Here is a 57,671-nt window from a genome sequence, read left to right as displayed (position 1 = left end):
TGTTTTGCGCGTATCACATATTTTCGTCCGGAGGCCGTTTAATGCTTCAACTGCTTGATTCGTTAACGTTGCAATTCCACCCATGCGCTGTAGCAAGTTCAAAATGACTCTTTCTCCCGAAAGAATAGCGGCCATTTTCCCATGAACAACAGCAAGCGTCTCTCCCGCTTTGACCTTCTCTCCATCCTGTTTATGCCATTCAATTTCGATTGAAGAATCTAAGAGACGGTATCCTTCTTCAATGATCGAAAGACCTGCTGCTATTCCATCTTCTTTCATACGAAACTCAGCTCTACCTGTATGAAAACTGGAAAATAAACAAGTACTTGTAACATCACGTTCACCGATATCCTCCAGCAAAAATTGCTCGAGCTGTTTTTTTACTTTCAACGGATTCATTCTATTTCTCCCCTTCCCCACACCAGCCTGTTTCTATAGATCCATACTGTTGAATAATGACTTTCTTGTTCCATGTCGCACACATAGCTGGAAAGTCTTGGCGATAATGACTACCTCGGCTTTCTTCACGTGCTAAGGCCGATTTGGCAATTAAATACGCAGCCGTCGCAATATGAATCCGCTCTGCCGTCTCTCGTTCATACTTCCATACATTTTCCTTAACAGTGGACAAACTCTTTTCTAATAACTTCACCATCTCCTTTAACCCTGTACCAGTTCGAACAATGCCAACATGTTTCATCATCATTTGCTGGATATCCCACTTAGAAGGAAGTGATAACGTCATACGCTCAGTCGGAACAGGAACGATACGGCCGGCAATCGGCTCATTCTTTATTTCACTTATTTTTTGAGCCGTCAGTTCCCCAAACACAAGCCCCTCTAAAAGCGAATTACTCGCCAGTCGATTGGCACCGTGAACACGTGTGCAGGCTGCTTCCCCCACCGCATATAAGCGAGGGATTGTCGTTTCTCCGTTCAAAGTGACGTTAATGCCGCCCATATGAAAATGCGCGCCTGGCATGACCGGAATTAAATGCCGCTCCCAATCAATATGATGTTTTTTACATAATGCAGTAATGGTTGGGAACTTCTTTGTGAAATCATTCACGTTCTTGAGCGATAAAAAAATGTCTTCACCATTGAGCATGTGCCAGTAAATCTCTCTTGCTACAATATCTCTTGGCGCTAAATCTTCTAATGGATGCACGCCGCTCATCACACGGCTTCCTTCCTTTGTGACTAACACCGCTCCTTCTCCTCTTACCGCTTCTGATACAAGTCCAACCGCCTGCCCGTTCTTGGCAAGTACAGTCGGATGAAATTGAATAAATTCCAAATCGGCCAATTCTGCTCCTGCCCAATACGCAAGTGACAAGCCGTCTCCCACTGCCTCTTGAGTATTGGATGTATACGGATACAATCCGCCGCATCCCCCTGTCGCTAATATAATGTGCTGTGCATAAACGGCGCGTATATGTCCTCTTTGATTTTCACTCATCACTCCAACACAACGTCCATCCTCCATCATCAATTCCAGCACCTTTTCATGCTCCAGCACCGTTACTCGATGTTTCGTTCGTTCATAAAGGAACGAAACGATTGCCTTGCCTGTCGCATCTCCTCCTGCATGTAAAATCCGCCGATACGTGTGGGCTCCTTCCTGCCCGAGCAACCATCGATTTTGTTCATCACGATCAAATTGCAGACCATCATGAATGAGCTCACGAATAAGTTCAGGCCCTCGCCTCACTAAATACTCGACCGCTTGTTCACAGTTATGCCCACCCCCTGCTGTCATCGTATCTTCAAAGTGGGCCGACCAATGATCTTCCTCATCGAACACAGCTGCAACTCCTCCCTGAGCAAGCATCGAATTGTTCGTCCATTTTGATTGTTTTGTCAGCATGACAATGTTCTTTGTTTTCGGTAGAGCATAAGCAGACATCCAAGCAGCCAAACCGCTTCCGACAATGATTACATCATATGTATCCATAACGTCACCCCAAAAGTTTACACTTGTCTTGACACCTATATTTACATATTATTAAATTAATTACAAGATTTTTTTCATATAAAGGACTGAGGACGATGATTTATTTAGATTACGCAGCCACGACACCGATGAGCGAACACGCGCTAAAAGCTTATATGAATACTGCCACTCTCTTTTTCGGCAACCCAAGTAGCTTACATGATGTCGGTACGAAAGCAGAAGAATTACTTGCTTTATGCCGAAAACAATTTGCCGAATTCATTAACGGACTAGAACAAGGAGTTTATTTTACAAGTGGTGGAACGGAGGCTAACTATCTTGCTATTCGTTCTTTATTAGGAGGATGCGCACCAACGAAACAACACATCATTACGACTGTGGTCGAACATTCCTCCATTCTTAACGTATTCGATCAATTACAACAAGAAGGATTTGCAGTGACTTATTTACCTGTCAATCGAGAAGGAAAAGTAGCTGTTGATGCTGTTCAAGCTGCTATTAGACCAGAAACGGCACTCGTTTCCATCCAGCATGTGAATCATGAAGTTGGTACTATTCAACCGATTGAAGAAATTGGACATATATTAAGAGAACAAAGCATTCTTTTTCATTGCGACTGTGTTCAATCCTTCGGAAAATTGCCCATTGACGTTCGACAAGCTTACATTGATAGTCTTTCAGTTTCCAGTCACAAAATTTATGGTCCAAAAGGTATAGGGGCTGTTTATATGAATCCTGCTGTACATTGGAAGCCCGTTTATCCCAATGCTTCCCATCAAAATGGCTTTCGCCCTGGAACAATTGACGTTCCTGGTGTTGTTTCTTTTATCACAGCAGCCCAAGACATCTATGCAACTATGGAACAACAACGACATGCTCATGAACAGTTGAAAGCACAATGGCTTGAGTTAATCCATCCGCTCGCATCGTTTATCACTATTGAAGGCGCTGCTGATGAAAGCATTCCATCCGTCATCGGAATGACCATTCGCCACATTCAAGGTCAATATGTTATGCTACAATGTAATCGGCACGGAATTGCCATTTCCACAGGAAGTGCTTGCCAATCTGGATTACAGCGTCCTTCTGCCGTTATGAACGCCACCGGAAAAACAGAAGAAGAAGCAAAACAATTTGTTCGTATTTCCTTTGGAAAAGATACATCTTATAATGAATTGAATCAGTTGTTTCATCTATTGAAAGAAATCATTGGAGAATTCCATTGCTTGACCGAACAAGGAGTGTGAAGAATGAAGGAAAAACATAAAAAAGTATTAGGGGAAGAACGAAGAAAGTTACTTTTATCATGGTTGCAAACAGAAGGCGTCCCTTTAACAGGAAGTGAACTATCTAAACGAACGAATGTCAGCCGCCAAATCATCGTACAAGACATCTCGTTGCTAAAGGCACGGAATGAACCCATTATCGCCACAAGCCAAGGCTATGTGTATATGCATAAAAAACATGAGCAGCCATCGTTCCAGCGACTAATCGTCTGCCAGCACCAACCCGCCCAAACAGCAGATGAGCTAAATTTACTTGTCGATCACGGCGTCTTAGTCAAAGATGTCATCGTTGAACATCCCGTATATGGTGAACTGACTGCCTCTATTATGGTACGGACAAGAAAAGAAGTGCAAGAATTCCTCGATAAAGTGAAAAGAACAAATGCTTCTTTTTTATCTGAACTGACAGAAGGAATTCATCTACATACGATTGAAGCGGACTCTCTTACAAAATTAGATGAAGCATGCCAGGCATTGGAGCAGGCTGGATTTTTAGTAGAAAGTGAAGAATAAGCTAATTGATTTTATCTAACATAAAAAGAGGATGACCGAAGTCATCCTCTTTTTTATGTTAGTCGATTGTAAAGCAAGGGTATGTCCCTAATAGATGAACCGAACATCCTAAAGCCTGTAATTCGGCAATGGCACCCGGAATAAGTACATCATCTAATGGTTGGTTAATATCTAAAATAAAGAAATAATTACCCAATCCTGTTTTCATCGGACGTGATTCAATTTTAGATAAATTGAGCTGCCGCCAAGAAAAAGCGGACAATACTTGATGCAGCGTTCCTGCTTGGTCGGATGGCAGTGTCACCATTAACGTTGTTTTGTGGCTTCCCTCACGTTCTTCACCTAGATGAAGTGAGGTCCCATCGCGATGAAGCACAACAAATTTTGTTGTATTATGATTATAATCATGGATATCTTTTTGAACGATGGTTAAACCATATTGTTCAGCCGCCAATTCGTTAGCAATCGCGCCAATCATACGCTCTGGATGTTCCTTGACATATTTTGCAGCAAAAGCAGTAGAAGTTGTATCCTCTAATGGCACATTTGATAAATGCCCGTGCAAAAACTTATGGCATTGAGCAATCGCATGTGAATGAGAATAAATCATCTTGATTTCCTTCCATCGCTCGGCATAATCCGGATGCACCATTAAATGCTGCCGAATCGGTGTAATGACTTCTCCAACAATTGGCAATCTTTTTTCATGAATAATATAATCCCACGTCAAGTTAACAGAGCCTTCAAGCGCATTTTCAACCGGTACGACTCCGTACTCGATTTCTCCGCTGGCCACCGCATCAATGCAAGCTGGAATGGTATAGTATGGAATATGCTCCAGCTGAGGCAAAATTGCTTGAACAGCTAAATGTGTAAATGTCGCTTTCGGCCCTAGATAGCCTGCTTTCCCCATTTTGCTCTCTCCTGCCTTTTCTTTCTTAAGCACCTGATCCTAATACTTCTACTTTCTCAACAAACTCCAAACTTTTCAATTGCGACAACAGACCATTCAGTTCGAGCCGGATACTTGACACATCAAGCGACAGTGTCACGTTCGCTCTTCCTTGAAGCGGAATGGTCTGATGGATCGTCAGTACATTGCACCCTGCTGAAGCCACGACTCCCAACAGATGCGACAATGTTCCAGAACGGTCTTCCAGATGAAAGAAAAGCGTAATAATCCGCTCTTTCACCATTGTATGGAACGGAAAAACGGTGTCTCGATATTTGTAATAAGCACTGCGGCTTAAATCGACCATCTGTACCGCATCCGCAATGGAATCGGCTTTCCCCCGTTCAATCAACCGCTTTGCCTGAAGCGTCTTTTGCATCGCTTCAGGCAATACGTCTTCCCGCACCAAATAAAACTGTTGATCCTTTTTGCTCAATCCAAGCTCCTCCCCCTGCCGTATATACAACTATTCAATAAATTCGAATTCATACTCCAGCAACTTAATAATGTCACCGTCTTGCGCCCCGCGTTCACGCAGCGCTTCGTCCACTCCCATGCTTCGCAGCTGGCGAGAGAAACGACGAATCGATTCATCACGAGAGAAGTTCGTCATCTTGAACAGTTTTTCAATTTTATCACCGGAAAGAACGAACGAACCATCGCTTTCTCTTGTAATAGAGAAACTTGGTGCCTCTTTTTCATGTTTATATAAGACACGATGTGTTGATAAATCCTGTTCCTCTTCTTGCAACGGAAATTCTGCCGTTGTTTCAACTAAATTCATAACGGTAAACAGTAGATCGCGCAATCCTTGGCGTGTAACAGCCGAGATTGGGAAAACTGGAACATCGTCCTTTAGTTGCTCTTTAAATACCGCCAAGTTTTCTTCTGCTTGCGGCATATCCATTTTGTTCGCTACCACAATTTGCGGTCGCTCTGTTAAACGTAAATTATATTGACGCAGTTCCTCATTGATGGTTACATAGTCTTCATATGGGTCGCGCCCTTCCATTCCGGACATGTCAATCACATGAACAATGACTCTTGTTCTTTCAATATGACGTAAAAACTGATGCCCTAATCCGACACCTTGGTGCGCTCCTTCAATAAGTCCAGGCAAATCTGCCATAACAAAGCTGCGTCCATCTTCTGTCTCAACTACCCCTAAGTTCGGGTTAATCGTTGTGAAATGGTACTCTGCAATTTTTGGTCTAGCTGCCGAAACAACTGATAATAACGTCGATTTTCCGACACTTGGGAATCCGACAAGTCCTACATCAGCAAGTAATTTCAGCTCCATCGTAATATAACGCTCTTCTCCCGGCTCTCCATTTTCCGCAATCTCTGGAGCAGGGTTAGCTGGAGTAGCAAAACGAGTGTTCCCGCGTCCACCGCGTCCGCCTTTTGCAATAACTGCACGTTGCCCGTGCTCTACTAAATCGGCGATAACTTGTCCTGTATCCTCGTCTTTTACTACCGTTCCCGGTGGTACTTTAACGATCATCGGCTCTGCATTTTTCCCATGCTGACCTTTGGACATGCCGTGTTCCCCACGCTGTGCTTTAAAATGGCGCTTATATCGGAAATCCATTAGCGTACGTAAGCCCTCTTCCACTTCGAACACTACATCGGATCCATGTCCGCCGTCTCCTCCAGCTGGTCCGCCTTTTGGCACATATTTTTCACGGCGGAACGCAACCATCCCGTTCCCACCGTCTCCGCCTTTAACATAAATCCTGACCTGATCTACAAACATTGTTTGATTCACTCCGTTCATCTATGCTGCACAGCTATTACACAAGCTGCAATACAACATGAAATTCCTCTTTTGAAACCTGCTTCTCCACTAATTTCAAAGGCTGTGCTTCCTGCTTTTCCAACCAAGTTTCAATGGTTTCACTAGTAGTTAGTATTCCACTAAAATCAAAAAAGAAACGAATGGAATCGTCCTCGATTAGCAAGGAAACACTAATATGGTGAGTGGACATACCGTCAACATTCATTTCCAACAGTTGGATTAACTCTTTTGTCCATGTGACAAGTGCTGAATCGTAGATTGACAAGTCTTTCACATCACCGAGTACTTCCATTTCGAGCTGAATAGGTGTATTTCGCCAATTATATGTCATCACATACTCAGCGAAAGCGTTTAATTTCGTGTTTGTCAACTTGGAAGCATGACCTGCTTCCGCAATGATTTCCTCGATGATTTCGTTTACCCGGTCTAAGCGATCTAATGCCATATTGCCTTTAATCAATTGGATTTGATTCAACCAGTCATGTCTGGCACAGCTTAATATATGAACAATATTACAATCCTTCTCCATATCTGCACTCCTAACCTACTCTCAAGCATGAGTCTACAATGATTTTCCATTTCCCTTTAAAGCTAACCCGCTAGATTGCTTCGTTGTCCCGCCCATGCCTCAATGAAATCATATTCCTTGCTTGTCAATCTCCGATATTCCATTGACAGTTAGTAAGATTATAGCAGATTCTGTTCCTAAATAGTTAACTTTATGCAAAACAGCCAATGCAAAAAGAAAACTCTAACCGTAGCTGGTTAGAGTTTTCTTTTTATCCTTATGCCTCTTGTGCAACAGGATATACAGATACTTTTTTGCGGTCACGACCGAAGCGCTCGAATTTCACGATACCGTCAACTTTTGCGTATAAAGTATCGTCCCCACCACGACCTACGTTTGTACCTGGGTAAATTTTCGTACCGCGTTGACGGTATAAAATTGAACCACCAGAAACGAATTGGCCGTCAGCGCGTTTAGCGCCAAGACGTTTCGCGATAGAATCACGACCGTTCTTTGTAGAACCTACTCCTTTTTTAGAAGCGAAGAACTGAAGGTCTAATCTTAACATGATATCCACCTCCTGCTATTTTATATGGATTTTAATATATTTTCCGTAATCACGTTCAATCGTTTGAAGTGACACAATCATGCCTTCTAAGAGCAACTGAATCTTTTCAAATACCGACGAATCGATATTTGTTGGAATCACACAACGGAGATAACCTCCATTGCCGCCTTGCTCAATTTCTGGCGTTATTTTGCAAAGTGCAATAATTGCATTTACCGTTCCGAAGGAAACTGCAGATGCCCCGGCACAAACAATATCTTGACCGTGCTTCGCAAAATCAGCATGTCCGCTCATTTCAAAAGACGTTATCTCGTTACGTTCGTTCCGGTTTATGGTCACTTTAATCATAACGTTTCGCCTTACGCGTTGATTTTTTCAATAACAACTTTAGTGTAAGGTTGACGGTGACCTTGCTTACGACGATAGTTTTTCTTCGCTTTGTATTTGAAAACGATGATTTTCTTCGCCTTACCTTGTTTTTCTACTTTCGCTGTTACAGTTGCACCTTCAACAACAGGAGCTCCAACTTTTACGTTGTCACCACCAACGAATAATACTTTGTCAAAAGTAACAGTTTCACCTTGATCAGCAGCAAGCTTTTCGATGTAGATAGCTTGACCTTCTTCAACACGGATTTGTTTTCCACCAGTTTCGATAATTGCGTACATATTTGCACCTCCTCAATAAACTAAGACTCGCCATCACAGGTGTTCGCGATGAACTTTTAACCTGATCTGCGCGGTTGTAGCACGGGTGCTACAAACTAACAAATAAAATCATACTATAAATCTAAAGGAACTGTCAACTAGGAAAATACGGTCTAATACGTTTTTTATTTATGAATTAAACCGGCATGTTGTTGCTACTTACTCGGCATGCCGTATTCTTTCTTGAATTACTTCGATGCTTCCGATGTGACGAATCGAATACGAATCATGGCAGTCGTTGCGGAGAGTAAGGAAAATTCGACAACCCGCCATGTTCTCCAAAGCACCTAAAAAGTCATCCTTCTTTAATATATCGATGACCGGCGCTGTCGTTTCTATCCATATCGCCTCTTCCTCCATACGGCGATGCTCCCATACTTCTCGTTCAATTTTATACGCAATCGTTTCTGCGCTTAAAATCCTTCCGGTGCCGCTGCATACAGGACAAGGAACCGTGAGCGCTGCTTCAATGCTTTCTTTCACCTTTTTACGTGTCAGCTGCAAAACCCCTAATTCCGTAAATCCGACGACGGTCGTCCTTGCATCATCATCCTTCACTCGATGTCGTAAAACCTCCAGCACTTTGTCTCGATCTTCCCGTTCCTTCATATTAATGAAGTCAATGAAGATCATTCCTCCTAAGTTCCGAAGCTTCAACTGATTAGCGATTTCCTTTGCCGCTTCCAAGTTCGTTTGTAAAATGGTGTTTCGCTCAGATGCTTTCCCGGAAAATTTCCCTGTATTAACATCAATAACCACCATCGCTTCTGTCTGCTCAATTAAAATGTACGCACCATTTTTTAGCCAAACAGCCTTCTTCATCAGTTTGTCAATTTCCGGCTCCACATTATAGTAATGAAAAATATTTTCCTGTTGTTGATAATATACGATTGAACCAGTTGAATTTATATTTTTTTGTTGAAGTTGTTTGTATGTCTCATAATCATCCACGTACAGTTCGCAAGAGCCGATTCGGCGAAGAAGCTGCTCGACAGTACCGATAATGAAATCATGCGCTTCATAGAGAAGAGTCGGTGCTTTTCTTCCTTCCTTTTGCTGCTGAATTTGTTTAGAACGTTCTTTCAGCATGTGCCAATCTTTTAATACCTGCTCCTCCGATGCTTCTTCTGCAGAAGTTCTCACAACAAGCCCTTCATGTGATTGGCGGTGTTTTTCCGCAAAACTCCGCCATTTCACTCTTTTTCTTCCGCCATTTTTTTGGATACGGCAATATAGTTTCCGTGCGGAAGATAGACAAGATGCTCTCCTCCTAGTTCAATTATCGAGGTCAGCTTCGGCCCTTTTGTGCCAATACCTTCTTTCTCAATTTGAACGATGATTTCTTCTCCTTCTCTCACAAACTTGGAAATACTGTCATGTTCTTTAGCAATTGATGAAGCAAGTTGAAAAGACACGAGGTCATCACGGTGCAAATAGCCGTTTTTTCCTGCTCCAATATCGACAAAAGCCGCCTGCATCCCAGGCAATACTTTCGTGACTCGTCCTAAATAAATGCTTCCCGCTGTTTGCGCTCCTCTACTTTGCTCTTCTAAATAAAGCCGCTCTAAGCCAGTGTCTCCGACAAGTGCAATTCGCTTCGCTGACGACGCTGCGTTGATGTAACATTTTTTCATTGTTAACCACACCTTTTCTATAACAGACAAAAAGTCGAGATATAAATCCCGACTTTGCTTTTTCTTAATTTATATATTAACTGTAGCGATATTTCCGCACAAAATCAATAAAAGGGAATGACTTCTTCAAGCGGAGACTGAAACCGCCTTTCTGAAAAATAGGCATGAAGAAGTTCATTTTCATCCAAATGGATGGACTCATTTTCTTTATTTTTCACAATAATAACATGCTTACATCCTCGTTGGAAGCGTGTTAACACATCATGAATGGAATCACCGGCAGCGGCCATTAACGGTTTTAATTCACTAATATCGGTCTCTTTACTATGGTAACGACCGAGTAAAAAGCGCAAATAGACGTATTGTTTATGCCGCCACTCTGTATAAATGGAAAAAGCTAAAAAGCCAAGAACAAGCCAAAGGTGAAGCTGCTGTAAATAGAACAAAACGGTCCCGATTAGTAAAATGCCTACAAACACACTAGACGCATACAACACTTGTTCAAATGCCTCCAAAAAAGGACGCTGACGACTAAAAAATAAAAACAAAAGCTTCCCGCCATCCAGCGGCCAAATCGGTAGCAAATTGAACCCTAAAATCATAATATTTTGAAGTAGAAATTGCTCATGCTGTTCGACTGAAATGATGGATAAGGAAACTAGCACATACGAAACACCCATTAATACTACATGGGCAAAAGGTCCGCTCAGCGTGACGACAAGTTCCTCCTTCATCGGACGATTGCCGTGCTCTTCGACTTCTGCTACTCCTCCGAATGGAAGGAGCATAATTCTTTTAAGACGCCAAGAATAGAAGGAAGCCGCCACCGCATGACCAATTTCATGAACGAATACAATTAAAAAAAGCATGATTAGCTGCTGAAAATGGGCGGTAATAATTCCAATACCCAATACAACCCAAAGAAGCGGATGGATATGGACAATTGCTAATAAGGAGAATAGTTTATTCAAAGGATATCACCTGATTCGGATCAATAAATCGTTCTCCTTTTTTAATGGCAAAATAAAATGTTCCCGTTTTGCCGTCTTGGTTATTAAGCACTTTTCCCACTGTCTTTCCCTTATCAACAAAATCATATAAATTGACATCGATTTTCTCTAGCTGACCATACCACGTTTCACTCCCATCTGCATGTTGAATGATGACCGTTTTCCCACTATCTTCTTTATTTCCTGCAAATGTGACAATGCCTTCACTCATCGCTTCCACTGAAGACTGACTTCCGGTTTCAATCATGATGCCTTGCCCGTTCTTCTCAAACGTTTCTAGTACTTTTCCTGAAGCAGGAATGGCATATTGCGATGGAGTAGAAGGGACTGGTTCTTCGTTCGTTTCAACCGGTAAAAGAGCGAGCGGCTGTCCGAATGTTTCTTCATACCAATTCGAAACGGCCGCAAATTGAAATTCTGTTTCCATCGTCTGCTTCACATATTGCCTTGCTTCGTCGAAACTAGGGGAGCTGTTTTTAAATAAAATCCCGACTACGAGCACTAAACATACAGAAGCTAAAAACTTAAAGACAAGCCATTCCGTTTGAAAAAATCGGGTGTGGGAGGAACGTTGTTCATAAGAAGGCTGAGAATATTCCACCACCGGCATATGCTCTGCACCGTATCGTTCTTCGTCACTCAAGATGGAATAGGAAGAAAACGGATGGCTGCTTTGATTGGCTCCCTGCCTCTTTTTGCGCTCGGCAATGCGTTTTTTAATTTCTTCAGCGCGTCGATTCATCTTTTCATCATCCCTTTTAAGCTTGTTTCTATCAATGTATGACTTGTCCTTGACGGTTATGACACAACAGAAGTTGCTGCCTGTTTATGCGGGATAAACAAAAAACGTTCAATCCAAAATGGATTGAACGCTTGAATAATACTATGTATGAACAGGCAGCTCTATAGGCTGTCATTCACTTATCGAACACCAAAGAATTTCTTCAGCTTCGCAAACACACCTGCTTCTTCTGTATCAAGAGACTGAAGCGGAACAGATTCCCCAAGAATGCGACGGGCAATGTTACGGTATGCAAGTGATGCCTTGCTTGATGGATCCATGGCAATCGGTTCACCACTGTTGGATGCTTTAATCACACTATCATCATCGGCGACAATTCCAATCAAATCAATCGCCAACAGTGACACGATTTCATCTACATCTAACATGTCTCCGTTTTTCACCATATGATTTCGAATACGGTTAATAATGAGCTTCGGTGACTCAATATCTTCTTTTTCTAAAAGACCGATAATGCGATCTGCATCTCGAACGGCGGACACTTCCGGAGTCGTCACGACTAACGCCTTGTCCGCTCCTGCCACTGCATTTTTGTAGCCTTGCTCAATACCAGCCGGGCAGTCGATAATGATATAATCAAACTCTTGCTTCAACTCGACTACCAATTGCTTCATCTGCTCAGGAGTTACAGCTGACTTATCGCTTGTTTGGGCGGCAGGAAGCAAATATAAGCACTCAAAGCGCTTATCTTTAATGAGCGCCTTTTGGGGTGTACAGCGGCCTTCAATAACATCGACAAGATCGTAAATAATGCGATTTTCCAGCCCCATCACAACGTCCAAGTTCCGCAAACCGATATCTGTATCAACTAAGCAGACCCGTTTACCGGACAAAGCAAGCGCTGTACCCAAGTTGGCAGACGTCGTCGTTTTCCCGACTCCACCTTTTCCTGACGTAATAACTATAGCCTCTCCCACTGTTCATTTCTCCTTTCTCAGCGTGTCAAATTAGGTCTTAGATGCGGCATGGATTGAACTCTCTCCACAGCTATTTCCCCATGTTCATCCAAATAAATGCACTGCATATAGGATACCTTTTCACGAATTTTACTCTCTTTCGGGTTCAGTATTGCATCATGAATGCGGAGCTGGGCGTTTTCAATGGCAGCAGCAGCGATGACGGCTTCTGTGTTTCCACCGTACCCTGCATGAGCAATGCCTCTTAATCCGCCTAAAATAAAAATGTTTCCTCCAGCAATAACCGTTCCCCCTGGATTGACATCTCCGATGAGCAATAAATCACCGCTCACTTGCAGCACTTGACCAGAACGAACGATTCTCGAAAACGTTACAATTTCCGCTTCTTCTTTTAAGCGAACAGCTTCGTCTTTTGACACGACATTGCTGTCAATGGCACTCACAGCCAAATGATTTTTTTGGTTGACGACCGCTTTTAACTGCTCTTCTTGTTGTGATGTTAAATAGCGATTTCCTGCCTTCAACTGGACCGCTACAAGCTGTCCGTTATCTCCATGTTGGTTTGTCGACAGCTTCGTTTCAAGCTCGCTTACTAGTTCTTGAAAAGAACATGTATCATCGAGATGCAGCGTCAGACCATCCTTTGTTCCTTTAATGACTACATTATGCTGTTTTTGTCTATTCATGACGTTCACCTCAACGAATGAATAATTTCGACATAGACTTACGAATTTCCTCTTTTTCCATTATAGACGCTCGTCTGTATATTGTAACGAAAGTTTTTGAAAACGCTTTTTGAGAAAATAGGAAAAAAGAATGCAAAAAACAGCGCTTAATCCAAGCGTTGGATATAACCGCAGCTCTAAAAACTCATCAATTTTCATTTCCGTCACATGCACCAACAAGTTAATTCCATAAATATAAAACTCCAAAACTGCCGTCCCTAAAACACCCATCAACGACACAACAACAATGTTATTTTGGAGAATCTTCATTAATTTAAAGATAAAATAGCAAATAGCAGGCAGTCCAAACATGTACACGCCTAAAATATCCGTAAAGGCAACGTCATACAGCATCCCAAAAATGGCCCCGTACATCATTCCTTGTTTTCGGCTAAAATAAATCGCCATAAAAATTAAAACAATCAGCACAAACCGAGGAGACAAAATCCATTGCCGAAAAAAGGGATGAACTGCAATAAAATTAACAAATAAACTTTCACTTACAAACACGATCGAGACAAGAAAAGGAAGGAAGAAACGATTCATCACTCTTCCTCCTCTTCCTGGTCGAACTCTTCATCAGCAATCATGGTTCGTTTAATAATCATTACATGGTCTAAATCATAAAAATTAGTAGCCGGTTTCACATAAGCCATTTGGGTAAGACCGTATTCGTCTGGCTCTACCTCAATAATTTCACCAATTACAAGCCCTTTTGGGAAAATTCCGCCAAGACCAGATGACAAAACAAGCTGCTTTTCTTCTACTTTCGCATCACTTGGAATACGCTTAAGCACAAGCGCTTCTTTCTTTTCGTCATATCCTTCAATGAGGCCATACACATTTGTTTCTCCCTGGATAACGGCAGAGATGCGATTTGTTCGATCCATGGAGCTTAACAGCTGGACCGTGGACGTGAACTGGGAGGCATGCTTCACTTTTCCGATTAACCCTTGAGCTGTAATGACTGCCATGTTTTCCGTCACACCATGGACTTTCCCACGGTCAAGAGCGATCACTTCATGCCAGCGATCCGGATTGCGCGCAATGACTGTCGCTTGGATTCGTTCGAAATCCCGCAAACTTTCTTTCTTGTCCAAAATTTCTCGCAGTTTCTTGTTCTCATCTTCCAGTTCTTTCGCTTTCGCTTCCAGCTGCATATATTCATCAAGCCTGGATTTCAACAGCTCATTCTCTTCATATGTATGCTTCAAGTCAGATACATTCTGAAAGAAACCCGCTACATATTGTGCGGGCTGATGAAATGCGGTTTGGCCTAAGCCGACCGTATCTTTGACGAATTGTTCCGGCCATGTGACCGTTTTGCGACCATTTAATGAAAAACCAATCAATGCCACTAAAATAATGATGCTGACTAATAAAATAATTAATCGTTTATTGAAAAAAAACTGTGGCATGGTTTTCACCTCTTATTTTTAGCGGTAAGAATCCCCGGCTTTCGTTTTGAATAAATCAATGTGGTCAAGCGCTTTTCCTGTACCGATAGCAACACAGTCAAGGGGATCTTCTGCAATGACGACAGGCATATTTGTTTCTTCGCTAATAACTTTATCTAAGTTGCGTAGTAACGCACCACCGCCCGTCAGCACAATGCCGCGGTCCATAATGTCTGCTGCTAGCTCAGGAGGCGTTTGCTCCAGCGTACTTTTAACAGAATCCACAATGGCTGTTACCGTATCTTTTAACGCATCTGCTACTTCTGCTGCTGTAATTTCAATCGTTTTCGGAAGCCCTGTTAATAAGTCACGGCCACGAATTTCCATGTTATCAATGCCTTCTGCATTGCCAGCTGAACCAATCTCTACTTTTAAAGCTTCAGCTGTCCGCTCACCAATCATTAAGTTGTAGTTTTTGCGGATATATTGAATCATAGCATCGTCCATCTCATCACCAGCAATACGAATCGACTGGCTTGTCACGATACCTCCAAGTGAAATAATCGCCACTTCTGTTGTACCGCCTCCGATGTCAACAACCATGCTGCCTGTCGGTTCCCAAACAGGAAGATTCGCTCCAATTGCTGCTGCAAACGGCTCTTCAATCGTATAAGCATCTCTTGCTCCAGCTTGACGCGTCGCATCAATAACCGCACGCTTTTCAACAGCTGTAATGCCTGAAGGTACACAAACCATGACATAAGGCTTCCCAGCAAATACGCTTTTCGATTTTTGCGCCTGCTTAATATAATATTTCATCATAGTAGCCGTTGTTTCGTAGTCGGCAATTACGCCGTCTTTCATTGGGCGCAGCGCTACGACATTTCCAGGTGTACGTCCAATCATATTTTTCGCGTCGTTTCCGACTGCCACAATTTGCTTTGTGTCCGTTTGAAGCGCCACCACGGACGGCTCACGCACGACAATTCCTTTTCCTTTTACATAAACAAGAGTATTCGCAGTCCCTAAATCTATTCCAAGGTCTCTTGTACCGATTCCAAACATTATGTGTATCTCCCTTTCTATTACCGAAATGCAAAGGCATAAATGATGTTTTTTTCACGCATCAAAAAAACTGACATTCATTATTGTGTCGAGTTATATCATATATGTCAACGCCAAATATTGTCTGTATAAAATATTTTTTTCTTGATTATTCACCAGCTTGGCATTTCAAAATTCATGCATCCTATTATACCCCACTCCTTCAAAAAAGCATAGCATTTACATATACCCTTTTTCTTTCAAACTGACATATTTTCGATCTCCGATAATTAAATGATCCAACAGCTCAATTCCAATAATATGCCCGCACTCTTTCAATCGTTTCGTCACTTCAATATCTTCCCTGCTTGGAGCGGGATCTCCGGACGGATGATTGTGAGCACATATAATGGAAGCGGCAGAGCGGCGGAAGGCTTCTTTAAATACCTCCCTTGGATGCACAATCGAGGAATTCAAGCTTCCGATGAAAATCGTTTGTTTATGGAGAATTTGATTTTTGGTATTGAGGTAGAGGCAAATGAAATGCTCCTGGGATAATAGGCGCATTTCTTCCATAATGAAGTTAGCCCCATCTTCCGGGCTGCGGATGGTATAACGATCATGAAGGTGGAGTTTACTAATGCGCCGCCCAAGTTCAATGGCGGCCGCAATTTGGACAGCTTTGGCCGTTCCGACACCTTTAATGGTTGTCATTTCGTGAACGGTTGCATCTTGAAGCAATTTTAAGCCGTCAAAATGCTGAAGAATGCGGTTGGACAATTGTAGTACCGACTCATCCTTCGTGCCAGTACGGAGTAAGATGGCAATTAATTCGTGGTTTGATAAGCTAGCGGCCCCATAAGAAAGCAATCGTTCACGGGGACGCTCGTCTTCAGGAAAGTCGTGGATTTTTAACGCAGACAGGTTCATGAAAAGTTCCTCCTTTTTATGAACCGTTCATCTCATACACATAGCCGGCTTTCTTCAGTTCACGAATTGTTCGCGACAACGGTAAGCCAACGACGGCATAATAATCTCCTTCCAGCTTTTTCACAAGCGAAGCTCCAAGACCTTGAATGCCGTATGCACCCGCTTTATCCATCGGCTCTCCGCTTTTAACGTATTCGGAAATGTCTTCCTTCGCCAACTCCCAAAACGTCACATCTGCCTTTTCGTAAAATGAGATTACCTTTCCTTGATGTACAATTGCAACTCCTGTTACAACTTCATGTGTAACGCCTGACAGCATACTAAGCATCTTTTCTGCTTCTTGTTCATCAATTGGCTTGCCTAAAATTTTGCCATCATGGACGACAACGGTATCAGACCCAATCACATACGCTTCCGGATAATGGACAGCCACATCCTCCGCCTTTTGCAAAGCGAGTGACATCACGATGTCGTAAGGAGATTGTGTAGCATCAAAGAGTTCTTCTACGTTACTGACATGAACGGTAAACGATAAATGAAGTTGCTCAAGCAGTTCTTTTCGGCGTGGAGACCCGGAGGCCAGCACGAGTTGTTGTTTCATCCTTATCACCTTCACATTTCAAATAATAGAAAGCATTCAGCCTGTTTTTCTAACACTCGACACATCCTTATTCTAGCAATTCACATATCGTTTGACAATTTTCAATCATCAAAAAGGAAGGGCGTGTGTCTAGCTCCCTTCCTTTTTGATACTATTATTGAAATTCAGCATAAATCGTAACAGCATCAAGCAGAAATTGCTCGGTTTGCCACCTTACTTCATCTTTCTGATTTTTTTCATAATTCGTTAAAGAAGCTTCCGCCATTAATAAATAGGACAAAAATTTTCCAATGTTTTCATTAAGATTTTCTGTGGACTTCAGTTGAACAAGCTCCTCTTTGATTCCTTTAAGCTCGTTTAACTCAGCCCCGGGATTCGATAACACTTCCGAAGAAAGCGACAGAAGTGTTTGGAACGGAACCTGCACTTTCGTCATGACCGTTCGTTCTGTTTCAGACCATTGATCCATTTGGACAGACGGCATTTCATACGGCTTGACGTAAATGCTTTCTCCTTGTTTTTTATAATGCTCGCCTACTTCCTTCGTAATGTTCTCATCCAGTCCAATCCCAATAAATAAAGCATACGACTTCTCGTTTGGTACAACAGCCGCCGCATACCCTTTAGCCTTCATATTACGCACCGCTTCCTCTCCAGCTTCCTTCGTAGAAAACACCCCTGCTTGGACAGCATAAAGAGAAAAAGAAGGCAACACTGCCGATGTCGCCGGTTCTGCTGGCTTGCCTTGCTCTGCCGGCTCCTCTAGCAAACCTTCAGAAGAAACCGTAGCTCGTTCCGGGTTAACCGGAGCAAACATGGACCCTTCTCCCGTCATAAGCTTTAAACTGAACATACCAAGTCCTGTCCCGACTAAAATCGCCACAGACATAATAAGCACGACTTTTTTGACGGTATGTTTCGTGTCATTCCCACGATTCCATATAGGTGAAGACTTTTGCAAAGTCGGCTTCTTTCCACTTTTCACATGCCGTAAATCTTCGATGGAGACGACATTCGAAGAATCTTCCTCGGGAAGTACCCAAGAAAACTCCTCTTGTGTAGACAGTTCATTTATCGCTTTATCTTCTGTCTTTATTTCATTTTTTTGTTCTTGATACACTTTTTCTTGTCCGTTAATCTTAATAGAAACTTTGTTCGGCTGCTTGTCCATTCCCGTCCACCACCTTTGCTTTCACAGCACCTTGACTTGTCCTCATCCTATCATAGCGGCAAAAAAAAATAACAAGACATTTGTCGTCTTGTTATGAAAGGTTTTCGACATTATGGGAGTCGATCTGCAATTTTGTCGATAGATAGTTCGTTTGATGCAATCCCTTTGTCATCTGCACCACATAGTTTTTTCGTTTCGCCATATAAACAAACATCGTAATGAAGCTCGCTGTTCTCTAGCTTAATCTCAACAAACGATTGTTCCTGATCGTCGGTTATGTCCCATGCTTTCCCCGTGAAAGGGTCTTGCAGTACATGTAAATAGCCGTCCGTTACTAAATCGCCATAAGTAAGCTTCGCCTGTACTTGAGGATTGAACGCTACTTCACTTGCCCGCTTATGCAGCGAAGCCGCCTCCTTCATCGCCACCGCGTTAGCTACAAATGCTTGTTGCTTAGATTTCTCAATAATAGCTCCAACAGCAAGGATTGAAATAGCCGCGAGGATGCCCAAAATGGCGATAACGGCGAGCAGTTCGACGAGCGTCAAACCTTTCTGATGTTTGATTGACATTCTTTCATCCATAACTGCTCCTCCAAACGTGGATAATCCGCCCTTTTGCTTTAATTATTAATTAACGTTGGAAACGGATCTTCTTTCTCTCCTGGTTCTGGAATATCGATAGTTGGAATATCTTTTCGCAAATCCTCTAAAGTTGGATGATAAAACGTAGAAATCGTCAGCTCATATTGGACTGTCGGAGAATCCGCCTCTGATAAAGCAGTTGGCTCCTGTGGCCCTTGGAAAGAAATGTTTTCGACTTGCGAAATACGCCGCGACTTTTCAATCGTATCAATAAAGGTAAGCATATCTTGATACCATTGTGATTCAACCGACACTTGAACCGTTACTTTCTTCAAACCGACCGGCAATGTCCCTGCCTGTTCTGTTGCCTCATCACTTTTTTCTTCAGGAACAATCGTACCGGTTTCTTCATTGACGGCCATTTGTCGTTGATCAGGTCCTTTTTCCTCTTCTGTTTCTGCTCCTCCAAGGAGCACTTCTTCCTCATCGGAAAACTGCATGCTTAAAATTAAGCTGTTCGACATGACTTCTGCTTTCTCGAGCTCCAATAAAAACTGTTCGGTAAACGGTTTAACTGGCAGACGTTTTTGCAGTTCGACACTGCTTTTCATCAACTGTTCAGCTGGCATACCCGCTTTTTCATTCGCTACCTGAAGCAATTGCTGTTCTGTTGTGAACTCACTCTCCAATAGTTCGACTTCTTGCTCAAGCGGTCGAAGGAACGTGTTGTATGCGACGAACAATAAAAGAACAATCAACAGTAAAGCAATAACCGAAAGGAAAGACTGTTTTTTCGTTAAACGAAGGTTCATTTCTCTTCCTCCTTCGCCCATTTCTTTACTTCATCTGCATTAATTCCAAGCTCAAACGTCGCTAAATAACGCGGCAGCACCTTGTCTGTCTCGTCCAACTCTTCACTATCCTCTTGCTTCAGCTCATGTGCTTCAACAGCTATTAGCTTCGCTTCTTCAATAATAGGCAGGTCGTTATTTAGACGATTTAAATAAAACGCCGCCTGTGCACTTTCATCAAATTGAATAATAAGCAATACTTTTCGCTCTTCTGTATATTGGAAGCTTTGGATGAATCCCCGCTTTGGCAACGCAGACGTTAACTCTGTCAAAATAGGCACCGTTGAAACCGGATAGCTCTCCATCCATTGAATAGCTGACTGCAATTGCTGCAAGCCTTCATTGCTTTGACGAGCTCCTGTTTCTTTTTCTTTTAACAAACGATTGGCTTTCGTTTCATGAATCGATATTTCAAGTTGTGTACCTTCTGCCTGTAAATCGGTATATTTCCATGCGAGAAAGCCGCCGCCCGCTAGCATACAAAGCAACACCACAAGCATGACCGCAAGAAAGGCGATGTTTTTCCGTTCCTTTTTCGGAAGTAAGTTAATTTCAACTAACATTATGGCACCTCTTTCAAAGCCAGACCTAACGCCAAATAGTAGCGATGATCGAGCGGCACCGGCAGTTCTTTCGACTGCGCGGCAACGTCAATTAGTTGAGCCGGCAATGAAACACGTTCTTGCAATCTCGTAACAAGCTCTTGTAAATACGGATGGTCTCCCGTAACGAGCAATTTAGCAATCCCTGTTTTCCCTTCATTCATGGAAAACTTATAGAAATTGGCGATTCGTTCAATTTCTTTGTAAATATCATTAAACTTCCCGAAAAACGCCTCTTCATCTTCTGTCCGTTCCAGCACAAACTCCTGTCCATGCTGCACAACCTTCCAGTTTTCACGATTGTCTTCAAGCGGTATATGTCTCATGAACGTCGGCTGGTGGTCATGAAATATGCTGACGTTCACAGACAATAAATCGATGTTCACAAGCATCTCATGAGTGTCTTTTGCCGTTAAATCTCCATGATAGCACAAGCGATATAAACTAAGCGGCGACACATCTGCGACAATCGGCTGCAGCTTCGCTTCTTGCAGCACTTCTGCGTAATGAAGCACAAGCGCTTCCGGTGCCGCAAATAAAATAATGCTTGTTTGCTGGTCCCTTCGGTCTGTAACGACAAAATCAAAAATAGGGTCTTCAAACGGCAAATGAATACTTGAACCAATTTCCATGTACAAATACCCTTTAATCTCTTCATCATCTAATGATTCTGGCAGTGTTTGATGGCGAATAACGAGACGGTCGTCCGGAATAACAAACCGCACCTTCGTCCCTTTTAAGCCCCAATCTGCCACACACTCGTCCAAAATCATCCCCAAGGTTTCCACATCCATAATTTGGCCGTTCTCAACAATTCCTTGCGGCAAATATCGTTCATGTGCCTTAGAGACAGTCAAAGATGGTCCATGCTTCAGCTCCACATAGCGCAGGACATGGTCTTTCACAATCAGATTGCCTATTTTGCTTTTCATGGATGGTAATCGTAAGACCATTGCTTCTCACCTACTATAGTAAAAATGTAAAATACCACTCTAAAATGTCCATACCGTAAAAATAGGCGCCAAGCGTCCCTGCGGCGATGAACGGACCGAATGGAATTGGATGTTTTCTCTTTACCTTCCCCGTCATCATCCCAAGCACACCAATCACCGCACCGAGGAAGGTCGCAAGGAAAAACGAAAGCAACACAAGCTTCCAGCCGAGCACAATCCCAAGCACGCCGTACAATTTAATGTCTCCACCGCCCATGCCGCCTTTACTAATGAACGCAATTAATAAAAGGAGACCAAATCCGACAGCAGCACCTAAAAGAGAATCCCACCATGGCGTTAGTGGAATAAACGCTCTTTCGACGATCAATAACACCGCAAAAAACAGTAACACCACATCTGAAATAATCATATACGCCAAATCAGATACGACAATAATCACAAGCAAAGACACAAGCGTCAACGCAACAAGTAATTCTAAATCAAACCCATATAAACGAAATGACAGGACAAAAAGAATGCCTGTCACTAATTCCATCAACGGATACATCGGTGAAATACGCGTCTTACAGTTTCGACATTTCCCGCCTTGGATGATATACGAAAAAAACGGAACAAGTTCCGAAGCTGTAAGCACATGCTGACAGCTCGGACAACTTGACCGCGGCCTCACAATCGACTGCTTCATCGGAATGCGAAGACCAACGACGTTGTAAAAGGAGCCTAGGGTGAGGCCAACCACTAACATATATACACTAATTATTAACATTGAATTATTCCTTCTTAATTTTCTAATTCAATTAATTAGTGTCTTTATCAATAACTATTTTCCCGCTAGAATCAGCAGCTGGAGTGTTTGCTTTAATATTTGCAACAGAAGCACCTGTAAACTGAATAGTTCTTTTCCCAGCTTTAACCTCTTTAGTTGTAAGAGTAAAAGTTTTACTATCAACATCTGTTTTAACAGTATAATCAACAGTGCCATCACCAGCAGTTCCAAAACCATCAACATCCGTTACATATTCAGCTAACATTTCATCTGTAATATCTGTTGTATCTACACCATTTGACGAAACATAAATCTTAGCCGCATTTAAAATTTGTAACGCATCTGCCTTCACCGCGTCTTCACGCGACTTCTGAATAATCCCACCAATACTTGGTACTGCAATTGCCGCAATAATCCCTAAAATAACAATTACTGCCAATAACTCAATCAACGTCAAGCCCTTTTCGTTCTTTAACATTTTTTTGAACATGTTTTTCGCTCCTTATAATTTAATGAGTGCTTAGGACCATACTACTAATAGTTTACAACACTCGACAAGCTATGAAAATAGTTTTAATACGATTGTACGTGGTTGAATATGTCAAACATTGGGATAAGGATGGATGTCACAATCGTTCCGACGAGTCCTGCCAGAACGACAATCATTAATGGCTCAATCAAAGATTTCAGCCGGTCAGTCGTTGTTTCAACTTCTGCTTCATAAAAATCGGCTACTTTTCCGAGCATAATGTCTAATGAGCCCGTTTCCTCTCCGATCGCAATCATTTTCGTGACAAGCGGAGGAAACACCCAATGCTGATCCATCGGCTCTGTTAAAGAATGTCCTTTCTCTAAAGCGTCGCGTGATTTTACTAATACGCGGGCGAGCACTTCGTTGCCGACAACACTTTCGACAATGCTAATGGCCTGCAAAATTGGGACAGAATTGGAAAACAATGAACTTAATGTCCGAGTAAAGCGAGCAATCGCCGCCTTTTGCAGCAAACCGCCAAACACAGGAATTTTCAGCAAGATGTAATCAAGGTAATATTTACTTTGTTTTTCCCGATATAACAAGGCAAGCGCGATGGACAGCAACAAAATTCCTGCGACAATGATCCACCAAAACTTCGTCATAAAAGCACTCGCATCGAGAACAAATTGCGTAATAGCCGGAAGCTCTGCGCCAAAATCTTCAAACATCCCGACAAATGTCGGTACAACAGACACAAGCAAGAAAATGACGACTCCAATCGCAATGACACCGACAACAGCTGGATAAGCAAGTGCAGAAATGACCTTTTGCTTTGTTCGGTGCTGTTTTTCGAAATGATCGGCAAGCCGCTCAAGCGTTTCATCCAAGCTTCCGGAAATTTCGCCTGCTCTAACCATGTTAACAAACATCGGCGGAAACACTTTTTTATGCTTGCCCGTTGCGGTCGACAACGGATTTCCGCTGCGTAAATCTTCTTCAACATCAAAAAGCGCTTTTTTCAAACTCTTGCTGTCTGTTTGTCCCGCTAAAATTCTCGTTGAATCGACAACGGTCACACCGGCTTTCAGCAATGTCGCAAATTGACGGAGATAAATGACAAAATCATACAGCTTTACACTGTTTCCAATCGTAATTTCTTTATTTAACAGTGTTTCTTTCAGTTCTTGCATGTCCGAGACGCGAATGCCTTTTTCTTTCAGCTTTAAGATGGCCTCACGTTTTGACGAGCTAACAATTTTGCCTGCATGCTTTTTTCCTTTTAAGTCTCTGCCTTCATATTTGAACTGTGGCATTATGTCACCGTCTCCTCAAGATAAGGCTGTGCAGCCTCAACTGAAATTTTCCCGGTTTCAATCAACTCCAGAATAGCTTGGTTCAATGTTTGCATCCCAAGCGCTCGACTCGTTTGCATCACATTCGGAATTTGGTGGATTTTCTCATTGCGAACTAAATTGGCAATCGCTGAGTTATTCACTAAAATCTCCATCGCAGAAACGCGACTTTTCCGGTCAGTGGTCGGAAACAATCGCTGTGACACAATACCTGTTAATACAGAGGCAAGCTGAATGCGAATTTGCGCTTGCTGGGAAGCTGGGAACACATCAATAATCCGGTTAATCGTCGACGGAGCACTTGATGTATGAAGGGTCCCGAGTACGAGGTGACCTGTTTCCGCCGCCGTAATAGCGGTGTGGATCGTTTCCAAATCCCGAAGCTCGCCAACAAGAATAACATCAGGGTCCTGCCGCAGGGAAGCACGCAAGCCATTGGCAAAATTATTCGTATCCAGGCCAACTTCACGCTGGTCAATAATGCATCCACCGTGGCGATGCAAATATTCAATCGGGTCTTCCAACGTAATAATATGTTTGCGCATCGTTTGATTCATGTAGTCAATCATGGCCGCAAGCGTTGTTGATTTTCCGCTTCCAGTCGGCCCTGTGACGAGCAGAAGACCTTGCGGCTTTGCTGCCAAACCTTTTAAAACATCTGGCATCCCTAGTTCATCGAGCGACGGAACTTTCGTCGGGACGACGCGAATAGCCATTGCCACACAGCCGCGCTGATGGTATGTGTTAATCCGGAAGCGAGAGATACCATGAAGACCGTAGGAGAAGTCCATCTCACCCTTTTCCTTGAACTCATGCCACTGCTTGTCTGTCATGATAGCCTTCGTCATTTCTTCTAAATCCGCCGGAAGCAGCTTGTCCTTTCCGTATCGTTTCAGCTCTCCGTTTAAACGAACAACAGGAGGCACACCGACGGTTAAATGCAAGTCCGATGCTTTTAATTCATAGGCGGCTCTCATTAAATACTCAATTCGCTCTTTCATTTTCTCCACACCTTAATGAACAGTCACAACGCGAAGAACTTCTTCCGTCGTTGTTAACCCTTGTTTTACTTTAATTAATCCGTCATCCAGCAAGAAAATCATTTTATTTTTCACCGCATACTCCCGCAACTGGCTCATCGGTTCGCGATTTAAAATGACCCGCTTCATATCTTCTGTCATCACCATTAATTCATGGATGGCAATACGTCCTTTATAGCCTGTCATGTTGCACGTTCCACAACCGCGGCCGCGTACGACGGTCTCAAGCTGGATGCCTCGGCGCGCGAAAATCTCCTTTTCACTTTTCGAAGCTTCCTGTACTTGCTGGCAATCGCGGCATATACGGCGCACAAGTCGCTGCGACACGACTCCTGCCAACGAAGTCGCCACAAGAAACGGCTCGACTCCCATATCAATGAGACGGTTAATCGTCCCAATGGCGTCATTCGTATGAAGGGTACTGAAGACAAGATGTCCTGTTAAAGAAGCACGAATGGCCACATCTGCTGTTTCTTTGTCCCGAATTTCCCCGACCATAATAATGTTCGGATCTTGACGTAAAATGGATCGAAGACCTGACGCAAATGTTAAGCCAACATTGGCATTTACTTGGATTTGGTTGATGCCTTCAAGCTGATACTCAACCGGGTCTTCAACTGTAATAATATTCGTCGTTTCATCATTTAAATGATTTAATGCTGCATATAAAGTGGACGATTTCCCTGACCCTGTCGGCCCTGTAATGAGCACAATGCCGTTCGGCTGCTCAATCAGCTTTAAAAAGCGGTCTAAATTCAAGCGGTTAAAGCCCAGTTTTTTCACATCATTCAATGCACTGCCTAAATCAAGAACACGCATAACGATTTTCTCTCCGTAAATTGTCGGCAAAGTCGACACACGCAAGTCAACCGGATGAAAATCGATATTCAGCTTGATACGCCCATCTTGCGGCACACGATGTTCAGTAATATCTAAATTCGCTAAAATTTTAATCCTCGCTGTCAACATACCTTGCAAATGCTTCGGCAGCACCCGTTCGGTTTTTAATAAGCCATCGGTACGGTAACGAATGAGCACTTTCGTTTCCTGTGGATCAATATGGATATCACTCGCTTTTTGCTGAACAGCATTGGCAATGAGCTGATTCACAAGGCGAACAATGGGTGAGTCGTCTTCCGTTGCCTTTTCTTCTTCCTCAGCTGTAACACTATTTTGAAATGACGCGAATTCTTCGACATCTTCATCCAACTCATAATACTTAGCAATTGACCGTAAAATATCGTCCTTAGAAGCAATCGCCGTTTCAATATGAAAACCGGTCGACAAGCGTAAATCGTCGATTGCAAAAAAATCCATCGGATCGGCCATTGCTACAAGAAGTCGGTTTCCATCCTTTTTTAACGGAATTAACACATTACGTTTCGCAAATTCCTTGGAAATGAGTGTTGTCAGCTTCGGATCGAATGGATAACGGTATAAGCTCACATGGGGAATGCCGAGCTGGAATTCTAGCACTTCAATAAGCTGTTGTTCGGTAATATAACCCCGCTCGAGCAATGCATCGCCCAATTTTTGCCCTGACCTTTTTTCGGCGAGCGCCTCTTTTAATTGTTCATCTGTAATGAGGCCTGCATCAACTAATAAATCCCCTAACCTTTTGCGTTCTTGTATCATAACGAACCCTCGTCCTCCATTGTTAGCTTATGGTTTCTCCAACGGATCAATTTTACGGGTAGCAGTTTCAGACACCTGATTTTCCGTATTTTCTTTTTCGTCAGCGGCTACCGGTTCTTCAGAAGCACCGGTCTTTCCTTCTTCATCTGTTTTCACACTACTAGCTGGTGCCTGTGCTTCCACTGGCTCTGTGCTGTCAGACGAATGGTTTACGACGTTTTCTTGTTCATCTTCTACTTTAAATCCTCGCTGTTCAATCATATGGACAGGCGGATAGAAATCTTCCGCAAGGAGAACCGTTTCAATTGGACCTTCTTCCCCTACTGCATGGCGGTACACTTTCACTGCCATTCCTTCTTTGCCCATTTCTTCAATGTTACGGACATTAGGAGGAAATGCCGCATTGTATTGAACAATCGTTTTCGGTTCAAATGTTTGGATATCTTTCACAATAGCTTCATAGCGATAAAAGAGCGGTTCACCTTGAAGAGTTGTTTTCACTCCATTATTAATTGCTTCAAACGATAATACATACGGGATTAAATTAGGATTAAAAAATACGAGGTCCTGCTTTTTGTTAACAACCCTCGCTTCAAAGCCCGGCTCAATTCCTTTCGGCAGCTGCCTGCTTATATGGCGCTCCAAAATATCAAAATTTGAATTTATAATCGTTTGATAGATAGACGACCCTACTAAACTTAAAAGCTCGTTCGAAGGATTTGATAGACCTGCCTTTTCGACCACGTCTAACAATGAAATTTGTTCGTTCGGTCCAATTTCAATGGCTTTAATTTTTTCCATCCATGTAGAGAGCTCGTCACTACCAATCGCATCACTCGACACCACGGCTTGCGAGATAACGACTGGCTCTGTCGTACTAGCAGTCGCGTAGGCTTCAAGTCGGTACTCTCTCTGATTCGTATTCAAAAAGGCGGCTTGTTTATATAAATCTTCCTTAAACTGAGTGCTGTTCATTTTTTCCACCTCTTCCTCACTGGAGAAATAACGCAAAAACTGATTTAGCAGCTCGTCATCAATTTGGACAGAAATCGGATTTCTTTGTCCGCTCTCCATTTTGAGGATACTGTCTTCAACATTGAAGGAAAAAATTTCCTCAGGCAAAGTTTCCGCCTTTTCCTTGTAGCGAACCGTTATGCTATTCGTTTCTTGCCAAATCTCTATATCTGCCGCAAGCTGTTGGCTTAAAGCCTCATTTGACACCCCTGCAGCCGGAATATTGCCAATCATCGTTCCGTCTGCGTATGAACCGCCAGAACTAAAAAACCGTTCATACGCAAAGACACCTAAATGTGAGAAACTAACTAAATAACCCGTACATAACGTCAACAAAAGAAAAATGCGGAGAAAGTTGTCATTTCTCACACTTAATGCCTCCTAACTACTCCGTAACATGCATTGATAGTTCGACGAAAACACTTGGGCCTGATTGCTGCGCCTTCATAATATCCTCTTCTGTCAAAATTGCTCCTTCTTTAAAGAGAAGGTCTCCTTGTTTGTTATAAATATTTTTTGTTACTTTTTTATTCATCAGCAATTCCGCCTGCTTCGATTTCAACAGCTCGATTTGTTCTTTTGGCTTTTCTTGTTCAACTTCTTTTACTGGAAGCAACTCTTCCACTTCATCCCATACGGGTTGTTGTTCAGCCATCGGAGCGTCTTGCTCAGATGAGGCAACGGTCTCATGAAGTTGCTCAGCCTTCGTTAAAAATGATTCTTTCGCATGCTCGTTTACAATAACCATTTCTTTCCCGAGTGTAATGACACTGCTAATCGGCAAAATAACATTTTTATCTCCTGCCTTTAAGTTCAGTCCCATCAAATCGCCATTATCATCATTGATATAATATTCCAAAATTTCCCCTAAAAGTTCTCCTTTTCGGGTCATGACTTTCGAACCAATGATGCCGACTTTTTTATTCAACAGCTCATTGGCAATCGGAATTTCATTCAAATCAATAATGGCACTTTCATTTTCTACCGTCACAGCATATTCTCCGACACCAATGACTTTTTTGAATGGAATGGCTTTCACACTAATTTGCCAATCTTCCTTTTGAATTGTTAAAAAGTCGACGGAAAATTTATCGGGATTGATGACCAAGCTGTTAACCTGTCCAATTTGGTCCCCTGCAGAAATGCTAATAATCGGGAGTTTAATCACTTCAGTACTTTTTTTCATTGTTTTATTACACCCACTTCTAGTTGTTTATAAGCAAACTTAAATAATTTAATTCCTCCAACAAAACTGGATAGCGTGCATACATATGCTGCAATTGCTCAAGCAGTTGTTGCGCTTTTTCCTGTTTTTGCTGCTCTGTATAATGACGAACAAGCATAGACGCTACCATATAATGCTCATGGTCAGAAAGATCTGCGGATAAATACTCTTTTAAAAGTTGTTCATGCTCATCCGGCGTTTGGATTTGTTTATATAATTGCAATTGTTCGAGCACGATATTCCATAATGCTTGATGAAGAACAGGAGAGCTGCTCTGGTCTGAAACGGTTTCTTCCACTAGCTCCTCCATTAGGTCCGGCTCTAAAACAGCCAGTTCTTCTTGCTGTTCTTCCATAACCTCTTCGTGATCATTGTTGGCCCTATTTGGAGTGACATCGAATTCCAGCTCTTCTACATCCGCTCCCACAAATTCCATAAGTTCTGTGTACACGGCTTCTTCATGAGAAGGCATGTCCTTGCTTGTACTCTCTTCCTCTTCAGCAAGCAGTTCTTTTTCTAATGGAAACATAGATTGTTCTTCCTCATCGTAGGACAAGGACACATCTTCCATCTCTTTATGTTGCCCTTCTTCAAACAGTGCTAAAAGATCAGCATCTAATTCCGGCCATTGTTCCTCGCCTTCACCATGTAATTCACTTTCTTCCGAATCATTGGACAGACTTTCGTCTAATTCTTCATTTAGATTGTAATGGTTCGTGACTGGCGGTTCAATCTCCTTATTTCTCCATTCTACTAAAGGCATATCGGCACGCGAGACATCTTCCATTTGTTTATCTGATGATTCGGTCAAAATCATCGGACGTTCTTCATCTCTTTGCTCGATAAAGTTTAATTCTTCGATGTAGTCTTCACCTGTATCATTCGACTCTTCTACGACGCTCTTGTTTTGTTCTAGTAAAAGAGAAGGTTCTTGCATGCTTTCATCATCGGGCTGTTTATGTTCATCGGACGTTCCCATATCGGCCTCATCCTTCGACTCCTGCACACGCTCTTCCAAAATATTGGCCATTTCGATAGGAAAAGCAACATCTTGCTCCTCCGCTTCGTCACGCTCTTTAGCCATTTCCTTTGCAAGCGGGATGCTGTCATCTACTAACATTTCTTTTTGGCCATCCTCATTTTCGTCTTCCGCCGCCCCTAAAGCAGCCTCTTCAAATCCAATAGTCTCTTCTTCCCATTGTTCTTGAAGTTTTACCAGTTCCACCCGTTTACTAAGTAAGTACGAAACTGCTAAAATTAAGACGAGTAAGATGACGGCAACGTTCCATAGTGGTAAAAAAGTACCAGCTCCTATCGCTGCCAACGTCAATAAGCAAGCCGCGACGAACACAAGAAGCTTTCCTGTTTTGCTGTAAGAAGCTAGAAAAAAATAAAGAGCTAAAAATAAACTAACAGCGGCAATGCTTGTTGAAAGAAAAACGGCCAATTCTCATCACATCCTAATAAACAACTAAAAATTGACGAAAAAGCTCTAAATCTGTCAATATCATTTCTAACTTATTGTATAATAATCCGTTGTAATTTAAAAGAAGGGAGAGGCAGCATGAGAAAGAAAAAATTTGGGAATGAACGAGGGATGACACTCGTTGAAGTTCTCGTTTCACTCGTTATCCTTACCATCTTATTTACAGGAGCCATGCAATTTTTCTCTCAAGCCTACTCCTATACAAGCATGAACCAAAACAAAACCGTTGGCATTAATGTCGCACGGAATGCGATGTCATTTATGGAAAAACAAAGTTTCATGGAAATGAAAGAAACCTTTAATAGAGATAGCTCCAAACAGCTTAAAATTTTCATATGCAACAATGAATATGAATATACAGATTATTTACTGCCGCCTCCGTCCTGTACTTTTATCTCCCTTAATAACACCAGTTTTGATATTACAGTTTCATACGGACCAGAATCCTCTACTGATTATGATCCTTATTTAATTCCCATCACCGTGCAAGTAGATTGGGAACGAAATGGTCAGGATTTTTCAACTTCTCTTGAAGGGACGATTGTAAGTGAAGATATTCGTGAAACTCGTTAAAAACGAGCGAGGCGTAACGTTGATGGAATTACTCGCTACTTTTGTCGTCATGACCATTGTCATGACCATTGTTTACAATGTGCTCGCCAATGGTATTGGAATTGCTAAAAAAATTGGAATTGAAGGACAACTAAGGGATGATGCTGATTATGTAGTGACGATGATCATGAATGAACTAAACTCTGGAGAGTTCGACCAAGTTCGTGACTGTAGCAGCAATGCCAATTGTATTGAATTAGTGGATAATGAATCGCTCGGCTTTACCCCTTATCAAAAAGATAACGAAACGGTCTATGATGTTGAAGAGCAAGCAAAAACAGAAACCATCACCCGAATTGAACTAATACAAGATGCAAGTGGAAAACAGAAGTTTCAAATTGATCACAACAACATTGATGCTCAAGGTGATTTTACCGGTTCTACCCTTTCAAGTACGTGCTCTGGTTGCGCTAATGGGGTTATTGATCTCAAGCTAATCATTAATGATGCTGGCTTAAACGAGCCACTTTATTTGGAAAGTAAATTTGGATTTTAGTGGTGATAACGATGATAAAAAATGAAAAAGGATATGGATTAGTCATAACAATGCTGGTGGCAACAATGATAGGTATCATTGGATTAACGGTCGTTGCCGCCTCTTTACAAGGAAGCATACGAACCGAACTTCGCGAGACAGACATTAATATTACGTACGAAACAAAAAAAGTGCTCGAACAAATGATTGCAGACTTACGTCTCGAACTGTCTGAAGAAAAGTTGCCCGCCAATATTTTAGAAAGTCCTTTATTTAAAGATCATTTGAACAATTTGCTCGGAAATCTAGAAGGAAAATACAATGACGTTCAATATCAATCGGATGGCATTAAAAGTGTCGAGATTAACGATGTGAGCAGTGAGTATGGGATTAACGTCTCTAATTTGCTGACAAAAGTGCTCGAGATTACATTGATCACCACAAATCCAGAGGAAAATGAAGGAGAGATTACACGAACCGTTAAAAAAAGAGTGATTTTATCGCCCTTACCAAGCTTTTTACAATACGCAGTCGGGTCATTAGGAGATGACGAAGACAGCGGTCTTATTTTAAATGGCTCCCCAACAGTAGAAGGAAACATCTATGCCCAGCGGCTTCAAGTTGACCAGTTAGCCCAGTTCTGGCCATCCAACCGCTCCGCTACAGAAGATCCAGAATATATTTTTACTCCTTATCCTGAAATTATTGGAGACGTTTATTCTAATTCAGCCAATCCTTTTGTTAATGCAGCTACAAATTCAATCAAGCTAGAAAAACTTGCTGATTATTTTTATAAACAACAAGCACCGACGGTTAAAAATGACAGCAACTTTATTGAGATTGACTTTAATGGAACCTTTGAAGAGCGCACAAACGAATTTTTACAAACTTCAGCTTCTGCTCTTGCTGTAAACGAAATAAAAATTGATGAAACATCGGCCAATCCTGCTGAAGCGATACAAAACAGTCTGAACACAAAAATTGGCAGCTATGTGGACGGAATCGTCCCTCAAAACAGCCAAAGCACCATTACTATCAGTGACCTTTTAAATACCCTTCTACTAGGGGGGGATACTCAACTTGATTTAAGTATTGTCAAAAGTCAAATTGCTGGAAACATTGTAAAAGGCAGTTTTGATTTATCAAACGTTCAAAATAATATCATCAGCAGTTTAAACGTTATTGGTGACCTTTCTTTAAACAGCATTCAAGATTTAACCTTATCGAATGGATTGTTCGTAAATGGAAACTTAACCATCTCAAACTATGGGAATTCAATATTAAAGGCAGACAAGCTCTTCGCTAATGGTAATATCACCATTTATAATAAAGGAGGGATCATTGATATCTCCGAGCAATTGGCATCCTCTAAAACCATTCGGATTATTAACGAAGCTGGTGGGACGATTAAACTTAATTATGAAAATGCCAGTGCAATTCTTGCGGACAACATTGAAATTATTAACAAGTCGGGAGATGTCCTTCTAAGTAATCCGATTGTAACAAGCGGCAAACTTTCGTTAGAGAATACAGGTGTTAATACCGATATGATATGGGATGCACCAGCCTTTATTGGTGGAGATGTCCTTTTAAGACCGCTTGATAGTACAATCGCTGTTACAGGAAATGTCATTACAGCCGGCAGCTTTTCTATTATTGGCAATGACGATAACGGACAAACAGAAAATGATACTACCCATTTTAATTCTGTCGTTTACACACTTGGAAAATCGCTTATTTCTAACGTTAATATTAAAGCAGCCCAAACTGGAGAAGGACAAGCAGGGGAATTAATTTTACTGTCTAAGCAAGATTTGGCGATTAATCGGATTAATGAATTCACCCCTCTTAATAAAGGAAATATTGCTTCGTTAAAAGGCTTTTTCTATACGGAAAACCGTGCAGAACTTTTTGGTGTCGGTTCTATGTTTTACATTGACGGAGGAATTTTCTCTAAAAAGAAATTGACAATAAATGCTGTACGCGGTGATGCGGAAAATGAAGAAAGTTTGCTCACAATGGTGAAAACAGGTGGTGGAGAAGCGATTAAGCAAGCGGATAAATATTCACGATTTAATGTGAAGTATGACAAACAAGTTCTCCTAAAAAAAATAGATGCCCTTCCTTTAGTTAATTCTTTACAAGTTATCCCTGATCACACCATGATTGAATAAAAAAAGTCGCGGAGCATACCGCGACTTTTTTTACCATTTTCCATTTGGCGTATCGTTATTACCGTTATCTCCAGAACCGGAACTACTTTTCTTAACAATGACAACGATGCTATCTTCGATCGTTTGTCCATTGCTTTTCTTTTCCTCAGCTGTTGCTGTCACTGTCGCATAACCAGAATCGTCTGTCGCTTGGATCACCCATTCTCCATTGGATTTTTGAGTCACGTTGACAGCTTCTGAGTTTTCTGGTGCTGTGACAACTTTTGCAAGGTTTGTATTCACACCCACGCTCGGATTGAATGTCAGCAAACTTTTCACTTCTACTTCTTCGTTTGGTTCAAGCGTAATAGAAGGGTATTTGAAATTCATACTTTCTAAGCCTAATAAACGGACCGTAACATTAACATATGCTTCAGCATTACTGCCATCGAGTGCTTTCACTTTCACTCTCGTCTCACCAGGAATTAGCCCTGCTTTAATCATCCCATTGTTTTTATCTGTTACTTGAACAAGAAGGGAGTTCAAGCTGGACCATTCTACTCGTTTATCAAATGCATCGTCAGGCTGAATAATCGCTCTTAAACTTGTCGATTGACCAATTGTCAGTACGACCGGATTCGGTTCAATTTGAATAGACGTCACTTTTTTACCGACTGTAATGGTTTTGCTAATGATGACATTTTCTTTCGCAAAACCGCCAGTTGCTCGAACTTCAATTGTAAACGTATCAGTTTTATCAACGAATACTTCATCTGTTTTATTGAATGCCGTCCACTGTGTAGAACCTTTCGAGTCGGTTATACGATACTGATATGTGACATTATTCCCTGTCACTAATTGAGACAGTTTAAATTTCACTTTATCTTTGTACACATTTCCAGTTGCATCTGCATCTTTTTCACCAATGATTTCAAAATCCGGAGTGAGATATGCATAGGCAGTTTTATCATTGGAATAGACAATTTCTACAATTTGATTGTTGCTTCCTTGTTTATATATTATGGATTTGACAGGACCATTTTGTTCTTCCTGCGCGACTGTTAATGTTGTATCATCCACTTTTGTGTTATTTAATATTTTAGTAATTTTTCCAAATCGATTTCCTTCATAAGTCGTTGAACCATCTATTAATCTTACTAACATGGAGATGTCTTTAGACGGCGCTTGAATTGATAATTCTTTATTCCCAAAGTTGCTGTCATTATATTTAGCAACCGGGTTCGGAAGCTTTTGATTCATAGCCCAGTCCGCCTGTAATTGCAAGGAAACTTTTTGGGCAGTACTCGGACTGAACAACTTATTTGTATAGGTCACATTCGGAAATTTCATTTCTACTTCTGTTGTCTCGCCGTTTTTCACCACTTTTATATTCGTACCATCTGCATTAAGCACGGTAAATCCTTTTGGCAACGTTTGTACGATTCGAATAGTTGATAACGTCCCTTTATCTTCGGCAGCTAAAAATCCTTCCAATGGTTTTAAAGAGTAATCAACATGAAAGCGATTTTTGTCAGAATTGGCATTTCCTAGTTTAAGCAAATTTCCTACATCTTCACTATCACGATAACTCATTGTACCTTCAAAGGAAGGGGCTGTTTTAGGTTTGACATAAACTGTAACTGGTGGATGAGACACTGGCTGTGAAACATTTCCTTGAATGTCCTTATATGTCAGCTTGATATCGTCAAACACATAAGTACCATTAGCGCTAAACTCTAAAGGCAGCGTATAAGATGTGCCTTGAGGTGCGGGCTGATCGACTGTGTATGGCACATTATTCATATTAATGACGGCATAGCCGTCTTCAACCAACACATTGGAGCCGCTTTGTACCGCTACATTCGGTAAAAGCTTTATGCGCAACTGTATTTCAGATAGCGCTAATTGGTTAATTTCATCGGAAATATTTCGAAACACTGTATTAATGTTCTGGCTCGTTCCTTGAACAGCGTTCAATCCTGTTAAATTGGATAATTGATCCAAGTAGTTAAGGTCAAGATCATTGTTTCCTCCAAAACCGATGGAATACATTTTAATCTTTTTTGATGCTAATTGTTTTGTTTTATCTACAATTGCGCTTTTAATTTTATTTTCTGCTTCACCGTAATAATACCGTTTTCCATTATAATCAAAGTAGGCGTAATTTCTTGAACCATTATTATCATAATAAACATCTACAGTCGCATTTATTTTTTTTCGACTGTTTGTCACATACCAGCTTGACCAGCTACTTGCCATTTCGTAGAAATGGTCATTTACCTTTACACTTTTTTCATAATAATTTGTAGGAAATCCGTCTGTTAGAAAAATAACATATTTATTGCGAGTCGAATCTTTCAGCAAATCATATGCTTTTTGTAAAGCCGCCCCGTAGTTTGTACCACCGTTCGCTTCCAACGCATACAATTTTTGAATATTTGTCTTCAAATTAAAGGGACTGCCTATGTCGGCATCAAAAGGAAGTAGTTGTAAGTTATCCTGAGAATTGCTCCCCAAGTTCTTTAAGGCTTCTGTCACAGCATTTTTAGCACTTTGTAGTTTATCTACTTTACTAAAACTCTCAAATTTTTTCGATAAAGAATCACTTGGAGTTGGGTATGTTTGCAAATAAAATTGAAAGGCTTCATTAATAGTTGGATTGGCTTGCAAAAACTTTGAAACATCTGAATCATAATAAGAATACCAACATGTATACCAGTTACATTGCTTAAACGGAGTTGAAAATTGCTGCCAAATGGTATCATCCACAACATTGGCCATAGAGCCTGATTTGTCAAACACGAACACAACATCAATTGGCTGCCTATTTTCCCCTTTTGCCGTTCCTTTTGGAATTAACTCAATATCCATCTTCCCTTGCGCTTTTCCATCTTGATTCAGCATATACTCATTCGGCAATGCTTTTACGTTGTATTCTAAAGATGGGCTAACGTTCTGTGATGCTGACGCAAAAGATGGGACAAGGACAAATACAATCAATAACGCACTTAACAAATACCTTCCAATTTTTTTTAGCGCCATAATGTTCCCTCTCTTTTATTCTTTATACTATAATAAACAAATAAACTATGATTTTTTTACTAGTCTTATAAGCATATTATAGCATCCATTTTTCATAAACGGACAAATTTAAACATTTTTTCAGACAGGAGCGATCAACCGTTGAAACCATTCTATCTTTTATTGGCAGCTATCCTTTTAGTTACAGCCTGTCAAAAAAACGAGGATACTGAACGTGCCAATTCAACTGTAGCACCACCTAATACTCACAATGAGTTTAAAACAGACGACCTTGCTAAAGCGACTGAAGAAATAGCATTTACCCCTTCTATTCCAAAAACATTGCCAATTGAAGCAGCTGATCAAACTTACACAGTCATAGAAAACAAGAAAGATCAAGCAAAAGAAACCTTTATCCTTAATGCTACCCCCAAAAATAAAGATGATGGGTTCATTTATATCAGTTATTCAAATGAACTAAGCGACTTCAAAATGAGTGGGGATAATATTGAAGAATTAACACTCAAAGACGGTACAGTTGCTTACTTTATGAACGGATTTGTCCAAGAGCACGAGGGAAAAATTGCGCTTATGTTAACTTGGAAAAAAGATGGGTATGAATATTTCATCTCTTATAACAATGCCAATTTTACAGAGGAAGAAAATAAACAAGCTTTAATCGCGCTTGCTAATGACATATACGTGAAATGAGGCTGGGACATAACTAGCCGAAAATAAGGAAAAAGGGTTCGAATCATCGCACTTTGATGATTCGAACCCTTTTTTGGTTGGTTTGTTCTAGTGATCCGTGCTAAATTTGCGTTCGAGGCGATGTACTTTCGCAAGTTCACCGCCATGAACGCAAACCCTAATTCGTTTTTCACGTTCTCTTTGCCCCTTACGGACATTCGTGTGAAACGCAAATTAGCCTTCAGATATCCAAAAACTGGTTCTACGTCAACCTTACGTTTTCCGTAGATTTTACCCGTTTTCTCCTCTGAAAGCAGCTGTTGAATCATTTTCTTTTGTTGTTCCCACTTTTCATTATAATAGATTCTCCGATTAGTTCCTTCCTTCGCTGTGGTACATTGGGAACGGAAGGGGCAACCTGAACAGTCTTCACATTCATAAACCTTGAATGACCGTTTAAATCCATAACGATCGGTGCGGTGGGATTCATAACGAAACGTTAAACGCTGACCATTGGGGCACGTAAACGAATCATGTTCTTCACAGTAATCCCAATTGGCTGTGTAAAAAGGATCGTTTTTTACACCCTTCGTTTTTTCTTTACGATAGGTACTGTACGTCATCAGTGGCGTACGCTTACGATTCTCAAACACATCTTGATCGTTTTCTTCACTTCCATAGCCTGCATCTGCCACAATATAGGGAGGAAGTTCAAAGAAATGGCGCTGAATCTGATCTAAAAATGGACGCAAAGTACGTGTATCTGTTGGATTTGGAAACACATCATAAGCGAGTGTATATTGACCTTCGGTCGCAATTTGCACATTATAACCGGCCTTCAGTTGCCCATTTTTCATGTAATCATCTTTCATACGCATAAACGTGGCATCGTGATCGGTCTTTGAATAGCTATTCCGTTCTTCAAAGATTTCCATATCTTTTTGATACTTCTGTTTCCGTCTTAAAAAATCTTGAAATTGTTTGTGAGCTTTCTTAGGTTCTTTCCGATTTGAACGCCATTGTTTTCGCTCTCTAACGTCTTCACTCGCTTCAATTTTTTGATTAAATTCTTCGACTTTTTTCTCTAGCTTTTTGGTGAGAAGAGAAAGTTCTTCAACGGAAAGTTCGTCAGAGCTTTCTCGTTCGATTTGTGGAAGGATTTCTTTTTCCACTAGTTCGTCATACAGTTGGTTGGACTTGTCAACGAGGCTTGCGCTGTACTTTTCAATGGACTTGCGCCAAACAAACGTAAACTTATTGGCATTTGCCTCCACCTTTGTTCCGTCAATAAAGATGGCTTCATGGTCAATTTCATTCTCTTCAATCAATTGACAACGAAATTGCACAAAACACTCACGCAAAAGGACTTGAACTTCCGGATGAACACGGAATCGATTAATGGTTCGATAGCTTGGCTCGTAACCTTGCGCTAACCACATCATGCGCACGCTATCTTTGAGAAGGGCTTCCATTTTTCTTCCGGAAAAAACGGACTGTGTGTAGGCACATAAAATGACTTTCATCATCATGCGCGGATGATAGGCAGGACACCCTGTCTTTCGTAAGAAGCCAGTGAAGGCTTCGTCTGGAATTTGTTCGACCAGGTGATGGATGGTGAAAGCTATATCATTTTCTTGAAGTTTTCTTTCTAAATCTAAAGGCAAAATCACTTGATTCATGTTATAATCTTTAAACATAAGGACACTTCTTTCGATTTGGATTTTGTGTGGTAACTTAATTCTATCAGAAGTTGTCCTTTGTTTCTTTTATAAAATGAAAAAACATAAATAGATTCGAAAACAGCCGAGGGGAACCAAAATTGGTTCCCCTCGGCTGTTTTCATTTTAATTAGCTGGGTTTTGTCCCAGCCTCATTTCGTTATTTAAGTAAATACTCCCTTACCTTCGAAATAAAATAGAGTGACCCGGTAACAACAAGTATTTCGTTCTCTTTGTTCAGTTTTTCTTTCGCTTCTGTTAATGCTCGTTTCCAATCTTCTTCAAATGATATTGTCTCTTTCGGCATCATTTCGTATAGTTCTTTCGCCCCGTACGCTCTTGGAAAGTCAAAGCTTGTAAAGGTAATGGAAGCCGCGATATCCTCCAACTTTTCAATCATATCCTTTGCCTCTTTATCTTTTAAACAACTAAAAATCATATGAATTTTTTTATCTTCGTAATGGAGCCTCAATGTTGAAACAAGGCTTTCAACCCCTTGAAGATTATGCGCACCGTCAATGATGACAAGTGGATCGTCACTCATTGTTTCAAATCGTCCGATCCATTTAGCTTCGCGCAGCCCGTCACGAATATGTTTTTCAGCAATGACGGCTTGTCCGTTTTCCTGTAAATAACGAGCTGCCCTCACAGCGAGTGAGGCATTTTTCACTTGGTGATAACCCATCATCGTAATGGTCAAATCATTTAACGTTTCATTTGGCATGTGAAGCGAAAACGTTTCGCCTAACGGCAATGTTTCATAAGAAACAATGTCAAAATCATTTCCTAATATATAGAGAGACGCTTGTTTTTCATTAGCGGTTTCAAATAAAATGGCTTGTGCTTCCTTTTGTTCAACAGCGGAAATGAGCGACACGCCCGGTTTCATAATGCCTGCTTTTTCTTTCGTAATCTCTTCTACTGTGTCACCTAAAATATGTGTATGATCAAATCCAATGTTTGTAATAATCGTTAAGATTGGGTGTAACACATTCGTTGAATCCAATCGGCCGCCTAACCCCGCTTCAAAAATAACGAAGTCCTGTTCGTTCAATTGGCCAAAATAGTAAAACGCCATAATGGTGATTACTTCAAACTCTGTCGCTTCCCCTAAATCGGTCGCTTCGAGTTGTTCAACAACAGGGCGTACCGCGTTTACAAGCGCCACCATCTCTTCATCAGAAATGGGCTTTCCATCCACGCTAATGCGCTCATTGAACGTCTCGATATATGGCGATGTGAAGGTACCAACATGATAACCAGCTTGCTGCAACATGTTGCGTAAATAGCAAATGGTCGATCCTTTCCCATTCGTTCCCGCCACATGAATAGCTTTCATATTTTGATGAGGATTTCCTAATTGCTCAAGCATCCACGCCATTCGTTCCAATCCAGGCTTAATCCCAAAACGAAGCCGATTGTGTATCCATTCTAACGCTTCTATATAAGTCTTCATCCTGCTCCCCTTCACCCTTCTATCTATAGTTCCATGCTGATATTTTTATTTTCACTAGAGACTAATTATATAAAAAAAAGACACTGCCGTACAGGCAATGTCTTTTCTAGTTATCCTCTTAACTCTGCAATACGCGCTTCCACTGACGCACGCTTTTCCACATAGTCTGCTTCTTTTTTGCGCTCTTCTTCAATTACATTCGCTGGCGCTTTTGCAATAAAGCCTTGGTTGCTTAATTTCTTTTGAACGCGCTCAACTTCTTTTGTCCACTTGTCTAATTCTTTTTCAAGACGCTTAATTTCTTCTTCCACATTAATTAAGCCTTCAAGTGGTAAAATTAGCTCCGCACCTGTAACAACCGCACTCATCGCCTTATCTGCCGCTTCCACTTCCGTTGCGATTACAAGTTCGCTTGGGTTACAGAAGCGCTCTACGTAAGCCCGATTTTTTTCAAGCTGTCCTTGGATGTTAGCATCTTTTGCTTTAATATGAAGCTTAATTTGCTTGCTCATTGGTGTATTCACTTCTGCACGGATATTACGCACTGCGCGAATAATATCTACAAGTAGACGCATTTCTTCCGCTGCTTCAGTATCCGTTAAGTCCGTACGAACTTCCGGCCATTTCGCTACGGTAATGGATTCGCCTTCATGCGGCAAGTTCTGCCAAATTTCCTCGGTAATAAACGGCATGAATGGGTGTAAAAGACGCATTGTGTTGTCTAATACATAAGCAAGAATTGAACGAGTCGTTTTCTTCGCTGCTTCATCTTCGCCATAAAGCGGCAACTTCGCCATTTCAATATACCAGTCACAGAAATCATCCCAGATGAAGTTATAAAGAACGCGGCCCACTTCACCGAATTCATACTTATCAGCTAGCTTTGTTACCGTTTCAATCGTTTCATTTAAACGAGTTAAAATCCATTTATCTGCAACCGATTTTTCACCGCTTAAATCGATTTCCTCATACGTTAAGCCATCCATGTTCATTAACGCAAAACGGGAAGCATTCCAAATTTTGTTCGCAAAGTTCCATGTTGCTTCAACTTTTTCTGTGCTATAACGTAAGTCTTGACCAGGTGAAGAACCTGTTGATAAGAAGTAACGTAAAGAATCCGCACCGTACTGATCAATCACTTCCATCGGATCTACACCGTTTCCTAGTGATTTACTCATTTTACGTCCTTGGGCATCACGTACTAGTCCGTGAATTAACACATCTTTAAATGGACGTTTGCCTGTAAACTCAAGTCCTTGGAAAATCATACGGGATACCCAGAAGAAAATAATGTCATACCCTGTCACTAATACATCTGTTGGATAAAAACGTTGATAGTCAACAGACTCTGTATCTGGCCAACCCATTGTTGAGAACGGCCATAAAGCCGAGCTGAACCATGTATCTAATACATCTGTGTCTTGTTCCCAGTTTTCGATATCTGTCGGCGGCTCATGGTCTACATGAACCTCGCCTGTTTCTTTATGATACCAAGCCGGAATACGGTGACCCCACCATAATTGACGAGAAATACACCAATCGCGAATGTTTTCCATCCAGTGTAAATACGTTTTTTCGAAACGCTCTGGTACGAAGTTTACTTTTTCTTCAGCTGATTGTTGCAAGTCAATGGATGCATCCGCTAATGGCTGCATTTTCACGAACCATTGTGTAGAAAGGTATGGCTCGACAACTGCACCACTGCGCTCACTGTGACCGACAGAGTGCATATGGTCTTCAATTTTGAATAACACGCCGTCTTCTTGAAGATCTTGTACGATTTGCTTGCGGCATTCAAAACGATCCATTCCTTCATATTTACCCGCTTTGTCATTCATTGTGCCATCTGGATTCATGACAAGAATGCGCTCTAAGTTATGGCGGTTCCCAATTTCAAAGTCGTTTGGATCATGTGCCGGTGTAATTTTTACTGCCCCTGAACCAAATTCCATGTCGACATAATCATCGCCTACAATTGGAATTTCACGGCCTGTAATCGGAAGAACAACCATTTTACCGATTAAGTGCTTATAGCGCTCATCTTCTGGATGAACAGCTACCGCTGTATCACCAAGCATCGTTTCCGGACGAGTTGTCGCAATTTCAATATGACCCGAACCGTCTGCTAACGGGTAGCGCATATGATAAAACGCACCTTGTACATCCTTATAGATCACTTCAATATCCGATAACGCTGTTTTCGTTGCCGGGTCCCAGTTAATAATGTACTCTCCGCGGTAAATTAACCCTTTCTTATAAAGCGTAACGAACACTTCACGAACCGCTTTAGATAAACCTTCATCTAATGTAAAACGCTCACGGGAATAGTCCAGACCAAGGCCAAGCTTTGCCCATTGTGCACGAATATGGCTTGCATACTCTTCTTTCCATTTCCATGTTTCTTCTACAAATTTTTCACGTCCTAAATCGTAGCGTGAAATCCCTTCATGACGAAGCTTTTCTTCTACTTTTGCTTGTGTCGCGATTCCAGCATGGTCCATACCTGGAAGCCATAACACATCAAATCCTTGCATACGCTTCATGCGTGTAACGATATCTTGTAGCGTTGTATCCCATGCGTGCCCTAAATGAAGCTTTCCTGTTACGTTTGGCGGGGGAATAACAATTGTATAAGGCTGTTTATCTTCATCATTTGTTGCCTCGAAAAATTTTCCGTCAAGCCAATATTGATAACGGTTGGCTTCAACGGCTTTTGGATCATACTTTGTTGACATGGTGATTTCCTGTTCTGCCATTTCCTTTACCTCCATCAAATAAATAAAAAACTCCTTTCATCACATAAAAGGACGAAAGGAGTGAGTTTCGCGGTACCACCTTTTTTCATAAGCCTTATAAATAAATGGATTGGCTTATGCACTTAAACAGATAACGGTCTGTCCCGTCTTTTTCTACTTAGATGCAATTCTCACATCACGTTCAAAAAAGTTGCTCATGGGCGACATTCAAGCGGTATCATCCTAAGAAATCTCACAGCCAAGGATTTCTCTTTCTGAAGGCGTACACAGCTCTACTCTTCCCAATCAATGCGTTTTTTCTATAATAAAGTCTCGTAACTATACTATATGAAAAATCTATCAATCGTCAATAAGCTTCTCCATTTTTTTCACGTTCTATTCACCATGTAAAAAAACAATAACTTCTTCAACATAAAGTTTAATCCTTTTCTACATAAAATCACTCTACAATTGTACTCTTACGTGGAAAACTTCCATTCAAAGGAATCTTCAAAAACATGAAGAACGGTCTTCTATATGTGTGAAGCTTTTCTATGTTTCTTATCGATGGTTCGCTTTTCTAATAAATGAGTATAAAAAGCAACGGACGCCAAAAGACATGAATAAATCGTAAAAACAGGTAGAACTCCTACTAACTGTGCAAGAGAAAAATCGTTTCCTTCAGCTCCTCCGCTTTCTTCAAGTCCTGACGGCGCACCGTTTAAAAATTCCACCGTTACAAAAGTCAGTTTCAGTACTTGCACGAACAAAAAAATCGTGCCGATGACTAATAATGTGCGGGACAATATTTTCTTATATGGTTTACGAAAAGAAAATAGTTTCTTCAATTTCGGGTACTGACTTCCCATTTGTTTAATCCAGTTCCAATGTAAGCCTAGATGGATTCCGACTATTAGTAGTCCAAGGACCGAAGAACCGATATGAAGAGCAAGCCAATTTATACTTGTCAAATACCTGAAATTAGGTAAGATAACTTCAGAAATTAATAATCCACTTATCATGACAATCAACATATCTAGTAGAAGCGTCATATTTAATACGTAAGAAAATAATGATTTTCCTTTAATCTTTTTGGAAAATATTTTTTTGCTCATTTCAATAATCCACTTTTTGTTTAAAGCTAAATGAATAATGAAAGCTCCTCCTAGTAAAACACTCGCGATTTCATGAAATGCTACACTCGTGACAGCCGGAGCAAATAGTAAACTAAATGTAATAGCGATTAATAAATCAAAACGAAATTTAAAACGCTGTATACTCATTTTAACCCCTCTTGAAAAACAGCTTTGAGTTTATTTGTAATGGAATCATGAATAGAGCCCTTATTTCATGATTCATAAATTTTTCAAAATCATTCTAATTGCCGTGGAACGATCTACATGATGTTCCTTTGCATAATTGTTTAGCTTTTCCATTGACTCTTCATCTAATCGAACATGTAATGAGAAATTTAGTTTTTCTGACTCTTCCTTTCGTGGTCTACCTCTTTTCGTTTTCCTATTCCCTTTTTCATCCATCCAAACATCTAATACAGCAACGCCATCCTGTTCAATCATTTTTTCACAATGATGCTTGTCCCACAGTTCTTTCGCTTTCCTTTTGTAGCTTGTAGATTGAGTCATTTCCTCCTCACTTAAGCCGACAAACTTTGCTTTCTGATAAAACTTCTCTTTCAACATTTGCTCTAATTCTTCATAAGAAGAAAAGGTAATTTGCTTCATGTAAACACTCCTTATTCGTTACACAAACATAGCGATATTGTCTAAAAACAGTTTATCATTTTTTGTGCTACAAAAAATAGGGGAAGTGAATTTTTTATGTTTATTAAGTTAACGCACATTCGCTATTAATAGATTAAATGGTCCCCTCACCAACTTCACAAATCATTCATACAATACTCTAGGCAAATTTCACGAAGAAAGGACAAGATAGCATGAAAAAACGGTTTAATTCGTACAAATTTCAACGGTGGACCCGCCATGCCAGTGCTGTTTTCGCTCAATTTATTATCCCTCTTACTCTTTTTCAAACGGTGAGAACCGTTTTTTTCCCGACAACCTTTGATGTACTTCTTTTAACCTTACTGATTATTTTAGCTGCCGCCATTTATTTAGAATGGGTATAGACATAAAAAAACAAGCCATATACATAACAAACGTTACGTATTGGCTTGCGCTTGTGCTGCCTGTTCGGCAGCTGCTTTTTTTGTTGCTCTGCTTGCATAATTCGTGTGAGTAGCTGTTCAATGTTTTTCATCTGCCAATAAGCAGCCGTTAACATTTGAACATGTTTCATTTCCTTTTGAGCGGACCGCTCATTTCGGTAACGATCGACCGTCCTAACGAGAAGTTCTGGAAAGGCTAAATAACTATATAGCAAAAGCAGTTCTTCCTCGGTTAAAGGAAACCGCTGTTCATATGTCGTAAACCATTCATAGCTTTCATAGCTTTGAATCGGATATGTTTTAAATGCGCGGAAATAAAACGATATCACATCATAAATAGGCGATGCTTCCCGTGCTTGCTCAAAATTAATAAAATAGCCATTTCCGCTTTCATCATAGATAAAGTGTTTCGCAGACAGCTTGCCATGAATGGTCACAAGACGTGCCTTTTCTTTTTCTTTCATTATTTCATACCAATCATCAAGTTTAGTTCGAGCAAACTCTAACGCCTGTGCGCACTCATGATACACAAGACAAAAATACAATTCAAACGGCGACATGTAAATTTTCTTTTCACATTGCTCCACATATTTTTCTAAATCGTCCGTTCGGTCTTTCCACTGTTTCGTCAATAAATCATAATGCTTCGTTACATCTTCTTGTTTTAATTCTGATTCATGCAATGTCAAAGAATGAAGATCCGCCAGCTCCTGAAAAAGCTTATGGTAACGGCTATCCCGTTCTTCCTTTGGCTCATTCGGCAGCCAAGGCATCACATAATACGCATCCGCCCCATCATAAACGATGTATTCCCCATCATATGTGCGATAAGGACGAACCATTTTCATGAACCCTTTTTGAGAAAGGATTCCCATCGTTTGAATGAAATGAGCTCCTTGCTTTGAAGAACGAGCCAGCTTTTTTAATGCAAATACACCTTTATCTGTGTATACCTTCTTAATCTTTCCATAATCCTCCACAAAATCTACCTGAAAACGATACGGATACAATAATTCTTGGTACTGAACGTTTTTGTCGTGGCTCACGCTCTTTCCCTCATTTTATAAAAGTCTATAAAAAACCGAGCAGGCAAAAGAAAAGACTGCCCGGCGGTTGATGCAAATTTGTCTATCAATGTTTCGAACTAACAGGAATGTTTAAAACGGTTCCCTCGGATAAATCATAATCATCGTCAATGTTATTGACTCGAAGCAAATTTTGTACGTTTGTATGATAGCGCTCTGCAATCTGCTCAAGTGAATCGCCATTTTGTACAATGCACATTTTCAAGCGAGAAAAATCCTCTTCGTCATGTTTCGAAAATAGCTGTGTCAAATAGAGCGCATTTTCTTTCCGGACAGGCTTTTCCTTCTCTTCTTCGGAGTCAGAGCTTTGAACAGCCGCTACATACTGCTCTTTCGCTTCTTCTCTTTGCTCTGCTTCTACCTGTTCTTCTGCCCATAAAGGAATAATGTTTTTCGCCCTTAGCTCAAACGTCGGAACAGAAGCCTCCTCCTCCACCTGCTCTTTCTTTACTTCCACTTCAAATGGTTCATATACCTCATCATCTGTGGAAGCATCTACTTCACTGCCATCAAAATGAGACGTTACGTCCCCAGGTGACAATCGGTAAATGTTTTGTTCCGTTTGCTGTTCCTCGCTCAATGGAGTCAACTCTGCGAGCGGTTCTTCTTCCTCTGGCGCTTCTTCCTCATATCGGTATAGAGGTTCAAGTTCCTTTCCTTCCGACTCGTCTGTTTGTTGCATAATAGGCACTTCCTGTTCTTCCTCTTCAAAAAGTTCTACTTCTGCTTCTTCCTGCTCTTCCTCTTCTACACGAGCTACACTTTGCTGCTCACCATATAAACCTGTAATAGAAAGATCGGCTGTTAAATTTAAATTGCCTTGTGCCGGGAAATCATAGTCAAACATATCCACCGACACATAAACATCGTCCATATTTTGAATCCGATTTTTCGGTATCGTAATATCAAGCGGAAATTGATGCTGGAATTGCGATATTCCGTCTTCTTCTCGAAACAGTACCTCATGTACTTGTTTGCCATTCGTATATTCACGTAAAGATTGCTCTTCATCATTACTTTGAACCATTTCATATTCACCTGTTAATCGCAAGGCCCCACGGATGGACACGTATTGTTCATTTTCCTGGATGGAGATATTTGGATCTAATGAAATCGATAATAACTCGCTCACTTCCTGTCCTTTTTGGAACCAAATCGATTCTTCGATTGAAAAACGTAAGCATGATAGATTGTCCTGTGTCAACTCCTACTCCTCCTTTCAAAACATCTGTCAATTGTCGATGTCATTAAAACGTATGAGCTTTGTTCTTTAATTATGTATATATTTTATGAAAATCGCGCGAGCATTCGGACAACACGAAAAAGAGCTCCCATCATTTTCGGCTATGAACCAAAAAGATAGGAGCTCTTTTTTACGCCATTTTCGAAGGATAAAGGAGTTCCATTGATAAGGTTTCTCTTCATCCTCGACCGATGGTTAGTTAACTTATCGAGTTGTTAACCTTTAATAACTGCAAACGCCTTATCAGCCGCTTCAATCGTTTTTTCAATATCTTCATCACTGTGAGCAGTAGATAAGAACAGCCCTTCAAACTGGGATGGCGGCAAGAACACGCCATTGTTCGCCATTTCACGGTAGTATGTTCCAAAATAATCTAAGTTCGATGTTTTCGCTTTTTCATAATTGATCACATCTTCATTCGTGAAGAAGAAGCCAATCATGGAACCTGCTCGATTAATCGTATGAGGGATATCATACTTCGCCGCAGCTGCCTGCAATCCCTCTTGAAGACGATCAGCTTTTCGTCCAAACTCCTCGTAGGAAGAAGGCGTTAATTGAATAAGCGTTTCATAGCCCGCTGTCATCGCCAATGGATTTCCAGACAGCGTACCTGCTTGATAAATCGGCCCGCTCGGAGCAATTTGTTCCATAATTTCTGCCTTACCGCCATATGCTCCGACAGGAAGACCTCCGCCAATCACTTTTCCAAGACATGTTAAGTCAGGCGTTACCCCAAAGTATCCTTGTGCACATTGATAGTCCACACGGAAACCTGTCATGACCTCATCAAAAATAAGAACCGTCCCGTATTGTTCGGTAATGCTGCGCAATCCTTCAAGGAAACCAGGTTGTGGTGGAACAACCCCCATGTTTCCGGCAACCGGCTCAACGATGACACCAGCAATGTCTTCTCCGAATTGTTCAAAGGCGAATTTAACACTTTCCAGGTCATTGTAAGGAACCGTAATCGTATTTTGCGCCACACCCTCCGGAACACCTGGGCTGTCAGGTAATCCTAATGTTGCCACACCAGAGCCTGCCTTAATTAGCAATGAATCCCCGTGGCCGTGATAGCACCCTTCAAATTTTAAAATTTTATTTCGGCCCGTATAGCCGCGAGCAAGACGAAGTGCACTCATCGTCGCTTCTGTACCGGAGCTCACCATACGCACAACCTCAATAGAAGGAACACGTTCAATAACAAGCTTTGCCAATTCATTTTCGCTAATCGTTGGTGCTCCAAAGCTTGTACCGGACTCAGTTACTTTTTTGATAGCTTCGACTACGCGATCATTCGCATGACCATGAATAAGCGGTCCCCAAGAAAGGACGTAATCAATATATTCATTTCCGTCAATGTCATAAATTTTAGCGCCTTTTCCTCGCTCCATAAAAATCGGGTCCATTTTCACCGATTTAAACGCACGAACAGGGCTGTTTACTCCGCCGGGCATTAACTGTTTTGCTTCAAGAAAAGCTGCTTTTGATTTTTCATAGCTTCGCATGATAATCCCCCTTATGTATAATTATTGCTGCTCCGATAACCACCGGGCTACATCTTTTGCGTGATACGTAATAATTAAATCGACTCCTGCACGTTTCATGCCTGTTAACAATTCCATTACGATGCCTTTTTCATCAATCCAGCCGTTGGCCGTTGCTGCTTTCACCATCGCATACTCTCCACTCACATTGTACGCCACAAGTGGAAGGTTAAAATGGTTTTTGACATCACGCATAATGTCCATATAAGACATAGCTGGTTTTACAATGAGGAAATCTGCGCCTTCCGCAACGTCTGATTCTGCTTCACGAAGCGCTTCTAAACGGTTCGCCGGGTCCATTTGATACGTTTTACGATCCCCAAATTGCGGTGCGGATTCAGCTGCATCACGAAATGGACCGTAAAAAGCAGACGCATATTTCACCGCATACGACATAATGGGAATATGCTCAAAGCCCGCTTCATCTAAACCGTGGCGAATAGCCGTAACGAAGCCGTCCATCATATTCGATGGAGCAATAATATCCGCTCCTGCTTGTGCCTGGCTGACTGCTGTTTTCGCCAATAAATCAAGGGATGGATCGTTAAGTACTTGTTCCCCTTCAATCACGCCGCAATGGCCATGGCTTGTATATTCGCATAAGCATGTATCGGCAATAACAATCAAATCCGGATAATGCTCTTTAATTCGTCGAGTTGCTTCCTGCACAATTCCGTGGTCATGATAAGCACCAGAACCAACTTCATCCTTATCATTCGGAACACCGAATACGATAACAGACTTAATTCCAAGCTCCACGACTTCCTTCATTTCTTCTGGGATGACATCAAGTGAGATTTGATCCACTCCGGGCATAGACTTCACCGGATTACGCTTATTTTCACCTTCCACCACAAAAATCGGGTAAATTAAATCTTCCTTATGTAAAAAAGTTTCACGCACAAGCGCCCGCATATTAGCAGATTGACGCAAACGGCGGTGACGAGTAAATTGTAAATCTTTCATTCTCTTTCCTCCTTTTCTTCCTGCCAAACGGAAAAATGATCAATTAACACGTCTATCATACCATTTATCGTATATTGAGAGGGAACAAGATACTCTCTCATTCCGAAGGATTCCGCGGTGGCTGCCGTAATGGGACCAATGCATATAATAGGGCAATTTTCCAACAACTGTTGCCAAGGCAAGTCTTCCACCATCTCCATAAAGAAGGTAACCGTTGATGAGCTCGTAAACGTGATCGCATCAAGCTCACCGTTCATTAACAGCTCCCTTAGCGGCTGTTTCGCTTGGGCATTTGGAACAGTCACATAAGCAATGAGTTCTTCTGCTTCATACCCTTGCTCTACTAGTCCATCTTTAATAACGGTACGCCCTAAGTTCCCACGTACAATCAACACCTTATCAGTTGACTGAAGACGCGGCAAAAGGGATTGAAGCAAATTTTCCGCTACATATTCTTCCGGTATGACAGACGCTTCTAATCCATATTTCCGAAGTTCCTGTTCCGTTTTTTTACCGACAATTGCTATCTTTAGTGTACGCAAAATGTGAGGATTTATCTTATATTTTTCCATTAGTTGCATAAAAAAGAAGAGACCATTTTGACTTGTAAAGACTAGCCATTGAAAATTAGCTAACTCATACAGCGCTTTCAGCTGTTCTTTTTCCACAATCGGCTCAAATGTAAGCAACGGGCTTTCAATAGGGATTCCTCCCCTATCAGCAATTTGCTTTGAAAACAACGAAGCTTGTCTCGCACCTCGTGTTACTAAAATTTTCTTTAAAAAAAGAGGAGCGTTGCCACTCATCACTTGTCAAGCTCCTCTTTTACACTCTCAATCAATTGTTTCGCGCCTCGCTCGGATAAACGTCTTGCCGCTTCATGTCCAAGTTCGATGGGATTCGTTCCCGTTACTTGCTCTTTATAAATAATAGAACCATCTGGAGCGCCTACTAACACCGTTAACTCTACTTCCTGTTCATCTAGTAACCGTGCATATCCGGCAATCGGCACTTGGCATCCGCCCTCCATCTTATGAAGGAAAGCACGTTCTGCCTGGACGGCTTTATTTGTTGAGCTGTCATTCAAGTGAGCTAATAATTGCAACAAATCGTGATCGTCTTCTCGACACTCAATAGACAATGCACCTTGCCCTACTGCTGGAACACTTAATTCAGGGTCCAAATATTCCGTGACAATGTCCTTTGACCAACCCATACGAGCAAGACCAGCTGCTGCTAAAATAATGGCATCATAGTCTTCTGTTTTCAGCTTTTCAAGACGCGTATCAATATTACCTCGAATCCATTTCACTGTTAAGTCCGGGCGCTTCGCTAAAAGTTGGGCACTCCGACGCAAGCTGCTCGTTCCGATAACAGCTCCGCTTGGAAGTTCATCCAAAGTCTCCCCGTTTTTTGAAATTAACACATCACGATGGTCTTCACGTGGCGGAATGCACCCAACGACTAAGCCGTCAGGTAAAACAGCCGGCATATCTTTCATACTGTGAACAGCCATATCAATTTCCTGATCCAGCATCGCTTGCTCAATTTCTTTTACAAACAACCCTTTCCCCCCTACTTTAGAAAGGGTGACGTTTAAAATTTCATCTCCTTTTGTTACAATTTCTTTCACTTCAAATTCATAAGGAAGACCTGTTTTTTTCAATTGATCGATAACCCAATTTGTTTGAGTCATCGCTAACTTACTACGGCGTGAACCGACAATAATTTTCCGCATGCATTTCACCTCATCATGAATACCAAATATGAAAATTTGAAAGACTTCCAAATAGGAAAAAGTTTATGAGCACCACTAAAAAAAGAGCGATGTTCCAAATAGCTGTAGACTTTCCTTGCAGTCCTTTTCCTACACGAATATATAAATAGACGCTATACACTAATAAGACAAAGAAAGAGCCTAATACTTTCGCGTCATACCACTGAAAAGTGGGAATTTTAATCGAAGCCCATATAACTCCAAGAAGCAAAGATAATAAGAGCATCGGAACACCAATCATATTGGAGACGTAAGACATATGGTCAAGCTTCGTTAAATCTTGAATCCGAAGCAAACGTTTCCCCCATTTCTTCTTTTTCAGCAAATTGTATTGAATTAAATACAAAGTGGAAAAGACAAACGAAATGGAAAATGCCCCGTACGACAAAATCGCCATGGTAATATGAATAATAAGCAGCTCGGATACAAGCATTTCTGCTTCCACGGTCGATTGATGCTGAACAGGCGTAAACGTGTGCAACGCCATAATAAAAAAGCCAATCACATTGGCAAAAAAGACAATAAAATCAACCCTCAACAGACGGTTGATGATCAATGAAAGGGTAATCAGTACCCACGTATAGAAATAAAGTCCCTCAAAAAGGGTCAAAATTGGGAATCGGCCTGTTTCATACATTCTTAAGCAAAGAAAGGCCGTTTGTAAAATCCATACAATAGCAAGTAACCAGAAGGCCGCTTGATTCGCCTTCCGGTTATTGTGCAGAAAATCGATGAAATATAGCAACACACTAAAAGCATATAACACAACGGTTAGCTCATAAATACGCGTCAAGTTGAAATCAATCATCGAGAAAGTCTCCTCTCCTTATGATTGATAACTGGCTTTGTGGACTGATGGTGCAACTCCTGCCTTTTCCACTTGTATTTGCTCTGTTGCTGCCTCTTCAATATCAAAAATCTTCATGAATAATTGCAACGATTCTTCCGCATTCGGTTCAGCAGCAAGCTCTTTCACACGCAAAATCGGATCACGGAGAAGCTGGTTAATAATACTTTTCGTATGCTTGCTCAACACTTTTCGATCACGTTCCGATAAATGCGGTAATTTACGTTCAATGCTTTCCATCGTGTCAGCTTGAACAGCAAGCGCCTTTTGGCGGAGAGCTGAAATAATTGGGACAACTCCAAGCGTACCCAACCACTGTTTGAAATCGACAATTTCCCCTTCAATCATGATTTCAATTTGTTCAGCTGCTTTTTGGCGTTCTTGAAGATTTGCTTGGACAATGCCTTCTAAATCATCAATATCATATAAAAAGACACTTTCCAGTTCCGCAAGCGCTGGATCAAGATCACGTGGGACAGCAATATCTACCATAAACAGTGGACGCCCCTTTCTAAGGCGCTCCACTTCTTGTACCATTTGCTTTGTAATGACAAAGTCTTTTGCACCTGTTGAACTAATTAAGATGTCTGCTTCAACTAAAGCACATTGAAGCTCTGATAGCCGCTTTGCTTGACCTGAGAAGCGATTCGCTAATTCCTGCGCTTTTTCAAATGTACGATTGACGACCGTGACTTTTTTCGCACCGCTGCCATATAAATTTTGGACAGCTAATTCCCCCATTTTGCCGGCACCTAAAATCAGTACCTCTGTTGATGACAAATCCCCTAAAATTTTCTTCGCTAGTTCAACAGCAGCATAACTGACAGAAACCGCATTTGAACCGATTTCTGTTTCATGATGGGCACGCTTCGCCAAAGTGACCGCTTGTTTAAATAACTGATTGAAAACGGTACCAATCGTTTGTTTTTCTTGCGCTAATAAAAAGCTTGAACGAACCTGTCCTAAGATTTGTGTTTCACCTAATACCATTGAATCAAGACCGCACGCCACTCGATACAAATGTTCGACTGCTGCATCGCCTTCAAAGATTCGCAAAAATGGTGAAAACTCTTCTTTATCTATTTGAAACCATTCAGATAAGAAAGCTTTAACATAATAGCGTCCTGTATGCACTTGATCTACGACCGCGTAAATTTCCGTACGGTTGCACGTAGAAACAATGATGTTTTCGAGGATGCTTTTTTGATTTTTCAAAGCTGTCATAGCAGACACTAATTCATTCTCATTGAAGCTAAGCTTCTCACGAATTTCAACAGGGGCTGTTCTATAGTTTACGCCTACTGCGATAATGTGCATTTGCTCGTTACCCCCTCATCCAATGAAAAATAACTGATGATACCTACACCATTATACCATGTTTCTGTCTATTTCTTCTAAAAAAATGTGAACAGTATTTGAAAACATATGGTAAGATTATGTCTAGAAAAACGGAGCAAGCTCGTCTCTATCCATGAGATTATCTCGCTCTTAACCGTCGCATCGGCCCACCTGTTTTAATAGGGGACAGAACCGTAACTTACTAACATGTTCATAGCCTCAATGCCCTATTTATACCAAAAATGAAAGTAACAATCAAGTTTCCCGTACATAACTTCAGGAGGTCATCCATGAAAAAGCAAACCGTCTTCTTTGGCATTATGTTTGTAGGTTTTTCGTTTTTCCTTTTGATGAACCGCTTTCCATTTCCCTTATTTGCAAAGTTGCACTCTTGGCCTACACTACTTCTTTTAGTCGGAATCGCGATGATTGTACAGGCATACAGAGCGTATGATTTTCAGCAATTATTGCCTGGCATGCTTTTGCTTACATTAGGCATTCATTTTCACGCTGTCTCGCTTTTTTCCTTTTGGCCGAAGCATATCGGGATGGTATTATTCATGATTGCACTCAGCTTTTTGCTTAGCTCAAGGAAAAATCACGCGAACCTTCTTCAAGGAATTTTCTTATTCATCTTTTCAATGGTCATGATGTTTTCCGATCGCCTTCGAACTTGGACTGCACTTTTCGAGCAGCATTTTAGTTACGTTTGGAAATTTTGGCCACTCCTTTTGTTAATGATTGGATTATACTTATTATTTTTTAAACGGAAGTAAACTATTCGATACATAGAGAAAAAGGAGATGAATCGACTCATTCATCTCCTTTTTCATTCACTTTAAATGCCTGCAAACTTTCGAATAGCGCCCCACGCCTTGTCTTTTCCTTCACCTGTTTCTGAAGAGAAAAGAATGAGTTCATCGCCTTTTTCTAGGTCCAGTGTGTCTTTTGTAACCTTTAAATGCTTTTGCCATTTCCCTTTCGGAATTTTATCCGCTTTTGTTGCGATGATAATGGCAGGAATGTCGTAATGCTTTAAAAAGTTATACATCATTACATCATCATTTGTTGGTGGATGGCGCAAATCTACAATAAGCACAACCGCTTTAAGGGCTTCTCTTGTTGTGAAATACGTTTCAATCATCTTCCCCCATGCTTCGCGCTCTTTTTTGGAGACTTTCGCATACCCATATCCTGGTACATCCACGAAATGAAGGTCTTCGTTAATTAAATAAAAATTCAATGTTTGCGTTTTTCCAGGCTTTGATGATGTTCTAGCTAAGTTTTTGCGATTCAGCAATTTATTGATGAATGAAGATTTTCCAACATTCGATCTTCCTGCCAACGCAATTTCAGGTAAATTTCCTTCCGGATATTGATCAGGCTTAACTGCACTAATCACGATTTCTGCATTTTGTACTTTCATTTTGACTCCTCTGCAATCGCGTGTTTTAACACCTCATCCAAATGGGAAACGAGGACAATTGTTAAATCTTCACGCACACTTTCTGGTATATCTTCAATATCCTTTTCATTGTCTCTCGGAATGAGGATCTTTGTCAATCCCGCACGATGAGCACTTAATGATTTCTCTTTAAGTCCACCGATTGGAAGCACTCGTCCTCGCAACGTAATTTCACCTGTCATCCCTACTTCTTTACGGACCGGTTTGTTCGTTAACGCAGAGATTAGTGCAGTGGCAATCGTAATACCTGCTGATGGGCCGTCTTTCGGCACAGCACCTTCTGGGACATGGATATGGATATCATTTTTTTCATGGAAATTCTCTTCAATGTTCAACTCTTTCGAACGGGAACGAATATAACTGAAAGCCGCCTGTGCAGATTCCTTCATGACATCTCCAAGTTTTCCAGTTAGAACGAGCTTGCCCTTACCTGGCGTGACACTTACTTCAATAGCAAGCGTATCGCCGCCTACTGTCGTATAAGCAAGACCTGTTGCGACCCCAATTTGGTCCTCCAACTCTGCTTGGCCATAGCGGAATCTCGGTTTCCCTAAAAATTCTTCTACATTCTTTTCCGTTAACACAACCCGCTTCTTCTCACCTGATACGATGATTTTAGCGGCTTTACGGCAAATGGAGGCAATTTCACGCTCTAAGCTACGCACCCCTGCTTCTCGTGTATATAAACGAATAATAGCAAGAAAAGCATCATCCCGAATTTGAAGATGGGATTTTTGCAATCCATGGTTTTGAAGCTGGCGCATAAACAAATGACGTTTGGCAATTTCAAGCTTTTCAATCTCTGTGTATCCAGCAATATTAATAATTTCCATTCGGTCACGTAAAGGACCTGGAATGGTTGCTAAATTGTTAGCTGTAGCAATGAACATTACTTTCGATAAATCATACGTTTCCTCGATGTAATGATCACTGAAATTATGATTTTGTTCTGGATCGAGTACTTCTAGCATTGCTGAAGACGGGTCACCGCGGAAATCACTCGACATCTTATCTATTTCATCCAACAAGAACACAGGATTGATGGTCTCTGCCTTCTTCATTCCTTGAATAATTCGTCCAGGCATAGCTCCGACATATGTCCGGCGATGTCCACGAATTTCTGATTCATCACGAACTCCACCTAAAGAAATGCGGACAAAGTTGCGGTTCATCGATGTCGCGATTGAGCGGGCTAAAGATGTTTTCCCTACACCTGGAGGTCCTGCTAAGCAAAGAATCGGACCTTTTAACGATTTGGTTAGCTGTTGGACTGCCAAATATTCCAATACTCGCTCTTTTACTTTTTCTAATCCATAATGTTCATCATTTAAAATCTTCTCTGCCCGATGGATATCGAGTATATCTTCCGTTGCTTTCGTCCAAGGTAACGCAATAAGCCATTCGACATAGTTACGAATTACGGAGCTTTCGGCTGAACTTGCCGGTATTTTTTCATAGCGTTCAAGTTCTTTTAAAGCGGCCTTTTCAACGTGTTCCGGCATGCCTGCAGCTTCGATTTTCTCTTTAAGCGCCGCAACCTCACCCGTTTTGCCTTCTTTGTCACCAAGCTCTTTTTGAATCGCCTTCATTTGCTCACGCAAATAGTACTCTTTTTGCGTGCGCTCCATTGATTTTTTTACGCGCTGGCCAATCTTTTTCTCAAGCTGCAGCACTTCTTTTTCGTTTTGGATATATGTAATGACTGCATGCAATCGCTCTTTTACATCAAACGTCTCTAAAATGGCTTGCTTCTCACTTACCTTTATTGGCAAATGCGACGCCACCAAATCGGCCAAACGCCCTGGTTCTTCAATATCGGCCACAGAAGAGAATGTTTCAGCTGACACTTTTTTAGACAGCT

At 41.3% G+C, this 57,671-nt stretch carries 57 protein-coding genes and 2 other annotated features (2 of these 59 running past the window's edge); of the genes, 8 read left to right on the top strand and 49 right to left on the bottom strand.

Translation table 11 applies throughout. The features are described 5' to 3' along the window. Together nadC and nadB are read right to left on the bottom strand one after the other, a co-directional pair. Window positions 1-399, bottom strand: the 5' portion of a protein-coding gene (gene nadC, locus ACXAEO_RS02600) for a carboxylating nicotinate-nucleotide diphosphorylase (protein ID WP_474877629.1). The gene continues 435 nt to the left of window position 1, outside the view; only the first 399 of its 834 coding nucleotides appear in the window; the start codon lies at window positions 397-399; its stop codon lies off the left edge, out of view. A gap of 1 nt (window position 400) precedes the next feature. Beyond that, complete coding sequence (gene nadB / locus ACXAEO_RS02595) at window positions 401-1,954, bottom strand: L-aspartate oxidase (RefSeq protein ID WP_474877627.1); 1,554 nt, start codon at window positions 1,952-1,954, stop codon at window positions 401-403. A 95-nt stretch (window positions 1,955-2,049) separates the two neighbouring features. Here nadB and ACXAEO_RS02590 point away from each other — a divergent pair, with 95 nt between their 5' ends. Beyond that, complete coding sequence (locus ACXAEO_RS02590) at window positions 2,050-3,201, top strand: IscS subfamily cysteine desulfurase (protein ID WP_474877624.1); 1,152 nt, start codon at window positions 2,050-2,052, stop codon at window positions 3,199-3,201. A gap of 3 nt (window positions 3,202-3,204) precedes the next feature. Further along, entirely contained in the window at window positions 3,205-3,753 is a 549-nt protein-coding gene (locus ACXAEO_RS02585) for a 3H domain-containing protein (RefSeq protein WP_474877620.1), read from the top strand. 58 nt (window positions 3,754-3,811) lie between these two features. On the opposite strand, the gene pheA is transcribed toward ACXAEO_RS02585, so the two are convergent. The 31 genes from pheA to ACXAEO_RS02430 form a co-directional block, all read right to left on the bottom strand. Further along, the gene (pheA, locus tag ACXAEO_RS02580; protein WP_474877618.1) at window positions 3,812-4,666 is read right to left on the bottom strand and encodes a prephenate dehydratase; all 855 of its coding nucleotides are present in this window, start codon (window positions 4,664-4,666) and stop codon (window positions 3,812-3,814) included. Between the two features lie 25 nt (window positions 4,667-4,691). Then, a complete protein-coding gene (locus tag ACXAEO_RS02575) occupies window positions 4,692-5,141 on the bottom strand; it encodes an ACT domain-containing protein (protein WP_474877616.1) in 450 nt (149 codons plus the stop codon). Window positions 5,142-5,171: 30 nt separating this feature from the next. Beyond that, window positions 5,172-6,461, bottom strand: a complete 1,290-nt coding sequence (gene obgE, locus ACXAEO_RS02570; protein WP_474877614.1) for a GTPase ObgE — start codon at window positions 6,459-6,461, stop codon at window positions 5,172-5,174. Window positions 6,462-6,498: 37 nt separating this feature from the next. Beyond that, a complete protein-coding gene (locus ACXAEO_RS02565) occupies window positions 6,499-7,032 on the bottom strand; it encodes a Spo0B C-terminal domain-containing protein (RefSeq protein ID WP_474877612.1) in 534 nt (177 codons plus the stop codon). 256 nt (window positions 7,033-7,288) lie between these two features. Beyond that, window positions 7,289-7,579 carry a 50S ribosomal protein L27 gene (gene rpmA, locus ACXAEO_RS02560; protein ID WP_028395039.1) on the bottom strand — a complete coding sequence of 97 codons (291 nt, stop codon included), beginning with the start codon at window positions 7,577-7,579 and terminating at the stop codon, window positions 7,289-7,291. A gap of 15 nt (window positions 7,580-7,594) precedes the next feature. After that, the gene (locus ACXAEO_RS02555) at window positions 7,595-7,927 is read right to left on the bottom strand and encodes a ribosomal-processing cysteine protease Prp (RefSeq protein WP_474877607.1); all 333 of its coding nucleotides are present in this window, start codon (window positions 7,925-7,927) and stop codon (window positions 7,595-7,597) included. Window positions 7,928-7,938: 11 nt separating this feature from the next. Next, entirely contained in the window at window positions 7,939-8,247 is a 309-nt protein-coding gene (gene rplU / locus ACXAEO_RS02550) for a 50S ribosomal protein L21 (RefSeq protein WP_078413911.1), read from the bottom strand. A gap of 13 nt (window positions 8,248-8,260) precedes the next feature. Next, window positions 8,261-8,333: a sequence feature (ribosomal protein L21 leader region), on the bottom strand. Window positions 8,334-8,445: 112 nt separating this feature from the next. Further along, a complete protein-coding gene (locus ACXAEO_RS02545; RefSeq protein ID WP_474877603.1) occupies window positions 8,446-9,483 on the bottom strand; it encodes a ribonuclease E/G in 1,038 nt (345 codons plus the stop codon). Then, window positions 9,480-9,920 (bottom strand): hypothetical protein, encoded by a 441-nt coding sequence (locus tag ACXAEO_RS02540; protein WP_474877601.1) that lies wholly within the window; start codon window positions 9,918-9,920, stop codon window positions 9,480-9,482. The genes ACXAEO_RS02545 and ACXAEO_RS02540 overlap by 4 nt, the downstream gene beginning before the upstream one ends. A gap of 104 nt (window positions 9,921-10,024) precedes the next feature. Further along, a complete protein-coding gene (locus tag ACXAEO_RS02535; RefSeq protein ID WP_474877599.1) occupies window positions 10,025-10,891 on the bottom strand; it encodes a M50 family metallopeptidase in 867 nt (288 codons plus the stop codon). Further along, window positions 10,884-11,672 carry a peptidoglycan DD-metalloendopeptidase family protein gene (locus ACXAEO_RS02530; protein ID WP_474877597.1) on the bottom strand — a complete coding sequence of 263 codons (789 nt, stop codon included), beginning with the start codon at window positions 11,670-11,672 and terminating at the stop codon, window positions 10,884-10,886. Before ACXAEO_RS02530 ends, ACXAEO_RS02535 begins: the two co-directional genes overlap by 8 nt. A 179-nt stretch (window positions 11,673-11,851) precedes the next feature. Continuing rightward, entirely contained in the window at window positions 11,852-12,649 is a 798-nt protein-coding gene (minD, locus tag ACXAEO_RS02525) for a septum site-determining protein MinD (RefSeq protein WP_474877594.1), read from the bottom strand. A 17-nt stretch (window positions 12,650-12,666) separates the two neighbouring features. Then, window positions 12,667-13,335: a septum site-determining protein MinC gene (minC, locus tag ACXAEO_RS02520; RefSeq protein ID WP_474877592.1), complete on the bottom strand. Its 669-nt coding sequence runs from the start codon at window positions 13,333-13,335 to the stop codon at window positions 12,667-12,669. Window positions 13,336-13,395: 60 nt separating this feature from the next. Then, window positions 13,396-13,920: a rod shape-determining protein MreD gene (mreD, locus tag ACXAEO_RS02515; protein WP_474877590.1), complete on the bottom strand. Its 525-nt coding sequence runs from the start codon at window positions 13,918-13,920 to the stop codon at window positions 13,396-13,398. Beyond that, complete coding sequence (mreC, locus tag ACXAEO_RS02510; RefSeq protein ID WP_474877588.1) at window positions 13,920-14,792, bottom strand: rod shape-determining protein MreC; 873 nt, start codon at window positions 14,790-14,792, stop codon at window positions 13,920-13,922. The genes mreD and mreC overlap by 1 nt, the downstream gene beginning before the upstream one ends. 18 nt (window positions 14,793-14,810) lie before the next feature. Next, window positions 14,811-15,836: a rod shape-determining protein gene (locus tag ACXAEO_RS02505; RefSeq protein ID WP_474877585.1), complete on the bottom strand. Its 1,026-nt coding sequence runs from the start codon at window positions 15,834-15,836 to the stop codon at window positions 14,811-14,813. Window positions 15,837-16,055: 219 nt separating this feature from the next. Beyond that, complete coding sequence (gene radC, locus ACXAEO_RS02500) at window positions 16,056-16,745, bottom strand: RadC family protein (RefSeq protein WP_474877583.1); 690 nt, start codon at window positions 16,743-16,745, stop codon at window positions 16,056-16,058. Window positions 16,746-16,761: 16 nt separating this feature from the next. Further along, the gene (locus ACXAEO_RS02495) at window positions 16,762-17,346 is read right to left on the bottom strand and encodes a Maf family protein (RefSeq protein WP_474877580.1); all 585 of its coding nucleotides are present in this window, start codon (window positions 17,344-17,346) and stop codon (window positions 16,762-16,764) included. Between the two features lie 154 nt (window positions 17,347-17,500). Continuing rightward, entirely contained in the window at window positions 17,501-18,517 is a 1,017-nt protein-coding gene (locus tag ACXAEO_RS02490; RefSeq protein ID WP_474877578.1) for a hypothetical protein, read from the bottom strand. Between the two features lie 110 nt (window positions 18,518-18,627). Continuing rightward, on the bottom strand, window positions 18,628-19,101 hold the full coding sequence (locus ACXAEO_RS02485; RefSeq protein WP_474877576.1) for a type II secretion system protein: 474 nt from the start codon (window positions 19,099-19,101) through the stop codon (window positions 18,628-18,630). 38 nt (window positions 19,102-19,139) lie between these two features. Further along, window positions 19,140-19,913: a hypothetical protein gene (locus ACXAEO_RS02480; RefSeq protein WP_474877574.1), complete on the bottom strand. Its 774-nt coding sequence runs from the start codon at window positions 19,911-19,913 to the stop codon at window positions 19,140-19,142. After that, window positions 19,910-20,515, bottom strand: a complete 606-nt coding sequence (locus tag ACXAEO_RS02475) for a hypothetical protein (RefSeq protein WP_474877572.1) — start codon at window positions 20,513-20,515, stop codon at window positions 19,910-19,912. The genes ACXAEO_RS02480 and ACXAEO_RS02475 overlap by 4 nt, the downstream gene beginning before the upstream one ends. Beyond that, complete coding sequence (gene pilM / locus ACXAEO_RS02470) at window positions 20,515-21,507, bottom strand: type IV pilus biogenesis protein PilM (protein WP_474877569.1); 993 nt, start codon at window positions 21,505-21,507, stop codon at window positions 20,515-20,517. Before pilM ends, ACXAEO_RS02475 begins: the two co-directional genes overlap by 1 nt. 13 nt (window positions 21,508-21,520) lie before the next feature. Continuing rightward, a complete protein-coding gene (locus tag ACXAEO_RS02465) occupies window positions 21,521-22,273 on the bottom strand; it encodes a prepilin peptidase (RefSeq protein ID WP_474877566.1) in 753 nt (250 codons plus the stop codon). Between the two features lie 31 nt (window positions 22,274-22,304). After that, window positions 22,305-22,763 (bottom strand): type IV pilin protein, encoded by a 459-nt coding sequence (locus tag ACXAEO_RS02460; protein WP_474877563.1) that lies wholly within the window; start codon window positions 22,761-22,763, stop codon window positions 22,305-22,307. 83 nt (window positions 22,764-22,846) lie between these two features. Further along, a complete protein-coding gene (locus tag ACXAEO_RS02455) occupies window positions 22,847-24,061 on the bottom strand; it encodes a type II secretion system F family protein (protein WP_474877560.1) in 1,215 nt (404 codons plus the stop codon). After that, window positions 24,061-25,101, bottom strand: coding sequence for a type IV pilus twitching motility protein PilT (locus ACXAEO_RS02450; protein WP_474877556.1), 1,041 nt, complete (start codon window positions 25,099-25,101; stop codon window positions 24,061-24,063). Before ACXAEO_RS02450 ends, ACXAEO_RS02455 begins: the two co-directional genes overlap by 1 nt. A 12-nt stretch (window positions 25,102-25,113) precedes the next feature. Beyond that, a complete protein-coding gene (locus ACXAEO_RS02445; protein WP_474877554.1) occupies window positions 25,114-26,775 on the bottom strand; it encodes a GspE/PulE family protein in 1,662 nt (553 codons plus the stop codon). Window positions 26,776-26,802: 27 nt separating this feature from the next. Next, window positions 26,803-28,158 (bottom strand): hypothetical protein, encoded by a 1,356-nt coding sequence (locus ACXAEO_RS02440; protein WP_474877551.1) that lies wholly within the window; start codon window positions 28,156-28,158, stop codon window positions 26,803-26,805. A 16-nt stretch (window positions 28,159-28,174) separates the two neighbouring features. Next, window positions 28,175-28,975 (bottom strand): PRC-barrel domain-containing protein, encoded by an 801-nt coding sequence (locus ACXAEO_RS02435; protein WP_474877549.1) that lies wholly within the window; start codon window positions 28,973-28,975, stop codon window positions 28,175-28,177. Between the two features lie 19 nt (window positions 28,976-28,994). Next, on the bottom strand, window positions 28,995-30,461 hold the full coding sequence (locus ACXAEO_RS02430; protein ID WP_474877546.1) for a hypothetical protein: 1,467 nt from the start codon (window positions 30,459-30,461) through the stop codon (window positions 28,995-28,997). A 117-nt stretch (window positions 30,462-30,578) separates the two neighbouring features. Between ACXAEO_RS02430 and ACXAEO_RS02425 the strand changes: the two genes are divergently transcribed. The 3 genes from ACXAEO_RS02425 to ACXAEO_RS02415 are packed head-to-tail and all read left to right on the top strand — an operon-like array spanning window position 30,579 to window position 33,761. Next, window positions 30,579-31,073 carry a PulJ/GspJ family protein gene (locus ACXAEO_RS02425; RefSeq protein ID WP_474877542.1) on the top strand — a complete coding sequence of 165 codons (495 nt, stop codon included), beginning with the start codon at window positions 30,579-30,581 and terminating at the stop codon, window positions 31,071-31,073. After that, on the top strand, window positions 31,060-31,608 hold the full coding sequence (locus tag ACXAEO_RS02420; protein ID WP_474877538.1) for a type IV pilus modification PilV family protein: 549 nt from the start codon (window positions 31,060-31,062) through the stop codon (window positions 31,606-31,608). Before ACXAEO_RS02425 ends, ACXAEO_RS02420 begins: the two co-directional genes overlap by 14 nt. A gap of 11 nt (window positions 31,609-31,619) precedes the next feature. Continuing rightward, window positions 31,620-33,761 (top strand): hypothetical protein, encoded by a 2,142-nt coding sequence (locus tag ACXAEO_RS02415; protein ID WP_474877536.1) that lies wholly within the window; start codon window positions 31,620-31,622, stop codon window positions 33,759-33,761. Window positions 33,762-33,791: 30 nt separating this feature from the next. Here ACXAEO_RS02415 and ACXAEO_RS02410 read toward each other — a convergent pair whose 3' ends face one another. After that, complete coding sequence (locus tag ACXAEO_RS02410; RefSeq protein ID WP_474877534.1) at window positions 33,792-36,782, bottom strand: VWA domain-containing protein; 2,991 nt, start codon at window positions 36,780-36,782, stop codon at window positions 33,792-33,794. 141 nt (window positions 36,783-36,923) lie between these two features. On the opposite strand from ACXAEO_RS02410, the gene ACXAEO_RS02405 reads away from it, so the two are divergent. Further along, entirely contained in the window at window positions 36,924-37,472 is a 549-nt protein-coding gene (locus ACXAEO_RS02405) for a hypothetical protein (RefSeq protein WP_474877532.1), read from the top strand. On the opposite strand, the gene ACXAEO_RS02400 is transcribed toward ACXAEO_RS02405, so the two are convergent. From ACXAEO_RS02400 to ACXAEO_RS02380, 5 genes are all read right to left on the bottom strand, one after another. Beyond that, window positions 37,394-39,148 (bottom strand): IS1182 family transposase, encoded by a 1,755-nt coding sequence (locus ACXAEO_RS02400; RefSeq protein ID WP_474877529.1) that lies wholly within the window; start codon window positions 39,146-39,148, stop codon window positions 37,394-37,396. The genes ACXAEO_RS02405 and ACXAEO_RS02400 overlap by 79 nt on opposite strands. A 181-nt stretch (window positions 39,149-39,329) precedes the next feature. Next, entirely contained in the window at window positions 39,330-40,625 is a 1,296-nt protein-coding gene (locus ACXAEO_RS02395) for a bifunctional folylpolyglutamate synthase/dihydrofolate synthase (protein ID WP_474877527.1), read from the bottom strand. 110 nt (window positions 40,626-40,735) lie between these two features. Then, entirely contained in the window at window positions 40,736-43,381 is a 2,646-nt protein-coding gene (locus ACXAEO_RS02390; RefSeq protein ID WP_474877525.1) for a valine--tRNA ligase, read from the bottom strand. Between the two features lie 44 nt (window positions 43,382-43,425). Further along, window positions 43,426-43,679, bottom strand: a binding site (T-box leader). A 214-nt stretch (window positions 43,680-43,893) separates the two neighbouring features. Continuing rightward, window positions 43,894-44,643: a DUF4405 domain-containing protein gene (locus tag ACXAEO_RS02385; protein ID WP_474877523.1), complete on the bottom strand. Its 750-nt coding sequence runs from the start codon at window positions 44,641-44,643 to the stop codon at window positions 43,894-43,896. A 72-nt stretch (window positions 44,644-44,715) separates the two neighbouring features. Then, window positions 44,716-45,102, bottom strand: a complete 387-nt coding sequence (locus ACXAEO_RS02380) for a hypothetical protein (protein WP_474877520.1) — start codon at window positions 45,100-45,102, stop codon at window positions 44,716-44,718. Between the two features lie 212 nt (window positions 45,103-45,314). On the opposite strand from ACXAEO_RS02380, the gene ACXAEO_RS02375 reads away from it, so the two are divergent. Then, a complete protein-coding gene (locus tag ACXAEO_RS02375; RefSeq protein ID WP_474877517.1) occupies window positions 45,315-45,506 on the top strand; it encodes a hypothetical protein in 192 nt (63 codons plus the stop codon). On the opposite strand, the gene ysxE is transcribed toward ACXAEO_RS02375, so the two are convergent. The 8 genes from ysxE to hemA form a co-directional block, all read right to left on the bottom strand. After that, the gene (gene ysxE / locus ACXAEO_RS02370; protein WP_474877515.1) at window positions 45,488-46,591 is read right to left on the bottom strand and encodes a spore coat protein YsxE; all 1,104 of its coding nucleotides are present in this window, start codon (window positions 46,589-46,591) and stop codon (window positions 45,488-45,490) included. The genes ACXAEO_RS02375 and ysxE overlap by 19 nt on opposite strands. Before the next feature lie 85 nt (window positions 46,592-46,676). Continuing rightward, window positions 46,677-47,834 (bottom strand): stage VI sporulation protein D, encoded by a 1,158-nt coding sequence (gene spoVID, locus ACXAEO_RS02365; protein WP_474877513.1) that lies wholly within the window; start codon window positions 47,832-47,834, stop codon window positions 46,677-46,679. A gap of 254 nt (window positions 47,835-48,088) precedes the next feature. Beyond that, window positions 48,089-49,378, bottom strand: coding sequence for a glutamate-1-semialdehyde 2,1-aminomutase (gene hemL / locus ACXAEO_RS02360; RefSeq protein WP_474877510.1), 1,290 nt, complete (start codon window positions 49,376-49,378; stop codon window positions 48,089-48,091). 21 nt (window positions 49,379-49,399) lie between these two features. After that, window positions 49,400-50,383: a porphobilinogen synthase gene (gene hemB / locus ACXAEO_RS02355; protein ID WP_474877508.1), complete on the bottom strand. Its 984-nt coding sequence runs from the start codon at window positions 50,381-50,383 to the stop codon at window positions 49,400-49,402. After that, window positions 50,380-51,189: a uroporphyrinogen-III synthase gene (locus ACXAEO_RS02350; protein ID WP_474883919.1), complete on the bottom strand. Its 810-nt coding sequence runs from the start codon at window positions 51,187-51,189 to the stop codon at window positions 50,380-50,382. The genes hemB and ACXAEO_RS02350 overlap by 4 nt, the downstream gene beginning before the upstream one ends. Then, entirely contained in the window at window positions 51,189-52,121 is a 933-nt protein-coding gene (gene hemC / locus ACXAEO_RS02345; RefSeq protein ID WP_474877506.1) for a hydroxymethylbilane synthase, read from the bottom strand. The genes ACXAEO_RS02350 and hemC overlap by 1 nt, the downstream gene beginning before the upstream one ends. Window positions 52,122-52,134: 13 nt before the next feature. Continuing rightward, complete coding sequence (locus ACXAEO_RS02340) at window positions 52,135-52,968, bottom strand: cytochrome C assembly family protein (protein ID WP_474877503.1); 834 nt, start codon at window positions 52,966-52,968, stop codon at window positions 52,135-52,137. A gap of 18 nt (window positions 52,969-52,986) precedes the next feature. Continuing rightward, complete coding sequence (gene hemA, locus ACXAEO_RS02335) at window positions 52,987-54,324, bottom strand: glutamyl-tRNA reductase (RefSeq protein WP_474877500.1); 1,338 nt, start codon at window positions 54,322-54,324, stop codon at window positions 52,987-52,989. Window positions 54,325-54,635: 311 nt separating this feature from the next. Between hemA and ACXAEO_RS02330 the strand changes: the two genes are divergently transcribed. After that, a complete protein-coding gene (locus ACXAEO_RS02330) occupies window positions 54,636-55,121 on the top strand; it encodes a LiaF transmembrane domain-containing protein (protein ID WP_474877498.1) in 486 nt (161 codons plus the stop codon). Between the two features lie 62 nt (window positions 55,122-55,183). Here ACXAEO_RS02330 and yihA read toward each other — a convergent pair whose 3' ends face one another. Together yihA and lon are read right to left on the bottom strand one after the other, a co-directional pair. Further along, window positions 55,184-55,771, bottom strand: coding sequence for a ribosome biogenesis GTP-binding protein YihA/YsxC (gene yihA, locus ACXAEO_RS02325; protein WP_474877496.1), 588 nt, complete (start codon window positions 55,769-55,771; stop codon window positions 55,184-55,186). Continuing rightward, window positions 55,768-57,671, bottom strand: the 3' portion of a protein-coding gene (lon, locus tag ACXAEO_RS02320; RefSeq protein ID WP_474877494.1) for an endopeptidase La. It continues 421 nt past the right edge of the window; the window shows 1,904 of its 2,325 coding nt (coding positions 422-2,325); its start codon lies off the right edge, out of view; it ends in the stop codon at window positions 55,768-55,770. Before lon ends, yihA begins: the two co-directional genes overlap by 4 nt.

This window comes from Bacillus sp. ABA4_010, assembly GCF_056159105.1.
Note: the sequence above shows the minus strand (reverse complement) of the source record. Positions and strands in the feature narration are given on the sequence as shown.

What these genes read in the sequence shown, in the direction of transcription:
- ACXAEO_RS02465 (WP_474877566.1), bottom strand. Translation starts at nt 22,273, where the DNA reads ATGTTAATAATTAGTGTATATATGTTAGTGGTTGGCCTCACCCTAGGC.
- ACXAEO_RS02495 (WP_474877580.1), bottom strand. Translation starts at nt 17,346, where the DNA reads ATGAAACAACAACTCGTGCTGGCCTCCGGGTCTCCACGCCGAAAAGAA.
- ACXAEO_RS02330 (WP_474877498.1), top strand. Translation starts at nt 54,636, where the DNA reads ATGAAAAAGCAAACCGTCTTCTTTGGCATTATGTTTGTAGGTTTTTCG.
- ACXAEO_RS02415 (WP_474877536.1), top strand. Translation starts at nt 31,620, where the DNA reads ATGATAAAAAATGAAAAAGGATATGGATTAGTCATAACAATGCTGGTG.
- ACXAEO_RS02375 (WP_474877517.1), top strand. Translation starts at nt 45,315, where the DNA reads ATGAAAAAACGGTTTAATTCGTACAAATTTCAACGGTGGACCCGCCAT.
- minC (WP_474877592.1), bottom strand. Translation starts at nt 13,335, where the DNA reads ATGAATAGACAAAAACAGCATAATGTAGTCATTAAAGGAACAAAGGAT.
- ACXAEO_RS02395 (WP_474877527.1), bottom strand. Translation starts at nt 40,625, where the DNA reads ATGAAGACTTATATAGAAGCGTTAGAATGGATACACAATCGGCTTCGT.
- ACXAEO_RS02445 (WP_474877554.1), bottom strand. Translation starts at nt 26,775, where the DNA reads ATGATACAAGAACGCAAAAGGTTAGGGGATTTATTAGTTGATGCAGGC.
- mreC (WP_474877588.1), bottom strand. Translation starts at nt 14,792, where the DNA reads ATGCCACAGTTTTTTTTCAATAAACGATTAATTATTTTATTAGTCAGC.
- ACXAEO_RS02540 (WP_474877601.1), bottom strand. Translation starts at nt 9,920, where the DNA reads ATGAAAAAATGTTACATCAACGCAGCGTCGTCAGCGAAGCGAATTGCA.
- ACXAEO_RS02460 (WP_474877563.1), bottom strand. Translation starts at nt 22,763, where the DNA reads ATGTTCAAAAAAATGTTAAAGAACGAAAAGGGCTTGACGTTGATTGAG.
- ACXAEO_RS02425 (WP_474877542.1), top strand. Translation starts at nt 30,579, where the DNA reads ATGAGAAAGAAAAAATTTGGGAATGAACGAGGGATGACACTCGTTGAA.
- ACXAEO_RS02390 (WP_474877525.1), bottom strand. Translation starts at nt 43,381, where the DNA reads ATGGCAGAACAGGAAATCACCATGTCAACAAAGTATGATCCAAAAGCC.
- ACXAEO_RS02350 (WP_474883919.1), bottom strand. Translation starts at nt 51,189, where the DNA reads ATGAGTGGCAACGCTCCTCTTTTTTTAAAGAAAATTTTAGTAACACGA.
- mreD (WP_474877590.1), bottom strand. Translation starts at nt 13,920, where the DNA reads ATGAATCGTTTCTTCCTTCCTTTTCTTGTCTCGATCGTGTTTGTAAGT.
- hemL (WP_474877510.1), bottom strand. Translation starts at nt 49,378, where the DNA reads ATGCGAAGCTATGAAAAATCAAAAGCAGCTTTTCTTGAAGCAAAACAG.
- ACXAEO_RS02380 (WP_474877520.1), bottom strand. Translation starts at nt 45,102, where the DNA reads ATGAAGCAAATTACCTTTTCTTCTTATGAAGAATTAGAGCAAATGTTG.
- ACXAEO_RS02450 (WP_474877556.1), bottom strand. Translation starts at nt 25,101, where the DNA reads ATGAAAGAGCGAATTGAGTATTTAATGAGAGCCGCCTATGAATTAAAA.
- ACXAEO_RS02480 (WP_474877574.1), bottom strand. Translation starts at nt 19,913, where the DNA reads ATGAACCTTCGTTTAACGAAAAAACAGTCTTTCCTTTCGGTTATTGCT.
- ACXAEO_RS02400 (WP_474877529.1), bottom strand. Translation starts at nt 39,148, where the DNA reads ATGTTTAAAGATTATAACATGAATCAAGTGATTTTGCCTTTAGATTTA.
- obgE (WP_474877614.1), bottom strand. Translation starts at nt 6,461, where the DNA reads ATGTTTGTAGATCAGGTCAGGATTTATGTTAAAGGCGGAGACGGTGGG.
- ACXAEO_RS02455 (WP_474877560.1), bottom strand. Translation starts at nt 24,061, where the DNA reads ATGCCACAGTTCAAATATGAAGGCAGAGACTTAAAAGGAAAAAAGCAT.
- ACXAEO_RS02340 (WP_474877503.1), bottom strand. Translation starts at nt 52,968, where the DNA reads ATGATTGATTTCAACTTGACGCGTATTTATGAGCTAACCGTTGTGTTA.
- rplU (WP_078413911.1), bottom strand. Translation starts at nt 8,247, where the DNA reads ATGTACGCAATTATCGAAACTGGTGGAAAACAAATCCGTGTTGAAGAA.
- ACXAEO_RS02590 (WP_474877624.1), top strand. Translation starts at nt 2,050, where the DNA reads ATGATTTATTTAGATTACGCAGCCACGACACCGATGAGCGAACACGCG.
- yihA (WP_474877496.1), bottom strand. Translation starts at nt 55,771, where the DNA reads ATGAAAGTACAAAATGCAGAAATCGTGATTAGTGCAGTTAAGCCTGAT.
- ACXAEO_RS02485 (WP_474877576.1), bottom strand. Translation starts at nt 19,101, where the DNA reads ATGGATGAAAGAATGTCAATCAAACATCAGAAAGGTTTGACGCTCGTC.
- hemA (WP_474877500.1), bottom strand. Translation starts at nt 54,324, where the DNA reads ATGCACATTATCGCAGTAGGCGTAAACTATAGAACAGCCCCTGTTGAA.
- ACXAEO_RS02410 (WP_474877534.1), bottom strand. Translation starts at nt 36,782, where the DNA reads ATGGCGCTAAAAAAAATTGGAAGGTATTTGTTAAGTGCGTTATTGATT.
- ACXAEO_RS02585 (WP_474877620.1), top strand. Translation starts at nt 3,205, where the DNA reads ATGAAGGAAAAACATAAAAAAGTATTAGGGGAAGAACGAAGAAAGTTA.
- rpmA (WP_028395039.1), bottom strand. Translation starts at nt 7,579, where the DNA reads ATGTTAAGATTAGACCTTCAGTTCTTCGCTTCTAAAAAAGGAGTAGGT.
- ACXAEO_RS02565 (WP_474877612.1), bottom strand. Translation starts at nt 7,032, where the DNA reads ATGGAGAAGGATTGTAATATTGTTCATATATTAAGCTGTGCCAGACAT.
- ACXAEO_RS02475 (WP_474877572.1), bottom strand. Translation starts at nt 20,515, where the DNA reads ATGTTAGTTGAAATTAACTTACTTCCGAAAAAGGAACGGAAAAACATC.
- hemC (WP_474877506.1), bottom strand. Translation starts at nt 52,121, where the DNA reads ATGCGGAAAATTATTGTCGGTTCACGCCGTAGTAAGTTAGCGATGACT.
- ACXAEO_RS02505 (WP_474877585.1), bottom strand. Translation starts at nt 15,836, where the DNA reads ATGTTTGGAATCGGTACAAGAGACCTTGGAATAGATTTAGGGACTGCG.
- radC (WP_474877583.1), bottom strand. Translation starts at nt 16,745, where the DNA reads ATGAACCTGTCTGCGTTAAAAATCCACGACTTTCCTGAAGACGAGCGT.
- ACXAEO_RS02490 (WP_474877578.1), bottom strand. Translation starts at nt 18,517, where the DNA reads ATGGACAAGCAGCCGAACAAAGTTTCTATTAAGATTAACGGACAAGAA.
- pilM (WP_474877569.1), bottom strand. Translation starts at nt 21,507, where the DNA reads ATGGTCTTACGATTACCATCCATGAAAAGCAAAATAGGCAATCTGATT.
- nadB (WP_474877627.1), bottom strand. Translation starts at nt 1,954, where the DNA reads ATGGATACATATGATGTAATCATTGTCGGAAGCGGTTTGGCTGCTTGG.
- ACXAEO_RS02530 (WP_474877597.1), bottom strand. Translation starts at nt 11,672, where the DNA reads ATGAATCGACGCGCTGAAGAAATTAAAAAACGCATTGCCGAGCGCAAA.
- pheA (WP_474877618.1), bottom strand. Translation starts at nt 4,666, where the DNA reads ATGGGGAAAGCAGGCTATCTAGGGCCGAAAGCGACATTTACACATTTA.
- ACXAEO_RS02555 (WP_474877607.1), bottom strand. Translation starts at nt 7,927, where the DNA reads ATGATTAAAGTGACCATAAACCGGAACGAACGTAACGAGATAACGTCT.
- ACXAEO_RS02435 (WP_474877549.1), bottom strand. Translation starts at nt 28,975, where the DNA reads ATGAAAAAAAGTACTGAAGTGATTAAACTCCCGATTATTAGCATTTCT.
- ACXAEO_RS02385 (WP_474877523.1), bottom strand. Translation starts at nt 44,643, where the DNA reads ATGAGTATACAGCGTTTTAAATTTCGTTTTGATTTATTAATCGCTATT.
- hemB (WP_474877508.1), bottom strand. Translation starts at nt 50,383, where the DNA reads ATGAAAGATTTACAATTTACTCGTCACCGCCGTTTGCGTCAATCTGCT.